The following is a 54,963-nucleotide window of genomic DNA, read 5'->3' as shown; positions in this document are numbered from 1 at the left end:
CTGTTCGGAGCCCTCTCCACGAGCCTGACCGGGAACGTGACCTTTTCGCCCCCGATCACCCATGCGAGGTATTGGCCAGGCTCAGAAGGCATCCGAGGGCACATACGTCCCCCAGACCTCCCGCAACGCGTTGCACACCTCGCCCACCGTCGCCCGCGCCCGCAGCGCGTCCTTCATCGGGTACAGGACGTTGTCCTCCCCCTCGGCCGCCTTCTTCAGGGCCGTGAGCGCGGTGTCCACCGCCTGCTGGTCGCGCTCGGCGCGGAGCTTGGCGAGGCGTTCGGCCTGCTGGGCCTCGATGGCCGGGTCGACGCGGAGGGGCTCGTACGGCTCCTCCTCGTCGAGCTGGAAGCGGTTGACGCCGACCACGACCCGCTCGCCGGAGTCGGTCTCCTGGGCGATGCGGTAGGCGGAGCGCTCGATCTCGCCCTTCTGGAAGCCGTGCTCGATCGCCGCGACCGCGCCGCCGAGGTCCTCGACCTTCCGCATCAGCTCCAGCGTCGCCGCCTCCACGTCGTCGGTCATCTTCTCGACGACGTAGGAGCCGGCGAACGGGTCGACGGTCGCCGTCACGTCCGTCTCGTAGGCGAGGACCTGCTGCGTGCGCAGGGCCAGCCGCGCCGACTTGTCCGTCGGCAGCGCGATCGCCTCGTCGAAGGAGTTGGTGTGCAGGGACTGCGTGCCGCCCAGGACCGCGCCCAGGCCCTGCACCGCGACGCGGACCAGGTTGACCTCGGGCTGCTGCGCGGTCAGCTGCACCCCGGCGGTCTGGGTGTGGAAGCGCAGCATCAGCGACTTGGGGTTCTTCGCGCCGAACTCCTCGCGCATCACCCGCGCCCAGATCCGGCGGGCCGCGCGGAACTTGGCGACCTCCTCCAGGATCGTCGTACGCGCCACGAAGAAGAAGGACAGCCGGGGCGCGAAGTCGTCGACGTCCATGCCGGCCGCGACCGCCGTGCGCACGTACTCGATGCCGTCCGCCAGCGTGAACGCGATCTCCTGCGCGGGCGACGCGCCCGCCTCGGCCATGTGGTAACCCGAGATCGAGATGGTGTTCCACTTCGGGATCTCGGCCTTGCAGTACTTGAAGATGTCCGCGATCAGCCGCAGCGACGGCTTGGGCGGGAAGATGTACGTCCCGCGCGCGATGTACTCCTTCAGCACGTCGTTCTGGATCGTGCCGGTCAGCCGGTCGGCGGCCACCCCCTGCTCCTCGGCGACCAGTTGGTAGAGCAGGAGCAGCAGCGAGGCGGGGGCGTTGATCGTCATCGACGTCGACACCTTGTCCAGCGGGATCCCGCCGAACAGCACGCGCATGTCGTCGATCGAGTCGATCGCCACGCCGACCTTGCCGACCTCGCCGCTCGCGATCGGGGCGTCCGAGTCGTGCCCCATCTGCGTGGGCAGGTCGAAGGCGACCGACAGTCCCATCGTGCCGTTGGCGATCAGCTGCTTGTACCGGGCGTTCGACTCCGTCGCCGTACCGAAACCGGCGTACTGGCGCATCGTCCACGGCCGGCCCGTGTACATGGACGGGTACACGCCCCGGGTGAAGGGGTACTTCCCCGGCTCGCCCAGCTTCTCCGCCGGGTCCCAGCCCGCCTGGGCATCGGGCCCGTAGACCGGTTCGATGGGCAGTCCGGACTCTGACTCGCGCGCCATGGTGTGATGCCTCCCGCTGAGCACATGTTCGAACTGCTCGAACTATCCGTCAATTGCTCGCCACTGCAGACCGATCGTCCGACGGACTGTATCCGCGCGCGTGCGCCCGGTGGAGAGGCCCACGCTGGGACCTTGCTCACAACCTTGTCGCGGTCCCGGTCACAACGATGCCGCGCCGTTCGCGGAGCGTCATCCGCGGGGAACATCTCGGGGGACGTCCGTGCGGGACGGTGAGACGGCGGGGGGCCGTGATGCGTATGACGCGGGTGGGAAACAGGGGGAGGGCGGCCGCCGTCGCCCTCGGGGCCGTACTGGCGGCGGGCGGCTGCACCGTGCAGGGCACGGTCGCCGACGACGGGGGGCGCGCGCCGGTGCACATCGACGTCACCGGCGCGCCGCCGAAGCACACACCGGCCGGCGACCGGCCGTCGAGCGCGCCGCCCGCCCGCGGCGAGCCCCCGGTGCTGTGGAGGCGGGGCGACACCGGCCGGGACGTCCGCGAACTCCAGGCCCGGCTGCGTCAGGTGGAGTGGCTCGTCGACGGCCCGACCGGGACGTACGACGACCTGACCGAGCGCGCGGTGAGCGGTTTCCAGGGCAAGCGCGGGCTGCCCGTGACGGGCCGCACCGACACGGTCACCTGGCAGCGGCTGCTGGGGATGTCGCGCGAGCCGGGCAAGTGGGAGCTGTACCTGATGGGCGGGCAGCCGGCCGCCGCACCCGACCCGCGCTGTCTGACCGGCCGGGTGCTGTGCGTCAGCAAGTCGAGCCGGACGCTGCGCTGGATGGTCGACGGACGGACCGTGTCGACGATGCCGGTGCGGTTCGGCTCCCAGTACACGCCGACCCGGGAGGGCGTGTTCCGCGTCTACTGGAAGTCCCGCCACCACGTCTCGACGCTGTACGACTCGGCCATGCCGTACGCGATGTTCTTCAGCGGCGGCCAGGCCGTGCACTATTCGCACGACTTCGCCGCCCGCGGCTACGCGGGCGCCTCGCACGGCTGCGTCAACGTACGGGACGAGGCGGCGATCGCGGAGCTGTACGCCCAGGTGCGCGACGGCGACAAGGTCGTCGTGTACCGGTGAGGCGGCGAGGCGCACGGGGAAGGGGGGCGGGGGGGGGGGGGGGGGGGGGGGGGGGGGGGGGGGGGTGGGGGGGGGGGGGGGGGGGGGGGGGGGGGGGGCACCCCCCCCCCCCCCCCGCCAAGGTGCACGAGCCGTAGGTACGGGGGGAACCCCGGCTCGGTGCAACAGCCGATGACCAGTCGGCTCACTCATTACTGCGCCATGGCGCCCGAAAGTGTCACACCCGCGGCGGGGAAACCCTCCAGAGTCCGCGAAAGCGCAGGTCGGAGGGCATCTCCGAGAGCGGACGAGGCGTGCGCCGGGTATGCCGGCCGCTGCTGGGGCAGAGGTGGGTGGGCCCAGGGGGCGTGCGGACCGTGGTGGTGCCCGACGGGCGGGGTTATGTGAGGGCCGTCGTCGTCATCGTCCTTGCCGCCCTTGTCACCGCCACCCTTCTTTCCGCCTTCGCCCCCCTTGCCGCCGTTGCCGCTGTTGCCACCGTTGCCGCTGTTGCCGCTGTTGCCGCTGTTGCCGCTGTTGCCGCTGTTGCCGTCTTTGTCGGGCTTGTCGCCCTTGCCGTTCCTGCCGCCGGAGCCACCCGAGTCCTTCCCGGTCTCTCCGGACTCGTCGGGCTCCCTGCCGTCCTTGCCCCTGCCGCGGCCCGGGGCGGCGCCGACAGACCCGGCGAGGAGGTCGCCGCAGTACTTCCCGACCCGGGACGAGCCCCCGGCCGCGTCCTTCAGCGCACGCCCGCGGGGGCCCTCCGGTTCCCTGCCGGCACGTACGTCACGGCAGGCCGCCACGAGCTCCGGCCACCCTCCGCCGGAGCCGCTTTTCGCCCGGTCGTGGGAGGTGTCGCCGGAACCCGGCCCGGGGTCGGAGCCGCGGTCCCCGGCCGTGCCGCCGTCCGCGCCGTTCCCCGCGCCGCCCCGCTCCGGCGCGCCGCGCGCCGGACCGCCGGGCGCCGATCCGCCCTCCACGTCGTCGAGCGGCGCGGGCGAGGCGGGCGGGCGGTCGGGGGACGCGGCGGCCGAGACGGTGGCGGCGGGTTCCGGTTCGGCGCCGTCGAACGGCGCCGGCAGGACTCCGGTTCCGGCGGCGACCGCCACCCCGCCGACCATGCCGGCGGTCAGCGCGGCGGCCAGCCCGAAGCGCAGCGGACGGCTCCAGCGGGGCCGCCGGGCGCCGTCGCCGCGCGGGGCGATGCGGACCAGTCCGGCGTCGGAGGGCTGTGGGCCGGTGCCGCCCCCGGCGGCGGCCGGCGTTCCCGTCGGCGCGGCCTTCCGCTCGGCCCGCGCCGCGCGGAAGGCGGCCAGCGCGGCGGCCTCGCCGGGGAGTTCCTCGCCGCTCGGGACCGGTGGCGCGGAGAGTGCGCCCAGGGCCCGGGCGAGCCGCTCGGCCCGGTCGCGGTCCGCGGGGGCGACAGCCTCGAGTGACTCTCCGCGCAGCAAGATCTCCGCCGTTTCGCGGTCCAGCCACCTGTCCTGCTCGTCGGCCATCACATGTCCTTCTGCGTCCGCGCACGCGTATGCGTCACAGTCGCGGACGTCACCGCACGGTGGTGCGGTTCTCGCTGAGGCGGCAGGGCGTCGAGCCCGCCACCCGATTCCGGATCGCCGCCGAGCAGTTCGGCCAGACGCTTCAGGCCGCGGTGCGCCGCCGTACGGACGGCGCCGGGCCGCTTGCCCAGTGTCTCGGCGGCACTCTTGGCGTCGAGGCCCACCACCACGCGCAGGACGACGGCCTCGGCCTGGTCCTGGGGCAGCCGGGCGATGAGGGAGAGAGTACTGCCGGTGGCCAGGGCCTCCATGGCCTCGTCCGCGGTGTCGGACTCGGCGGGCCTGCCGGTCAGCTCCGTCTCGTCACCGCCCGTCGCCGGCCGGCGACCGCGCATGCGGATGTGGTCCAGCGCGCGGTTGCGGGCGATGCGGGCGGCCCAGCCCCGGAACCGGTCGGCGTCGCCGTCGAACCGTTCCAGGTCACGGGCGATCTGCAGCCAGGCCTCGGACGCCACGTCCTCGGCGTCCAGGTCGCCGACCAGTGTCCGCACGTATCCCAGCAGCCGCGGATGCACCGCGCGGTACACAGTCCGGAACGCGGTCTCGTCCCCGTCCTGTGCCGCACGCACCGCGGCGGTCAGCTCCGCGTCGTCCCCCAGCACCGAGCCTCTCTTTGCGCCTCAGCCGGCGCCGCTCTCGCGGACCGGGTACTCGCCGTCGTCGTGGTCCCTCACTTGATGGTCGCGGTGGTCCACTGCGGGTGTGGAGCGGGAGTGAGGCTCCCACTGATCGGCGCGAATGGCACGTTACGTCTTGAAACCGCCACTCGTCCATGTCCTCATCCCATTGCCGTACAAGATGCAACTAAGCCGTGACGCGGTGGGGTGTGACAGAAAACGCAGTCGCGGCGCTGTAGGGAGTACGGGCCGCCGCGCGGCCCGTGCCGCGCGACGGCCGGGGCCTCTCCTGTGGGGGGTGGCGGCTCCGGCCGTTGCCTCGGCCACCTCGCCCGTCGCCGGTGCGAGGTTACTGGCCCTTGCCGGGGGCCCGGTCCGCCGACCCCGTGCCGCCTCCGTCGCCGTTCCCGTTCGCCGCGTCACCGGCGTTGCCGTTCGAGCGGCCCGGCTGGGCCGGCCCGGCCGCGCCGCTCGGCCTGTTCGTGTCCCCCGGGGTCCTGGGGGTGGCAGGGGTTCGGGGGGTGCCAGAGGCTCCTGGGGTGCGCGGGGTTTCCGGGGTGTTCGGGGTTTGCGGGGTGCCCGGGGTGCTCGGCCGGTCCTGTCCGGCGCGCTGCTCAGCGCAGTAGGAGGCCACGTTCCCCGGATCGCCCGCCGCCGCGACGAGCCCCTGCCAGGCCGTGGCGTCCAGCGCCTCGCCGCGGCCCTCCAGCCGCTCGTACGCGCGGCAGCGGGCCTCCGTGTCCCGGGCGGCGGCCGGGCTGTCCGGCCTCGCGGAGGTGGCGCCGGGAGCCGTGCGGCCGGGGCGCGGGGTGTTCACCGGCCGGACCTCGGTGCCGCCCGTGGAGGCAGGCGGACGGGAGGGGTCCGGCCCTGCGGCGTTCGTGGCCGAGCCGCCTCCGCCGCCGATCGCCGCGTACGCGACGCCGCCCAAGGTGATGCTCGCGAGCAGCACCGAGAGCGCGGTCTTCAGCGTGCGCCCCGCGCCTCTGCGTTCACGCGGGCGCCAGTCGTCCCGCCGGCGACTGCGCGCCGCCCGGCCCGGCGCAGCGTCCAGGGCGGCCCGGAACGCGGCCACGGCCCGTCGCTCGCCCTCGGCGTCGACGTGCTCGTCCCGCAGGGCGGCGGCGAGCAGCCGCTCCGTCCCGGGGGTGTCGTGGCGGACGGGACGGGGTCCGGCATGGCCACCGCCTTCGCCGTGCTGTGCGCCCATGTCCGCCTCCGTTCCCGCTCGGTCGGCCGGGACGCCGCCGTCGGTGCCCGTCATGTCGACTCCCCCAGCGTCCTGGGCGCGTCATCCGTCACCCGGTCGACACCCATCTGCCGTGCCAGCCGCTTCAGTCCCCGGTACGTCGCCGTGCGCACCGCGCCCGGCCGCTTGCCGAGGACGCGCGCGGCGGACGGCCCGTCGAGGCCGACGACGACCCGCAGCAGCACGGCCTCGGCCTGGTCGCGGGGCAGTCCCGCGACCAGGGCCAGGGCGGCCTCCGTGGACAGCGTCTCCAGTGCCTGGTCGTGCGTGGAGTGCGGGCCGGGCAGGTCCAGGACGTCCTGTTCCAGTGCCGTCGCCCGGGGCCGTACCTTCTGGCGGCGCAGGTGGTCCAGGGCCCGGTGCCGGGCGATCGTCGCCGTCCAGCCCCGGAAGCCGGCCCCGTCGCCCCTGAAGCGCCGCAGGTCGCGGGCTATCTCCAGCCACGCGTCCGACGCGACGTCCTCGGCGTCGTCCCCGACGAGTCCGCGCAGGTAGCCCAGCAGGCCGGGCTGCACGAACCGGTAGGCGGCCGCGAAGGCGGCCTCGTCACCTTCCTGGGCCCGCGCGACGGCCGCGCCCAGTTCCCCGTCGTACACCTGTACGCGACGGGGTTCACCTCGCTGGCCCAAGAACCGTCCTCGTCCGTACCGAGTTCTCCGCGCGCTCGGGTGAGCCCGCCCCCACGGTCATCAGCGTCGGCGCGCACGGAAGTGTCACAGGGAGCGGACGTGTCACGGCGCGCGGTGCGGACGGAGGGCCCTCACGTGACGGCGGGCCGCACGCGCCGGGCCCGCCCGGCGCACGCGGACCTCGCCGGCGTGGGCGCCCGGGCCGCGCAGTGTGCCGGGTGCCCGCTCGTGGCCGGTGCCGCCCTCGCGCACTCCGCCGATCGGGAAGTCGACGATCCGCGGGCCGGCCGGGGAGCAGTCCAGCGGCAGCCGGTCGCCGGCCGTGGCGCGGCGGACCGACGCCGCCGCGTGAGCCCGCACCGCGCGGGCGCGCGGTATGCGGCCGCCCGCCTCGTCCCGCTGCTCCATCCGGACCACCCACCCCTTCACGCCGGTGACGGGAGTCCGCGCCCGCGGCCCGGCTCCCACACTGATCCAGCGGACGGGGCGCCCCGGGTGTCACAGGTCCGCGGCCGGTGCGCCGTTTCCGCACACCCCATGACAGGCGAATCGTTTCCGCACGGTCCTCGGCCGGGCCCTCACCGGGTCGCCCCCGTGTCCCGGCACAGCAGCCGGAGCGATCCGTCGCCGGCGAAGCAGCGGCGGGCCTCGTCGATCGGGTCCCACAGCCGTCCGTCGGGGGTGCGGACCCAGTGGTCGCCGCCGGTCGCCCACCATTCGCCACCGGTCTGCCGCACGATCACCTCGCCCGCGTAGGCGCCGAGTCCGCGCAGCACCGTCTCCACGGCGGCGTACGGCGCTCCCTCGCACCGGATGCCGTCGATCACCCGGTCGACGCGCCACAGGCTCTGCGCCGAGTAGTCCAGGCGTATCCGGGCGCCCTCGCGCATCGTGGACACGGCGTCCGCCGCCCACCGCACCGGCTTCGCGGCGGCCGACGGCCGGGTTTCCTGCTGGGTCGTCAATCCGCTGGTCACAGTCGTCACATGTGCTGGAGCGCCGCCGGGCCGACTTTCGTCACACGGTTGCGCGGGCCGTTCCGCAACCGGCGCAGGACCACCCCACGTCCACCACGTCCGCCGCACCTCCGCCGCACGACCGTCACAGACGGGGGCGGTGGCGGACCCGCGGCCGTCCGGTGGCCGGTACGGCGGTCAGCCCCGTCCGCGCGCCCGGCGGGACACCACCGCGCGCAGCACCCGGCGGCCCTCCGTGGAGACTTCCATGGCCCGGCGCAGGCCGGCCGGGCCATGGCCGGCGAGCACTTCCAGGACGGTGACCTGGCGGCGCAGTTCGGCCGCGACGAGCGGCGACAGTCCGTCCGTACCGCCCTCCTCACCGCCTTCCGCACCGCCTTCCCCGCGGGCGGCGGCCTCGGTGGCGGCGTCCACCGCGGGGTCGAGGAGCCGGTGGACGCGGAGCGAGGCGACGGAGCAGGCGTCGGCCCACGCCCGTATCCCGGCGCCGGAGCACTCGGCGGGCACGGCGGCCAGCATCCGGCGGGCCAGGAGCACGGCCTCGTCCTCGCCCTCGGCGTCGGGACCGGCGAGCCTCTCGCGCACCTGCGCCAGCCCGGTTGCCCAGCCGGGCCCGTCGCCGGCGTCGCCGGCGAGGCTCGCCCACAGGGGCCTGAGGACCTCGTCGTCACCGCCCAGCAGGGGAACGCAGCGATCGAAACAAGCCAGTCCACTCCCGGCGAGTCCGCGTGCGTCGGCCCGCGCGATCAGTTCCACCAGGCTCATCCGATGCCTCCCTGTTCCTGCCGCTCCGTCCCGTTCACCACCACGGAGCCCGCACTTCCCCTTACTGCGTGCGACGGTCCGGGAGTGTCACAGCGGCACCACACCCAGCCGGTCGAGGAACCGGAAGAAGAGGTTTTCGGCCACCGGTCCGTCCTCGTGGGCGGCATCAGCACCGGCACCGGCGACTGCTTCGGCACCGGCCTCGGCACCGGCCCGCGGGTCGGCCGACAGCACCTCCGCCAGTTCCCCGGCGCTCGCGGTGCGCCCGGCCTCGGCGGCCCAGGCCACGGCACGCTCGGCGGCGTCCCGGGGCTCCAGGAAGTAGTCCTCGAGGGTGAGCCCGTCGTTCTCGGCCCCGAGGTACCCGGCCATCGCGGCCCGGGCCAGGCAGGTCGTCCACGCCCCGCTGTCCGGCGCCGCCGCCTCCACGACCACGCAGTCGCTGTCCATGACGTACCCGAACAGCGCGGGCGCGCCGGTCTGCCCGGCCAGGTCGTTCATGTTCCCGACGTCTCCGTCGCCGCCCGGGAACTCCCACACCTGCCAGCCGTCCGGCGTGGACCGGCGCAAGGTCATGTCCGCGGCGCCCGACAGCGCGTCCAGTTCCGCGAGCGGCCGCTCGGCGCGGCCCACGACGAAATACCCCCAGTAGCCCATGTCCCGGCTCCCCCCGGCGTGTCGGTTCGGCTCGTCCACAGACCACCACAGCCGTACGGGAGTTCGCAGCCGTATCGGACAATCCGCGCGGTGCCCGGGGGGCGTGCGGAATCAGTCGAGCCGGTTCGCCAGCGCCTTGAAGTCCGCCCAGGACAGCTCGGGCTCGTCCGGGTCCCACAGCTTCTGGACCGTCGCCGCCAGGGGCAGCCGGATGCCTTCGGCGACCTGGGCCTGCGTCTGGGCGTTCGGCAGGTCTCCCCAGACGGCGAAGCTGCCGCCCAGGATCTGGTCGTCGTACTTCGCGTCGACCGGGGTGGTGCCGCGCACGACGCGCGGGGTCCACTGCTCGTAGATGCGCTCGCCGGTCGGGTAGACGAAGGTCTGCGGCTCGCCGAGCACGTAGTAGAGGAACTCGTCGTTGTAGTTGAGGACCTCGCGGCCCGCGCTCAGGTACTCCGTCGGCGGGCGGGCGCCGATCTCCTTGCCGGTCCAGTAGGCGACCTTGATGTCCTTCAGGGGTTCGACGGACGTGTCCTTGAAGAAGCCGTCGTTCCAGGCGCGCGGTATGCGGTCGTGGGCCAGGGCCGTCTCGGCCCGTCCGTTCAGCCAGCCGGTGGTGAGGTCGGCGACGGTGGCACCGGAGCCGTACGCCTTGCGCGCGGCGGCGGCGAGCTGCGGGTAGGACGCCTCGGGGTCCGCCACGACGAGCGCCTGGTACTCGTCGGCGCCGAGGTGGAACCGGGAGCCGGGGAAGAGGCCGGCGTACTCGTCGATCAGGTCGTCGACGATCTCGGCGGCCTCCGGCTTGGAGATGTCGATCGCGCCGCGCGTGGGCGTGCCCTGCGCGTCGCGCAGCTGGAGGTCGGGGTGGGCGGCGATCACCGCACCGAGGTGGCCCGGCGAGTCGATCTCGGGGACGACGGTGATGTGCCGGGAGGCGGCGAGGTCGATGATCTCCTTGACCTCGGCCTTGGTCAGGTGGTCGTCGGAGACGATCTCGGGGTGCGAGTCGGACTCGATGCGGAAGGCCTGGTCGTCGGAGAAGTGCAGGCCCAGTTCGTTGAACTTCAGGTCGCCGAGTTCGCGGATCCGGTCCTTTATCCAGTCGGCGTCGTAGTGCTTGCGCGCGATGTCGAGCATGAACCCGCGCCGCGGCTTGGCCGGCTCGTCCTTCACGACACCCTCCGGCGCGGTGCCGCCGCCGTCCACGGCCTGCTTCAGGGTGCGGGTGCCGTAGTAGACGCCCGCCTCGGCCGGCCCGCTGAGGGTGACCCGGCCGTCACGCACGGTCATGGTGTACGACTCGGGGTCGGCACCCTTCTCCGCCCTGACGTCCAGCAGCACGTCCCCGGCGCGCTCGTCGCCCCTCTCCCCCGCGTACGTCAGCCCCAGCTCGCCCGCTATCAGGCGCCCCTCGTCGGCGAGCCCGGCGTCGGCGACGACGACGCGGTGCGCCTTCTCCGGCTGCCAGCCGGGGCCGCGGGCCGGGGTGTGGTCGCGTACGGCGGGTATGGTGAGCGGCTCCTCGGACAGCGGGTAGGAGCGGCTGGGGCTGGGTTCGGCCGCCGCTTCGGACGGCCCCGCGGCCGGGCCCCCGGGCCCGCCGCCCTCACCGTCGGTGGCCCACAGGCCGACTCCCAGACCGAGCGAGGCGACCACCGCACCGGTGATCACGGCCCGCTGCCTCACCTTGCGCGCCGGTGTCCGGCGTTCGTGCTGGCTCACAGCGCCAACCTACGGCCGTGAGCTCCACCATGCGTCCACCACATGTTCTGAAACTCTCCCGTTCGAGTGAAATTCGGGCATCGGACGGACACGTCATGCCGTCACTCGATAACGTGACGCCACATCTCTCGCACGATCCCCTGCCGACACACACGTGAAGCCCACGAGGAACCACGCTGCCTGCGCACCGTCTCCCAGACCTCCCCGGCCGAGTGGCCATACCGGTACCGGCGCAAACCCGCGTCACACCGGTAACCGCCTCCTCACTGGAGCACTTCAACACCGCCCCCGCCGACGAGGCCGTCGAGGCCCTCCTCACCTGCCTGAACAGCCACCACTGGGCCCACCGCCTCGCCGCCCACCGCCCCTACCCGGACCTGCCCGCCCTCCTGGCGGCAGCGGACGAGGCGGCGTACGACCTCTCCCCGGACGACCTGACGGAGGCGCTGGCGGCGGAGGCCCTGCCGGCCCTGCCCGCGGACACGTACGCGGCGGCCCACACGGCCCTGGGCGCGGCCACCGCGGTCTACGAGAGCCGGTTCGGACACGCGTTCGTCATCTGCCTGGACGGCATGCCCGCCAACGAAGCGCTGGACCACGTACTCGAAGGCATCCGGTCACGATTGGCAAACGATCCGGAGGAAGAACGCGGAGTCGCGGCGGAGGAACTGCGGCACCTGGCCAGGGCCCGGCTGGCCGACTCCCTGAGCAGCCCGGCCCCCTGACACCGGCGGCTCCGCGGCGGGGCGCGGCCGGCCACGGCCGACCCGCGGCCCACACCCGGCAAACCGCCCGAACCACCCTCCTGCGGCCCGTCCGCTGCTCTTTTGAGTGCAACTTTGATCACACAGGCAGGCCCCCCGTAAGCGCCGCAGGCAACCGTCGCTACGATGCTGGGGGCCGGTGGACCGTACCCGGCCGGGCCCGACCGACAAGGAAAGCCGGCGCGGCCCCAATCCCCGCTCCCGGAGGAAACTTCCGTGCCGGCTGGAACGCTGTACCGCGGCCGGGAAGGAATGTGGTCCTGGGTGGCTCACCGAGTCACCGGCGTCCTCATTTTCTTCTTCCTGTTCGTCCACGTGCTGGACACCGCTCTCGTCCGTGTGTCCCCCGAGGCCTACGACACCGTCGTGGCCACCTACAAAACGCCGATCGTCGCGCTGCTGGAGTACGGCCTCGTCGCGGCCATCCTCTTCCACGCGCTCAACGGCCTGCGCGTCATCGCCGTCGACTTCTGGGTCAAGGGCGCCCGCTACCAGAAGCAGATGCTCTGGACCGTCGTCGGCCTGTGGGTCGTGCTGATGATCGGGGCGATCTACCCCGTCCTCGGCCACGCCGCTCGTGAACTGTTCGGGAGCTGACGCCAATGTCCACGACTGAATCCCCCGCTTCCGGAGTCGGCCCCGTCGAGGGTGCCTCGGTCTACACGGTCGACAACCCGGCGCCGCTCATCGAAGCCCCCCGCCAGCGCACCAAGAAGACCCCCAGGTCCACCCGGGGCAACTTCGAGATGGTCGCGTGGCTGTTCATGCGCCTGTCCGGCGTGGTGCTGGTCGTCCTGGTCATCGGCCACCTGCTCATCCAGCTGGTGCTGGACGGCGGTGTCTCGAAGATCGGCTTCGCCTTCGTGGCGGGCCGCTGGGCCTCGCCGTTCTGGCAGGTCTGGGACCTCCTGATGCTCTGGCTCGCGATGCTGCACGGCGCCAACGGCCTGCGCACGGTCATCAACGACTACGCGGAGCGTCCGAACACCCGGCTGTGGCTCAAGGGCCTGCTCTACACCGCCACGGTGTTCACCATCCTGCTGGGCACGCTGGTGATCTTCACCTTCGACCCGAACATCCGCTAGGCACGGGGCTGCGAAAATCATGAAGGTACACAAGTACGACACCGTCATCGTCGGCGCCGGTGGCGCCGGCATGCGCGCGGCCATCGAGTCGACGAAGCGCAGCCGCACCGCCGTCCTGACGAAGCTCTACCCCACCCGCTCCCACACGGGCGCGGCGCAGGGCGGCATGGCCGCCGCGCTGGCCAACGTGGAGGAGGACAACTGGGAGTGGCACACCTTCGACACGGTCAAGGGCGGTGACTACCTGGTCGACCAGGACGCCGCCGAGATCCTGGCGAAGGAGGCCATCGACTCGGTCCTCGACCTGGAGAAGATGGGCCTGCCGTTCAACCGGACCCCGAACGGCACGATCGACCAGCGCCGCTTCGGCGGTCACAGCCGCAACCACGGCGAGGCCCCGGTCCGCCGCTCCTGCTACGCGGCCGACCGCACCGGTCACATGATCCTCCAGACGCTGTACCAGAACTGCGTCAAGGAGGGCGTGGAGTTCTTCAACGAGTTCTACGTCCTGGACCAGCTGATCACCGAGGTCGACGGCGTCAAGAAGTCCGCCGGTGTGGTCGCCTACGAGCTGGCCACCGGCGAGATCCACGTCTTCCAGGCGAAGTCCGTGATCTACGCGTCCGGCGGCACCGGCAAGTTCTTCAAGGTGACGTCCAACGCGCACACCCTGACCGGTGACGGCCAGGCGGCCGTGTACCGGCGCGGGCTGCCGCTGGAGGACATGGAGTTCTTCCAGTTCCACCCGACCGGCATCTGGCGGATGGGCATCCTGCTGACGGAGGGCGCCCGCGGTGAGGGCGGCATCCTCCGCAACAAGGACGGCGAGCGCTTCATGGAGAAGTACGCGCCGGTCATGAAGGACCTCGCGTCCCGTGACGTCGTCTCGCGCTCCATCTACACGGAGATCCGCGAGGGCCGCGGCTGCGGTCCCGAGGGCGACCACGTCTTCCTGGACCTCACCCACCTCCCGCCGGAGCAGCTGGACGCCAAGCTGCCCGACATCACGGAGTTCGCGCGGACCTACCTCGGCATCGAGCCCTACACGGACCCGATCCCGATCCAGCCCACCGCGCACTACGCCATGGGCGGCATCCCGACCAACGTCGAGGGTGAGGTCCTCGCGGACAACACCACCGTCGTCCCGGGCCTGTACGCGGCCGGCGAGGTCGCCTGTGTGTCCGTCCACGGCGCCAACCGCCTGGGCACCAACTCGCTGCTGGACATCAACGTCTTCGGCAAGCGGGCCGGCATCGCGGCGGCGGAGTACGCGCAGAAGGCGGACTTCGTCGAGCTGCCGGAGAACCCGGAGTCCCTGGTCGTCGAGCAGATCGAACGCCTGCGCTCCTCCACCGGCACCGAGCGGGTCTCGACGCTCCGCCGCGAGCTGCAGGAGTGCATGGACGCCAACGTCATGGTGTTCCGCACCGAGCAGACGATCAAGACGGCCGTCGAGAAGATCGGCGAGCTGCGCGCCCGCTACAAGAACGTGGCGATCCAGGACAAGGGCAAGCGGTTCAACACCGACCTGCTGGAGGCCGTCGAGCTGGGCAACCTGCTCGACCTGGCCGAGGTCATGGCGGTGTCCGCGCTCGCCCGCAAGGAGTCGCGCGGCGGTCACTACCGCGAGGACTTCCCCAACCGCGACGACGTCAACTTCATGCGCCACACCATGGCGTACCGCGAGGTGGGCGACGACGGCGCCGAGTCCATCCGGCTCGACTACAAGCCGGTCGTCCAGACCCGCTACCAGCCGATGGAGCGTAAGTACTGATGGCTACCCCTGTCATGGAGAAGAGCGACAAGGCCCCCGAGCCCGGCTTCGCCGACTCCCCGTACATCACGGTCACCTTCCGCGTCCGCCGGTTCAACCCGGAGGTCTCGGCCGAGGCGACCTGGGAAGACTTCCAGCTGGAGATCGACCCGAAGGAGCGCGTCCTCGACGCGCTGCACAAGATCAAGTGGGACCTGGACGGAAGCCTGACCTTCCGCCGTTCCTGCGCGCACGGCATCTGCGGGTCGGACGCCATGCGGATCAACGGCAAGAACCGCCTCGCCTGCAAGACGCTGATCAAGGACATCAGCCCCGAGAAGCCGATCACGGTCGAGCCCATCAAGGGCCTGACGGTCCTCAAGGACCTGGTCGTCGACATGGAGCCGTTCTTCCAGGCGTACCGGGACGTGATGCCCTTCCTGATCACGAAGGACACCAACGAGCCGACGCGTGAGCGCCTGCAGTCCGCCGAGGACCGCGAGCGCTTCGACGACACGACGAAGTGCATCCTGTGCGCCGCCTGCACGTCCTCGTGCCCGGTGTTCTGGAACGACGGCCAGTACTTCGGCCCGGCCGCGATCGTCAACGCGCACCGCTTCATCTTCGACTCGCGTGACGAGGCCGGCGAGCAGCGGCTGGAGATCCTGAACGACCGCGACGGCGTCTGGCGCTGCCGCACGACCTTCAACTGCACGGACGCCTGCCCGCGCGGTATCGAGGTCACCAAGGCGATCGCCGAGGTGAAGCGGGCGCTGATCACGCGCCGCTTCTGACGTCCGCCGGCGCCTGACGCCGTACGTCCGTGAGGGCCCCGTCTCCGCTGGAGACGGGGCCCTCTGGCATATGCCACACGATCGGGTGACGGCCGCCAAAAGCGCCTCACGGGCCTTTCCCTGCCTACGATGACGCTCGCGGCACCAGCCCCTGGGAGGCACGTGATGTCCGCAGCATCCGTCGAGCGGCACCTCGGCTCGCGTCCGCTGATCACGCAGGCGAACCGCCTCATGGACCGCAATCCGGGCTACCGCGTCGAGATCATCGGCTATCAGCTCCTCGTGCCCCCGCCGCCGGACGGCCCGCACGCGCGCGTCCTGACCAAGCTCATGCGCCCCTTCGTCGCAGCAGGACTGGACGACGGTCCCACCGAAGTCCTCCAGGGCGTCGGGCTCTGGCTGCCCACCGGCACCGAGGATCACGCCATCCCCGACCTCGCGGTGGTGGACGCGGACCTCGACGCCCACAGCGTCGAGTTCAACTGCTATGACCCGGTCTGCTTCCGCCTCGTCCTGGAGGCCACCTCCAGCAACTACGAGACCGACCTGCGGACCAAGGTCGCCACCTACGCCGAGGCCGAGATCCCGGTGTACGTGATCGTCAACCGCAGGCACGACCGCCTCCACGTCCTCACCGGCCCGGACGGAGGCGACTACGCCACCCACCGCGTCCACTCCCCCGGCGAGCGGGTCACCCTGCCCGGCCACCTCGGCGCCGAGGTCACCCTGGACGTCGCCGAGGTCCTCGCCGCCGGACGGCACAGGACCGCGCCCGGCCAGGACTGACGGTCGCGGGCCCGTTCCAACGGGCGGCGGCACCACCGCGTCGATCGGTGGTGCCGCCTTGTTCTGTCTTCAGCATCGGTCGGGGCCCTCGGCCGTTACGGCCGCGGGGAGCGGTCCCGGGCCCCGGTACGCCGGGGTCAGCCGCGCAGCGGACGGCCTTGCTTGTCGGTGCGCTCGTTGCTGACCAGGAAGATGATGCCGTCGATCAGTGCCCAGAAGCCCAGGCCGCCGCAGGTCAGCAGCTGGGCGACGCCGACGCCGACGGAGCCGACGTAGAAGCGGCCGATGCCCAGGGTGCCCAGGAACAGCTGGAGGATACCCGCGACGATCTTCGACTTGTCCGAGTACGGACGGCCCTGCGGGTCGACGCCGAAGGGCGCGGCGGCATGCGGGGGAACGGTCATGGTGGTGCTCCTGGGGAGATGTGGGACGGGCCGGGACGGATCGCCCGGGGGCCAGGAAGGAACGCCGCTGATCGCACACCGACCGTGCACGGCGGCCCACGCACTGCCGTGGCCGTCCCCCCTGTGCGTGAGGAGCATAAAGAGGCTGGTGGGGCAGGTGGGAGTGGTTCTGATCGAACGTTCCCATTCCGTGATCTGTCGATCCGTCGATCGTTACCGCGGCGGCACACCGCCATGGCGCCGCGATGCCGCGCCGGCTCAGACGAGGTTGCGGACCACCGTCCAGGCCACCGCCGTCAGCAGGATCAGCGCCTGCGCCCACGGGGCGATCCGGGGCCTCCAGGAGCGGCCGCGCAGGCCTTCCACCGTCCAGCGGCCCCACAGCGCCAGCGCGAACGGCGCGGCGAGCAGCAGGGCTCGGTTGTCCAGCCAGGCCGCGGAGAACTGACCGTGCATCAGGTCGTACGTCATGCGCGTGCCGCCGCAGGCCGGGCACAGCAGTCCGGTGACGTACCGGAACGGGCACTGGGGCAGCAGGTGGCCGGACTCGTGCGGGTCGGTGAACCACAGGTACCCGGCGCCCGCGGCGCCCGCGGCGAGCACCGCGAGGGGTGCCACCGCGGGGCGCCGCAGCAGGCGAGCCGCTCCGTCCCGTGCGGGACGGACCGCGTCAACCACGCAGGACCCGCCCCTGGGCGTCCGTCCGGTCGTTGCTGACGAGGTAGATGATGCCGTCGATCAGCGCCCAGAAGCCGAGTCCGCCGCAGGTGAGCAGTTGGGCGATGCCGACGCCGACGGAGCCGACGTAGAAGCGGCCGATGCCGAAGGTGCCGAGGAAGAGCTGGAGCACTCCGGTGATGATCTTCGACTTGTCGGAGTACGGGCGCCCGTAGGGGTCGTAGCCGTAGGGCGCGTTGGGGTCGGCGGCGTAGTAGCCGGGCGCCTGCTGGTAGCCGGGTGCCTGCTGGTAGCCGGGCGTCTGCTGGTAGCCGGGCGTCTGCTCGTGCCCAGGTGCCTGCTGGTAGCCGGGCGCCTGGTAGCCACCGGGGGGCTGCTGGTAGCCGCCCTGCGGGTAGCCGTAGGGGCCTGCCTGGCCGGCCGCGCCGGGGGCCTGGTTCGGGTAGCCGTAGCCCGGGGGCTGGTGCGGCTTCTGCGGCTGCTCGCTCACGGTGGTGTCACTCCTGGAAGGTGCGGGAAACTGCCGGACATACTGTAGGAACAGGCGGACAAAGAGAAGTCGGGGCCCGAGAGCGGCCGTCCGCCCGGGCGAGTGACCCCTTCGCCGCCCCAGCGCGGGTCCGGCCCACTTCGCGTCGCGCGCACCTAATGTGACGTCATGTCAGATCATGAGTCGTACGAACTGCTCGGGTTCGACAACGTCCTGCTGCCCGTCGGCGACCTCGCCGAGGCCGTCGGCTTCTACGAGCGGGCCGGCTTTCCGGTCGCCTTCCGGCTCGACGAGGCCGGGATCGCCCTGCTGAAGGCCGGCGGCGAGACGCCGGGCCTCCTGCTGCGGGTGGAGGAGGAGTTCGGACGCCGGCCGCCGCCGTGGCCCTCCGCACGGGTGTGGCTGGAGGTGCCGGACGCCCGCACCGCCGCCCGGGCACTGCGCGACGCGGGGGTGGAGCCGCTCGACGAACCCTTCCCCGTCGCCACCGGCTGGACCGTGGAGTTCGCCGACCCGTGGGGCAACGTCATCGGACTCACGGACTACTCGAAGCGGCCGGAGCTGGGCCGCCGCCCCTGAACCACCGCGACCCCGAAAGCTCGGCCGCACCCCCAAAGCTCACTTGAACGCGTTCAAAAACAGGTCTAGAGTCTCCTCCGTCAGCGTTTTGAACGCGTTCAAGAAGGGGTGGGGCATGGACCGCACCGTCATCGCCTACGTCATCTACCTGCTGGTCAGCATCGGCCTGACCGTCTGGGTGGCCCGCACGCTCAGCCGCAACGGCCGGGTCTTCCTCGCCGACGTGCTGCACGGCAACGAGAAGCTCGCCGACGCCGTCAACCACCTCCTCGTGGTCGGCTTCTACCTCGTCAACCTCGGCTTCGTCGCCCTCTACCTGAGCGGCGACGACACCATCGCCGACACCCGCCAGATCTTCGAGGCGCTCTCGGCCAAGCTGGGCGTGGTGCTCCTGGTGCTCGGCGTGATGCACCTGGGCAACGTGTACGTGCTCAACCGGATCCGGCGGCGGGGGATGATGGAGCGGGAACAGGTCCCGCCGGTCCCGCCGCAGGCCTGGGTGGCCCCCACGGCCGGTGCCTGAGCCGATGGCACCGACGGCACCCGCTCCACCGACGGCCGCCGCCCCGGTACGCCGGCTCACCGTCCTCTACGACGCCGAGTGCTCCCTGTGCACCCACGTACGGGACTGGCTGCTGCGGCAGCCCCGACTGGTGCCGCTGGAGCCGGTCCCGGCCGGGTCGGACGAGGCACGCCGGCGCTTTCCCGGCCTCGACCACTCGGCCACCCTCGACGAGGTGACCGCCGTGGGCGACGCCGGCCAGGTCTACCGGGGCGCCGCCGCCTGGATCGTCGTCCTGTGGGCCCTGCGCGAGCACCGGCGACTGGCCCACCGGCTCAGCACGCCCACCGGGGCGAGGCTGGCCCGCGGTGTCGTCCTGGCCGCCGCCAAGTGGCGGGGCGCGCAGCGGCGATGGGGCGGCCAGGGGTACCGCCGCGCCGACATCGACGGGGGCGGCGCGAAGCGCCTCGGTGAGGGGCGGCGGTCGGGTGACGGATGGGTGTACGAGCCGCGCCTCGGGTGGAGGTACACCGGACCCGGCTGCGACGACGGCACCTGCGCCAGTCGTTAGGCTCTGGTCCCGTGCCTGCGAAGAACGACGGCCCCGACGACGGAGCCCCCCTCAGCAAGTCCGAACAGACCCGCGCGCTGATCCTGGAGACGGCCATGCGGCTCTTCCAGGAACGCGGTTACGACCGGACCACCATGCGGGCCATCGCCCAGGAGGCCGGGGTCTCCGTCGGCAACGCGTACTACTACTTCGCCGGCAAGGAGCACCTGATCCAGGGCTTCTACGACCGGATCGCCGCCGAACACCAGGCGGCGGTCCGGGAGGTCCTGGCCCGGGAGACCGACCTGGAGGCACGGCTGGGGGGCGTGCTGAAGGTCTGGCTGGACATCGCGACGCCGTACCACGAGTTCGCCGTGCAGTTCTTCAAGAACGCGGCCGACCCGGACAGCCCGCTCAGCCCCTTCTCCCCGGAGTCGGAGCACGCGCGCGTGGAGGCCATCAACATCCACCGGCAGGTCCTGGCGGGGGCGAAGACCAAGGTGCACGCGGAACTGCGGGACATCCTCCCCGAGTTGATGTGGCTCTCCCAGATGGGCCTCTGCCTGTACTGGATCTTCGACCGCACGGAGGGACGCGAGCGCAGCTACCGCCTCGCGGAACGCGGCGCCCGGCTCACCGCGCGGGGCGTCGCGCTGGCCCGTTTCCGGGTGCTGCGCCCGCTGGTGCGCGAAGTGCACGAACTGTTCACGGACTTCCTGCCCGGGATGACCAAGGCGCTCCCGGACCCGGCGAAGAGGACGGCGCCCCCCGCGGACGCCTCCGCGGACACCCCCGGGGACGACGCCCCCGAGGAGGGCCCGCAGGGCAGGTCCTAGGCCTTCGGTGAGGCCAGCTCGATCACCGTGATGTCCGACTCCGCCCCCACGCGCGTGGGCGGTCCCCAGGCGCCCGCGCCGCGGCTGACGTAGAGCTGGGTGTCGCCGTAGCTCTCCAGGCCCGCCACCGTCGGGTTGGCGGCGCCCGCGATGAGGCTGCCCGGCCAGAGCTGGCCGCCGTGGGTGTGGCCGGAGAGCTGGAGGTCGACGCCGTGGTCGACGGCGTCGTGGATCTGCACCGGCTGGTGGGCGAGCAGCACACACGCGCGGGCCCGGTCCCGGTCGCCGAGGGCCTTGGCGTAGTCGGGGCCCTGGCCCTCCTCCTCGCCCGCCACGTCGTTGACGCCGGCGAGGTCGAAGTGGGGCAGCTCGGTGCGGGCGTTCTCCAGCGGGAGCAGCCCGAGCCGCCGCACCTCGGCGACCCACTGCTCGGCGCCGGAGAAGTACTCGTGGTTGCCGGTGACGAAGTACGCGCCGTGCCGGGCCTTCAGCTGGGCCAGCGGCGCCGCCGCCGGGCCGAGGTCCTTCACGCTGCCGTCCACCAGGTCGCCGACCACGGCGATGAGGTCGGGCTGCGTGGAGTTGATCGTGTCGACGACCTTCTGCGCGAAGCCCCGGCCGAGCACCGGGCCGAGGTGGATGTCGCTGACCACGGCGATGCGGTAGCCGTGCGCCGCGCGCGGGAGCTTGGCCAGCGGCACGGTGACCCGCTTCACCGTCGGGCCGTTCAGCACGCCGTACGTGCCGTAGCCGACCGTCCCGACGGCCGCCGCGGCGGCGGCACCGGCGACGACCCGGGAGACGAAGAGACGGCGGGAGGGCAGGGCGAGCGGGCTCTCGGGCGTGCCGTCGGCCGGGGCGCCGGGGGCGGCCGGCGTCTCGGGTATCCCGGATGTCTCGGGTGTCTTGGGTGTCTTGGGTGTCTCGGGTGTCTTGGGCGGGGCCGTTCCGGCCGGTATGCGCTCCGTGTCCACGGCCGGGGACCTCAGCGGCTCCGGCTCCGGCTCGGCCACCGCCTGCCGCGCGGCCGCCCGGCGCTCCAGGAAGCGCCGCAGCAGCGGGCGGACGGCCTCGCCCACGAGCAGCGCCAGCACCAGGTAGAGGCACAGGGCCAGCCACAGGTAGCCCGGCCAGGCCACGACGCGCTCGAGCCAGAAGGGGGCCACCCGCCTGGCGACCAGCGCGCCCACGGCCAGCACCCAGCCCCCGGCGATCACCACCACGCCGATGCGGCGCACGGGGCCGGGGCCCCGGGTCGTGTCGCGGAACAAGCGCCTCCACACGTACCAGTTGGACGCCACGAGGACGCTCACCACTGCCAGCGCGACAAGCGCGTAGACGACCACCATGCCGTCGTATCCCCTCGGTTGTGGCGTCCGTGACGCCTATGACCTTCGGCGCAGTGCGCGCAGCGAGCGCAACCCGATGACCCCGACGGCCGTCCCCAATACGAAGGAGACGACGGCGAGCAGCAGGTGCACCCAGAAGTACGCCGTGGGGTCGCCGTCCTCGAACGCGAGCCCACTGCTGTCCTTGATCAGATTTTTGACGAAAGTGATCCAGATGATCCAGCTCCACACCCCGAAAGCGAGCAGGAACCAGGAGACGGGGCGGCTGAGCTTCATGCACCCAGTATCGCCGCCGGGTGTCCGGATCCGTGCCCGGGGTGGGGAGGGGGGTGGGACCGCGCCGCTCGCGGGCGGTACGTTCTCGCTCGTGCCCGCACCCAAGAAGGCCGTCAGGCGATCCCTGTCGGTCGCCTCCGCCGCCGTGACCGCTCTCGCGCTCCTCTCCCCCGCCGCGCTCGCCGCCCCGAGCCCTCCGGCGAGCCCGTCGGCCGGCCCCTCGGCCAGTCCCTCGGCCACTCCCCCCGCGTCGATGTCGGCCGTGGGCGGCGCCCGGCTCGGGAAGCCCGGGACGCAGGTGGATCTGGCCGGCGGGGCGCCCGTGCTGCCGAAGGACCTCACCGCCCGCTCGTGGATCGTGGCCGACGCCGAGTCCGGTGACGTGCTCGCCGCGCACAACGCGCACTGGCGGCTGGCCCCGGCGAGCACGCTGAAGATGCTGTTCGCCGACACGCTGCTGCCGAAGTGGCCGAAGACGGCCAAGCACACGGTCGCCCCCTCCGACCTCGCCGGCCTCGGCGCCGGCTCCAGCATGGTCGGCATCAAGGAGAAGGAGACGTACACCGTCCACGACCTGTGGCTCGGTGTCTTCCTGCGCTCCGGCAACGACGCGGTGCACGTGCTGTCCGCGATGAACGGCGGTGTCGGCCAGACCGTCAAGGACATGAACGAGCACGCCGAGGAACTGCAGGCCCTCGACACGACCGTGGTCAGCCCCGACGGCTACGACGCGCCGGGGCAGGTCTCCTCCGCCTACGACCTGACCCTGTTCGCCCGGTCGGGGCTGCAGAAGAAGGACTTCCGCGAGTACGCCTCGACGGTCCGCGCGAAGTTCCCGGGCGAGACGAAGAAGGACAAGAAGGGCAAGACGTCCCGCACGCCCTTCGAGATCCAGAACACCAACCGGCTGCTCGCCGGCGACTCGGACGTCTCCGTCTACCCGGGCATCGCCGGCGTGAAGAACGGATACACCACCAACGCGGGCTACACCTTCACGGGCGTCGCCGAGCAGGGCGGCAAGGTGCTGCTCGTCACGGTGATGAACCCGGCGAAGGACGAGCACAACGAGGTCTACAAGGAGACCGCCCGGCTCTTCGACTGGGGCTTCAAGGCGGCCGGCAAGGTGCGGCCGGTGGGTGAGCTGGTGCCGCCGAAGAGCGCCGCGCAGGCGAGCTCTCAGCCGGGCGCCGGCCCCTCCGGGGAGGCGGGCGGCGCCGGCAAGGGCGGGGCGGGCACGAAGCCGGTGGCGGGCGCCCCGGCCGCGGACGGCTCCGGCGGCATCGGCATCGCGGCCGGCCTCACCGCCGGGCTGCTGGTCCTGCTCGCGGGCGGCGTGTTCCTGGTCAACCGGAAGTGGCCACTGCCGGACCTGGTCCGTCGCCGGACGCGCCCGTGACGTCCCGCTCCTCCGCTCCCCCCGCTTCGTCCACTTCTTCCTCCTTGCTTCCCGTCGCCGTCCAGGAGGCGCAGAACAGCACCAGCTTCGAGGTGAAGTTGATCCACAGCAGCAGGGCGACGGGGACGCCGAAGGCGCCGTACATGCTCTTCGCGGCGACGCCCTGCACGTAGCCGCTCAGCAGCAGTTTCAGCAGCTCGAAGCCGATCGCGCCGATCAGCGCGGCCCGCATCAGGCGGCGGCGCGCGGGCTGGACGCCGGGAAGCAGGGTCAGCACGTACAGCAGCAGGAGGAAGTCGGCGAGCACGGCGACGGCGAACGCGGCGACGTAGAGCAGCACACCGCCGAAGCCGCCGCCGAGACCCAGCCGGCCGATGATCCAGCCGACCAGCGCCGAGGCCACGGTGGAGATGCCGACGGTGACCAGGAGCGCGCCGCCGAGACCGACGAGGACGCCCGCGTCCTTGGCCCGGTGCAGGACGGGGTTCTCCTCCTCGTCGGGCAGCTCCCAGACGGCGCGCAGACAGCCCCGGGTGGCGTCGACCCAGCCGACGCCGGTGAACAGCAGCAGGGCGCCGGAGATGAGGCCGACGGTGCCGGCGTTGTCGATCAGGCCCTGGATGTTCAGCTGGTCGGAGATGCCGGGGATCTGCTCGGCGATCGTGTCCTGGAGCCGGCCCTGCTGGTCCTCGCTGAGCGTGGCGGCGGCGACGGCCGCGGCCAGGCTGAGCAGTGGGAAGAGCGCGACGAAGCTGGTGAAGGTCATCGCGGCGGCCAGGCGCGTCCACTTCACCCGGTCCAGCCGCTCGTACGAGCGCCACGCGTGCGTGGTCATCAGCCGTGCCGCCCACGGCCCCACCACGGGGAGCTTCTTCAGCCAGTCCATGATCCGACCCTGCCCCCGCTCGTCCCGGTCCGTGATCCCGTCTCGCCACCGGTTCCGGCCCCGGTGCGGAAGACCAGTGTCCGTGTGCCCCAGAAACGCAGGATCGTGGCCAGGACCATGCCGATTCCCGCGCCGGAGACCGTGTCGGCACGCTGGGAGGTGAGGCCGAGGCCGTAGTGGCTGACGGCCAGGCACAGCAGTTGTACGGCGGCACCGGCGGCGTTCACCGCGAAGAAGACGGCGTACGGGCGCAGGCCCCGGGGGCGGGTGTGCCGGTAGGTGCCGAGCGCGTTGCCCGCGTACGCCACGGAGCATCCGGCGACGAAGGAGAGGGTCTTCGCGGTGAGCGGGCCGAGTCCGACCGGGCCGCGCAGGCAGGTGAAGAGCCCCAGGTCGACGGCGTAGGCGAGGAGTCCCGCGGCGGCGAAGCCGATCACCTCGCGCCGTGTTCCCTTGGTGGGGCCGTTGGTGGGGCCGTCTACCAATTGGCCACCGCCAGGCCGTACATCGCCGCCCACACCACGCCGATCAGGGCGAGCGCCCGGTCGCGCAGGACGACGTCCTCGGGTTCGCCGGCGGTGCCGCGGTCGGCGAAGACGGCGTAGCGCAGGACGGCGAGGACGAAGGCGACCATGGACAGCTGGCGCCAGGGCAGCACGCTGGTGTGCGGGACGCCGCCCTCCTCCATGGCCCACAGGCAGTAGCCGAGGACGGCGACGCCGGCCGCGAGCTGCCAGACGAAGCGGAGGTAGCCGGTCGTGTACTCGGTGAGCAACGCACGCGTGGCACCGGCTTTTCCGGCCATCTGGACGGCTTCGGAGTAGCGCTTGGCGGCGACCATGAACAGCGCGCCGAAGCCCGTCGTGACGAGGAACCAGCGCGACAGGGGGATGCCGAGCGCGAGTCCGCCGATCATCGCCCGCATCAGGAAACCGGTGGTGACGACGGCGAGGTCGACGACCAGGACGTGCTTGAGGCTGACGCAGTACGCCAGTTGCATCGCGAGGTAGGCGGTCAGCAGGGCCGCGACGGGCGGCGGGCACAGCCAGGCCGCGACGACGGGCCCGAGGACGCCCAGGGCCCCGCCGACGGCGTACGCGACCGGCACCGGGACCTGCCCGGCGGCGACCGGGCGGTGCCGCTTGACCGGGTGGGCGCGGTCGGCCTCGGCGTCGCGGGCGTCGTTGACGAGGTAGACGGCGGCGGCGCAGGCGGTGAACAGGGCGAAGACCAGGGCGAGCCGGCCGAGGGCGTACCAGGAGAACAGCTCACCGGCGGCGGCCGGGGCGGCGACGACCAGGACGTTCTTGATCCACTGGCGGGGGCGTGCGGTCCTGAGCAGACCGGCCGGGACGCCCGCCCTGCGCGGCGGCGCGGGCTCCCGCTGCCGCTCCGGTGCCCGCTGCCGCAGGACGGCCGTGTCAGTCACGGGTGCCTCCGCGCATCCAGTCGGCGCCGAGCCGGGCCGTGAGCGCGCCCAGGGCCGCGCCCGCCGCCACGTCGGAGGGGTAGTGGACGCCGGTGACCAGCCGGGAGGCGCACACCGCGGCGGCGAGCGGCCAGGCGGCGTGCACGCCGAGCGCGCCGAAGACGACGGCGGCCGCCGTGGCGGAGGTGGCGTGGCAGCTGGGGAAGGAGTGCCGGCCGGCGGTGCGCACCAGGGGTACGACGTGCGTGGGGCGTGGGCGGCGCACGACGCGCTTCACGCCCATGCCGACGAGGTGTGCCCCCGCGGTGAGGGCCGTGCCGCGCAGCCAGGCCGCGCGCCGCGTGCCGTCCACGGCGGCCGAGGCGAGGCCCGCCGCGAGCCACAGTGCTCCGTGCTCCCCGGCCCAGGACAGGACGCGCGCGGCACCGGCCACGCGCGGGTCCGTGCCGCAGGCTCTGAGCGCCGTCACGATCCGGTGGTCCATGTCGTCGAGGTCGTCCATGTGGACTCACTGTTCACCCCTGCGGCACGGGAAGCCCCGGCAGGATCGAGCGACATACCATTAATCACCCGTTTCAGGGACGGGCGGAATGTTTTGGAACTAATCGTTCACATAGTGGCGATACGGTCGCCGGCATGTCTGCCGACACCGTTCCCGACGCCGACTCGGGCCCCGCCACCGGGTGGGGCCCCGACGACTGGGGCCCCGACGACGACTGGGGCCCCGTCACCGGGTGGGGCCGCACCGCGCCGACCGCCGCCCGGCTGATCCGCCCCCGGACGTACGAGGAGGCCGCCGTCGCCGTCCGGGACTGCGGGGCCCGCGGGGGCATCGCCAGGGGCCTGGGACGGGCGTACGGGGACGCCGCGCAGAACGCGGGAGGTGCCGTGCTCGACATGACGGCCCTGGACCGCGTCCACGCCATCGACGCCGACGGCGGCACCGTGCTCTGCGACGCGGGGGTCTCCCTGCACCGGCTGATGGAGGTGCTGCTGCCGCTCGGCTGGTTCGTACCGGTGACGCCCGGCACCCGCTACGTGACGGTCGGCGGCGCGATCGGCGCGGACATCCACGGCAAGAACCACCACGTGTCGGGGTCCTTCGCGCGGCACGTCCTGTCGTTCGAGCTGCTCACCGCCGACGGCCGGGTCCGCACCGTGGACCGGGGCACACCGCTGTTCGACGCGACCGCCGGCGGCATGGGCCTGACCGGTGTGATCCTCACCGCGACCGTGCGGCTCCAGCCGGTCGAGACCGCGCTGATGTCGGTCGACACCGAACGCGCCACCGACCTGGACGACCTGATGGCCCGCCTGACGGCCGGCGACCACCGCTACCGCTACTCGGTCGCCTGGATCGACCTCCTCGCGCGCGGCGCGGCGACCGGCCGCGCGGTGCTCACCCGGGGCGACCACGCCCCGCTGGACGCGCTCCCGCGCGGCTCCCGGGCACGACGGGACCCCCTGGCCTTCCGCACCTCCCGCCTCCCGGCCGCCCCCGACCTCGTCCCGGACGGGCTGCTCAGCCGGACGACGGTGGGGCTGTTCAACGAACTCTGGTACCGCAAGGCCCCCCGCCGGCGTACCGGCCGGCTCCAGCGGATCTCCACCTTCTTCCACCCCCTGGACGGCGTCCCGCACTGGAACCGGATCTACGGCCGCGGCGGCTTCGTGCAGTACCAGTTCGTCGTCGGGCACGGCCGGGAGGACGCCCTGCGCCGGATCGTGCGGCGGATCCGCGAGCACCGCTGCCCGTCCTTCCTCGCCGTCCTCAAGCGCTTCGGGGACGCCGACCCGGGCTGGCTCTCCTTCCCCGTGCCCGGCTGGACCCTCGCCCTGGACATCCCGGCGGGCCTGCCGGGCCTCGGCTCCTTCCTCGACGGCCTCGACGAGGAGGTCGCCCGGGCCGGCGGCCGGGTCTACCTCGCCAAGGACTCCCGGCTGCGGCCCGAGCTGCTCGCCTCGATGTATCCGCGCCTGGACGACTTCCGCGCGCTGCGCGCGGAGCTGGACCCGCGCGGGGTGTTCGTCTCGGACCTGTCCCGGCGCCTCGGCCTCTAGGAACCCCTTCGGGCTTCCCGCCCCCTCCAGGCCCCTCCCCCACAAACCTCCAGGAGCTGTCGTGAAGGACGCCTTCGGCATCCCCCAGTCCCTTCTCGTCCTCGGCGGTACGTCCGAGATCGCGCTCGCCACCGCACGCCGGCTGGTGGCCCGCCGCACCCGCACCGTGTGGCTGGCCGGCCGCCCCTCCCCCGCTCTGGACGCGGCGGCCGGGCAGCTGCGCGGCCTCGGTGCCGAGGTGCGCACCGTCGCCTTCGACGCGCTCGAGACCGGGTCCCACGAGGCGGTGCTCGGCAAGGTCTTCGCCGAGGGCGACATCGACCTGGTGCTGCTGGCCTTCGGCGTGCTGGGCGACCAGGCGCACGACGAACGCGAGCCGCTGAACGCGGTGCGGGTCGTGCAGACCAACTACACCGGCGCGGTCTCGGCCGGACTGGTGAGCGCCCGCGCGCTGCAGGCGCAGGGGCACGGCTCCCTGGTGGTGCTCTCGTCCGTGGCCGGGGAGCGGGCCCGCCGCGCCAACTTCATCTACGGCTCCAGCAAGGCCGGCCTGGACGCCTTCGCGCAGGGCCTCGGCGACGCGCTGCACGGCACCGGCGTGCACGTCATGGTCGTACGCCCCGGGTTCGTGCGGTCGCGGATGACCGCCGGACTGGAGGAGGCTCCGCTGGCCACGACGCCCGAGGCGGTCGCCACGGCGATCGAGGTGGGGCTGCGGCGCCGCTCGGAGACGGTGTGGGTGCCGGGCGCGCTGCGCATGGTGATGTCGGCGCTGCGGCACCTTCCGCGGGCGGTGTTCCGGCGGCTGCCGGTGTAGGGCCCCGGACGGGCCCTAACGGACCGGCAGGGAGCCGCTCTCCACGCGGCCCGCCTGCGGGGGCACCGTGGTGCTGCCGAAGGGGAACTCGCGGAGCTTGCGCCACACCCCGTCGGCGCCCTGCTCGTAGAGCGCGAAGCCGGTGCAGGGCCACTGGGCCTCGTAGCCGGACAGCTCCTCGAAGGCGCGGTCCATCGCCGCTTCGTCGATGCCGTGCGCCACGGTGACGTGCGGGTGGTACGGGAACTGGAGTTCGCGGGGGACCGGCCCGGAGGTGTCCCGGACGCGCTTCTGCAGCCAGGAGCAGGACGCGGCACCCTCGACCACCTGGACGAAGACCACGGGTGACAGCGGGCGGAAGGTCCCGGTGCCGGAGAGCCGCATCGGGAAGGGCCGGCCGCGCGCCGCCACCTCCGCCAGGTGCGCCTCGACCGCGGGCAGCGCGCCGCCGTCGACCTCGGTCGGCGGCAGCAGGGTGACGTGCGTGGGGATGCCGTGAGCCGCGGCGTCGCCGAAGCCCGCGCGCAGCTGCTGGAGCTTGCTGCCGTGAGGCTCCGGGACCGCGATCGACACGCCGATCGTTACGGTCCCCACGTCGTCTCCTGTCGTCACGTGTCACTCGGTGTGTGTCGCTGTGTCGGACACCCGCGTATCGACTGTACGGCCACGACCGTGCCCGGGGCAGGCGCAACCGGAGTGATGTGCAGCGCTACGGCGGCGTGCCGGGGCGCACGAGGGGTGCTGGGGCAGTGGTCGGGGCGCTGCCGCGGGTCAGTGCTTGGCGGGCAGGAAACCCACCATGTCGTACGCCCGGGAGAGGGTCTCCGTGGCGACGGCGCGGGCCTTCTCCGCGCCCTTGGCCAGGATCGCGTCGAGCGTCTCCGGGTCGTCCAGGTACTGCTGGGTGCGCTCCCGGAAGGGGGTGACGAACTCCACGACGACCTCGGCGAGGTCCGTCTTCAGGGCGCCGTAGCCCTTGCCCTCGTACTTCTGCTCCAGCTCCGGGATCGCCGCACCGGTGAGGGTGGAGTAGATCGACAGCAGGTTGCTGACCCCGGGCTTGTGCTCGCGGTCGAAGCGGATCACGGTGTCGGTGTCCGTGACGGCGCTCTTCACCTTCTTCGCCGTGGCCTTCGGCTCGTCGAGCAGGTTGATCAGGCCCTTGGGGGTGGCCGCCGACTTGCTCATCTTGGCGGTCGGGTCCTGGAGGTCGTAGATCTTCGCCGTCTCCTTGAGGATGTACGCGGAGGGAACGGTGAAGGCCTCGCCGAAGCGGCCGTTGAAGCGCTCGGCCAGGTCGCGGGTCAGCTCGATGTGCTGGCGCTGGTCCTCGCCGACGGGGACCTCGTCGGCCTGGTAGAGCAGGATGTCGGCGACCTGGAGGACCGGGTAGGTGAACAGGCCGACGGAGGCGCGGTCGGCACCCTGCTTGGCGGACTTGTCCTTGAACTGGGTCATGCGGCTCGCCTCGCCGAAGCCGGTGAGGCAGTTCATGACCCAGGCGAGCTGGGCGTGCTCGGGGACGTGGCTCTGGACGAAGAGCGTGCAGCGGTCCGGGTCGAGTCCGGCGGCCAGCAGCTGGGCGGCGGCGAGCCGGGTGTTGGCGCGCAGCTCCTTCGGGTCCTGCGGGACCGTGATCGCGTGCAGGTCGACGACCATGTAGAACGCGTCGTGGGACTCCTGGAGGGCCACCCACTGGCGGACGGCGCCCAGGTAGTTGCCGAGGTGGAACGAGCCTGCGGTGGGCTGGATCCCGGAGAGCACACGAGGTCGGTCATTCGCCATGCCCGTCATTGTCTCAGGTCCCACCGGCGGCTCGTTCCCCCGGGCGGCGACCGTCAGCCCAGGTCGATCTCCGGGTACAGGGGGAAGCCCCGCACCAGGTCCGTGGCGCGCTGGGCGATCTCCTGCGCCACCTTCTCGTCCAGGACGTGGGAGGCCTTGGACGGGGCGCCCGACTTGGTGGTGCCCGGCTCGGTGGTGGTCAGGACGCGGTCGATGAGGCCCGCGACCTCGTCCATCTCCGCCGTGCCCAGGCCGCGCGTGGTGAGCGCGGGGGTGCCGACGCGGATGCCGGAGGTGTACCAGGCGCCGTTGGGGTCGGCGGGGATGGCGTTGCGGTTGGTGACGATGCCGGAGTCGAGGAGGGCGGTCTCGGCCTGGCGGCCGGTGAGGCCGTAGGAGGACGCCACGTCGATCAGGTTGAGGTGGTTGTCGGTGCCGCCGGTGACCAGGGTGGCGCCGCGCCGCATGAGGCCCTCGGCGAGGGCGCGGGCGTTGTCGACGATGCGCTGGGCGTAGTCCTGGAAGGCGGGCTGCCGGGCCTCGGCGAGGGCGACGGCCTTGGCGGCCATGACGTGCGGGAGCGGGCCGCCGAGGACCATCGGGCAGCCGCGGTCGACCTGGTCCTTGAGGGAGTCGTCGCACAGGACCATGCCGCCGCGCGGGCCGCGCAGCGACTTGTGGGTGGTCGTCGTCACGATCTGGGCGTGCGGGACCGGGTCGAAGTCGCCGGTGAGGACCTTGCCCGCGACCAGGCCCGCGAAGTGCGCCATGTCGACCATGAGGGTGGCGCCGACCTCGTCGGCGATCTCGCGCATGATCCGGAAGTTCACCAGGCGGGGGTACGCGGAGTAGCCGGCGACGATGATCAGCGGCTTGAACTCGCGGGCCGTGGCGCGCAGGGCCTCGTAGTCGATGAGGCCGGTCGCCGGGTCGGTGCCGTAGGAGCGCTGGTCGAACATCTTGCCGGAGATGTTCGGGCGGAAGCCGTGGGTGAGGTGGCCGCCGGCGTCCAGGGACATGCCGAGCATGCGCTGGTTGCCGAAGGCGCGGCGCAGCTCGGCCCAGTCGGCGTCGGTCAGGTCGTTGACCTGGCGGGCGCCGGTCTTCTCCAGGAAGGGCACCTCGACGCGGGCGCCGAGGACGGCCCAGAAGGCGACGAGGTTGGCGTCGATGCCGGAGTGCGGCTGGACGTAGGCGTGGCGGGCGCCGAAGAGCTCGCGGGCGTGCTCGGCGGCCAGCGACTCGACGGTGTCGACGTTGCGGCAGCCGGCGTAGAAGCGGCGGCCGACGGTGCCCTCGGCGTACTTGTCGCTGAACCAGTTGCCCATCGCCAGGAGGGTGGCCGGGGAGGCGTAGTTCTCGGAGGCGATCAGCTTGAGCATCTCGCGCTGGTCGGCGACCTCCTGGCCGATGGCGTCGGCGACGCGCGGCTCGACGGCGCGGATCGCCTGCAGCGCGGCACGGTAGGCGACGGACTCGGGGGTGAGTTCTGCGGACACGGGGGCCTCCGGACGTTGGAATCAGCGTTCAGGTCGGCCCAGGCGCTCGGCACTCGTCGCTCGGACCGCTTCCCGATGGTTCGTCCCATCCTTGCGCGCCAGTCACGGCCCGGGCCCAGGGTACCGGGTGTGTTGTGCCGGTGCCTTCCGTGTCCGCGATGCGGGAGCGTCCGCGCGGGCGCTCCCCGCAGGGCCCCTTCAGAGGATCACGTGGGGGAGGAACCTCGCGTACTCGTCCGTCACCAGGCCCGACGACTCCCTGATGCCCAGGCCCGCCGACTCGTTCTCCACCACCCACGCGCCCAGGACGACGCGGTTGCCGTCGAAGTCGGGCAGGGGGGCCAGTTCCTGGTAGCAGCAGGGCTCGTCCCGTACGACGGGGGCGGCGCCGGGCTCGTGGATCGTGACGCCCGCGCCCTCGCGGCCCAGCAGGGGCTTGGCGACGTAGCCCGTCGTGCCGGCCAGCTCCCTCGGGCCGTCGAGGTAGGCCGGGAGGAGGTTGGGGTGGCCGGGGTACAGCTCCCAGAGGATCGCCAGCAGCGCCTTGTTGCTGAGCAGCATCTTCCAGGCGGGTTCGATCCACAGGGTGGTGCCGGTGCCGCCGCCGTTGTCGAGGGTGTCCAGGACGTGGTCGGCGAAGCGGTCGGTGGTGAGCCACTCCCAGGGGTAGAGCTTGAAGATGCTGCGGATGAAGCGGAGCCTGGCGTCGACGAAGCGGCCGGACAGGCGGTCCCAGCCGATCTCCTCCATGGAGATCCACTCGGTCTCCAGGCCGGCCTGCTCGGCGGTCTCCTTGAGGTAGGCGACCGTCATCAGGTCCTCGCCCAGCTCGTCGGCCTCGGAGTTCGCGAAGTACAGCGGGCTGCCGGGCGGGAGGAGGGCGGCCTGCTTCTTCCAGGCGTCGATCAGGCGCTCGTGGAGGCTGTTCCACTGGTCGGCGCCGGGGAAGCTCTCCTCCATCCAGAACCACTGCGGGGACGCCGCCTCGACGAGCGAGGTCGGGGTATCCGCGTTGTACTCCAGGAGCTTGGCGGGCCCCGTGCCGTCGTAGCGCAGGTCGAAGCGGGCGTAGACGGAGGGGAGTTCGGCGCGGCGGTGCCAGGCCTCGGTGACCGCCCGGACCACGCGCGGGTCGGTGATGCCGAGGTCGGCGAAGCGGCCGGCGGTGACGATGTGCCCGGCGGCCGCCAGGCACATGCGGTGGAGTTCCTCGACGACCTCCTCCAGCGCCTCGACCTCAGGGAGGGAGAAGACGTAGTAGGCGCTCTCGTCCCAGTAGGGGCGCAGGGAGCCGTCGGGGTAGCGGGTGAGCGGGTAGATGCAGCCCTGTTCCTCGACGGTCTGCTGCCAGCCGGGGCGGGGCTCGGTGGTGCGGCGTTCCATGTCCCGGCTCAGCCGCCGCCGCTGCCGGAGCCGGAGCAGCCGAAGCCGCCGCGGTCGACGGCCTCTTCGCGGCTGAAGGTGCCGCCGTCGGCCCAGCCGTTGCTGACGTCGGCGTCGTAGTACCAGTCGGCGTCGTCGACGCCCTTCTTCTTGCCGCCCTTGCCGTACGAGCCGCCGGACGAGCCCGACTTGCAGTTCTTGTCGGCGACGACCTTGTAGCCGTTGATGTAGTCGTAGCTGTCGCGGTCCACGCAGCGGCGGTCGGGGTCCGAGCCGCAGGCGCTCAGGGCCGCCGCGAGCACTCCCATGCCGCCGAGCACCACGGTGCTCGACCGCAGCCGCCGCCGGGTCTTAGCCATGTCCGTCTCTCCCCCGTTGTCCGCGTTCCGGTACGACAGTTGGGCCGATCGAGTGTACGGCCGTCGCCGGGGGACTCTACGGCAGCGCCCGGCAGAGCGCGTCCAGGGCCCCCGCCCAGGCGTGGTCGGGCGGGGTGCCGTAGCCGACGACGAGGGCGTCCAGCGGGGCGACGGCGGCGTCCGGGTGCCGGAACGTGGACAGGCCGTGCACCGCGAGTCCGTGCCAGGCGGCGGCCCGGACGGCCTGCTGCTCGGTGCCGGGGGGCAGTTGGAGCACGGCGTGCAGTCCGGCGGCAATGCCGGTGACGCGCACCTCGGGGGCGCGTTCGGCGAGGGCGGCGACCAGGGCGTCGCGGCGGCGCCGGTAGCGCAGTCGGGCGGCGCGGACGTGCCGGTCGTAGTCGCCGGAGGCGAGGAACTCCGCGAGGGTCAGCTGGTCCAGGACGCCCGGGGTGCGGCCCGCCATCCAGTCCATGGCGTCCTCGACGAGCGGGGGCGGCAGCACCAGCCAGCCCAGGCGCAGTCCGGGGGCGAGGGACTTGCTGGCGGTGCCGAGGTAGACGACGCGGTCGGGGTCGAGGCCCTGGAGGGCGCCGACGGGCTGGCGGTCGTAGCGGAACTCGCCGTCGTAGTCATCCTCCAGGATCAGTCCGCCGGTGCGGCGGGCCCGGTCGATCAGGGCCGTGCGGCGCTCGGGGAGCAGGGGCAGGCCCATCGGGAACTGGTGGGAGGGGGTGAGGAGGACCGCCTGGGCGGTGGCCGGGTCGTCGTCGGGGGGCCGGGTGCCGCGGTCGTCGAAGGGCAGCGGGGGTGTGGCGAGGCCCGCGCGGGCGAGCAGGCCGCGGTGGTGGGGCAGCCCGTAGGACTCGACCGCCGCGGAGCGGGTGCCCCGGTGGCGCAGCAGGCCGGCGAGTACGCCGAGGCCGCCGAGGAAGCCGGCGCAGACGACGATGCGGTCGGGGTCGGCGTGTACGCCGCGGGCGCGGGAGAGGTAGCCGGCGAGAGCGGTGCGCAGTTCGGGCCGGCCGCGCGGGTCGCCGTAGCCGAGGGCCCGGTCGGGGGCGGCGGTCAGGGCGCGGCGGGCGGCGCGCAGCCACTGGGCGCGGGGGAACGACGCGAGTTCGGGGGTGCCGGGGATCAGGTCGTAGGCGGGGCGGGCCGGTTCCCGGCGGTGGGGTGCGGGGTGCTGGTCGGGGGTGGCGGGGGTGCGGTCGGCGACGCGGGTGCCGGAGCCCTGGCGGGCGGCGAGCCAGCCCTCGGCGACGAGGTCGGCGTAGACCTCGGCGACGGTGTTGCGGGCGACGCCCAGGTCGGCGGCGAGGGAGCGGGAGGAGGGCAGCCGGGTGCCGGGCGCCAGCCGGCCGCTGCGGACGGCCTCGCGCAGGGCGTCGGTGAGGCCCCGGCGCAGTCCGGGACCGGACCGGTCGAGATGCAGGTCCACACCGAAAGTGGCCCATGGTTTCGCCATGGGAATGGACCATACCCGTGGGCTGCCTCGCTCCTAGTCTCGAGGGCATGACGACGAACGAGAACACCACCGCGACACCCGACGCCTTCGCGTCCGAGGAGGCCCCCCGACTGGAGTGGGCCAAGCACGCCCCCGAGGTCTGGAAGGCGATGCTGGGGCTGGAGAAGGCGGCGGGCCGGGGCCTGGACCCGAAGCTGAAGGAACTGGTGAAGATCCGCGCCTCGCAGCTCAACCACTGCGCCTTCTGCCTGGACATGCACACCAAGGACGCCCTCGCGGCCGGCGAGAGCGTGGAGCGGATCGTGCAGCTCAGCGCCTGGGAGGAGTCGCGGCACTTCTACACGGAGAAGGAGCTCGCCGCGATCGAGCTGACCGAGGCGGTCACCGTGCTGACGGACGGCTTCGTGCCGGACGACGTGTACGGGAGGGCGGCCAAGTTCTTCGACGAGAGCGAGCTGGCCCACCTGATCGCCGCGATCACGGTGATCAACGCCTGGAACCGGTTCGGTGTGACCTGCCGGCTGGCGCCGGGCCACTACACGCCGGGGCAGCACGGATGACGGGCCTCACGAGGCCCCCGGTGACGGGTGCGGAGCGTTTCCGGGCCCTGCACCACGGCCGGGCGCCCGGCGACCCGCTCGTCCTCCCCGGCCCGTGGGACGCGGTGAGCGCCCGCGTCTTCGCGGATGCCGGGTTCCCGGCGCTCGCGACGCCCAGCGCGGGCGTGGCGGCGTCCCTCGGGTACGAGGACGGGGCGACCCCCGCCGACGAGATGTTCGCGGCCGTCGCGCGGATCGTGCGGGCCGTCGACGTGCCCGTGTCGGCGGACGTCGAGGACGGGTACGGGCTGGCGCCGAAGGAGCTGGTGGAGCGGCTGCTGGAGACGGGCGCCGTGGGCTGCAACCTGGAGGACTCCACCGACGGGGTGCTCAAGGACCCGCGGGAGCACGCCCAGTGGCTGGCCGAGGTGCGGGCGGCGGCCGGGGACCGGCTGTTCGTCAACGCCCGGATCGACACGTTCGTCAGGGGTGTCGGTGATCCGGAGGCGGCGATCGAACGGGCCGCGCTGTACGTCGCGGCGGGCGCCGACTGCGTGTATCCGATCGGCGCCCCCGACGGCGTACTGCCGCTGCTGCGGTCCGGCATCCAGGGGCCGGTGAACGTCGGCGGGCGGCCCGGGGAGGGCCCCGCGTCCGCCGAGCTGAGGAGGCTCGGCGAACTCGGGGCCACCCGGATCACGTTCGGGCCGGGACTCCAGCGGCGCGCGGAGGGCGTGCTGCGGGAGATCGCGGCGGAACTGGCGGGGTGAGGGTCAGGGCAGCCACTTCTTCCAGACGGACTCGTGGCTGTCCACCCACTTCTTCGCCGCCACCTCGGGCCGCATCTTCTGCTCGGCGATCATCAGGGAGACCTGGTTCTGGTCCTCGGTCGTCCACTCGAAGTTCTTCAGGAACTGAGCCGCGTCGCCGCCGTCCTCCGCGAAGTCGGCGTTGAGGTACTTCTGGAGCGGGGTGACCGGGTAGGCGCAGTCGACCTTCGCCGGGTCGGCGTCGCAGCCCTCCTTGTACGGCGGCAGCTTCACCTCCGTCATCGGCACCTTCTCGAACAGCCACTGGGGGGTGTACCAGTAGGTCAGGAAGGGCTTCCTCTCCTTGGCGAACTGCTTGATCTGGGTGATCTGGGCGGCCTCGGAGCCGGCGAAGACGACCTTGTAGTCCAGGTCCAGGTTCTCGACGAGGGCCTTGTCGTTGGTGACGTAGGACGGGGAGCCGTCCATCAGCTGGCCCTTGTCGCCGCTCTCCGCGGTGCGCAGCAGTTCGGCGTACTTGTCGAGGTTCTTCCAGTCGGTGACGTCCGGGTGCTTCTTCGCGAAGTACGTCGGGACGAACCAGCCGATGTGCCCGGTGACGCCGAGGTCGCCGCCGGGGGCGATGGTCTTCTTGTCCTCGACGTAGCGCTGCTCCTGCTCGGGGTGGCCCCAGTCCTCCAGGATGGCGTCGACGCGGCCCTGGCTGAGCGCGTCCCAGGCGGGGACCTCGTCGACCTGGACGGTGTCGACGCGGTAGCCGAGCTCGTGCTCCAGCAGGTACTGGGCGACGGCCACGTTGGCCTGGGCCCCGACCCAGGACTGCACGGACAGGGTGACGGTCCTGGCGCCCTGGGCGTTCGCGTACGGGGACGCCTGCTTGGTCATGTCGGCGGCGCCGCAGCCGGTGGCCAGCGCCAGCACGGCGACGGCCGCCGTGATCCGCCTGCGTGACATCTCAGGCTCCCTTCTTCGTACGGCGTTCGGTCGGCTGGGTGACCCGGTCGAGCATCAGGCCGAGGCAGACGATCGCCGCGCCGGCCACCAGGCCGGTCGCCAGGTCGCCCTGCGCGAGGCCGAAGACGACCTGGTAGCCGAGGGCGCCGCCGCCGACCAGGCCGCCGATGATGACGACGGCGAGGACCAGGACGACGCCCTGGTTGACGGCGAGCAGCAGGGCCGGGCGGGCCAGCGGGAGCTGGACCTGGCGGAGCTGCTGGCCGCTGGTGGCGCCGAGCGAGCGGGCCGACTCCATGGCGGCCGGGTCCACCTGGCGCAGGCCCTGCGTGGTGATGCGGACGACGGCCGGGAGGGCGTAGACGACCGCGGCGGCCACGGCCGGGGCCCGGCCCACGCCGAACAGGGCGACGACCGGGATCAGGTACACGAACTGCGGCATCGTCTGGAAGACGTCCAGCACGGGCCGCAGCAGGCGTTCGAAGCGGTCGCTGCGGGCGGCGGCGATGCCGGTCGCGAAGCCGATGACCAGGGTCACGGCGACGGCCGCGAGGACCTGGGAGAGCGTGTCCAGGGACGGCTTCCACACGCCGAGCACGCCGATCGCGGCCATGGCGAGGACGGCGGTGAGCGCGGTGCGCCAGGTGCCGAGCAGCCAGGCCAGGGCGGCGACGACGAGGAGTACGGACCACCAGGGCAGCCAGTGCAGGCCGTCCCGAAGGGGGTTGAGGACCCCGTTGGTGAAGTGGGCGGCCCAGTCGGCGGTGCCGCCGATGACGGGGACGCCGGAGTACAGGTGGGCGGTCATCCAGTCGACGGCCCGGTTGACGGGCTCGGCGATGTCCACCTCCCACCCGTCTGGCCAGTCGAGGAGGCCGGCGATCCGTCCGGCGACCGCGACGGCCGCGGCGGCGGCCACGACGTACAGCCAGGTCAGCGGGGACGTGCGGGACTCGCCGAGCCGCTCCCCCGCCGCGCCGGTCACGCGGTCCAGGACGACGGCGAGCAGCACGATCGGGATGCCGGCCGCGAGGGCCGCGCCCACGTCGACCGAGGCGAGCGCCTGGTAGACGCGGTCGCCGAGGCCGCCGGCGCCGATGACGGAGGCGATGACGGCCATGGAGAGCGCCATCATGATCGTCTGGTTGACGCCGAGGAGGAGTTCCTTGCGGGCCAGCGGGATACGGGCGGTCAGCAGCCGCTGGCGGGCGGTGGTGCCGAGGGACTCGACGGCTTCGAGGACCTCCTTGTCGGCGCCGCGCAGGCCGAGGGCGGTGAGCCGGGCCATGGGCGGGGCGGCGTAGACGACGGTGGCCAGGACTGCGGCGGGGACGCCGATGCCGAAGACCAGGACGACGGGGAGGAGGTAGGCGAAGGCGGGCAGCACCTGCATGGTGTCGAGCACCGGGCGCAGGACGCGGTCCATCCGGTCGGACAGGCCGGCGGCCAGGCCCAGCAGGGCGCCGACGACGACCGACGCGAGGACGGCCACCACCATGAGCGCGAGCGTCTGCATGGTCGGCACCCACATGCCGAGCAGCCCGCAGGCCAGGAACGCCACGGCGGTGCCGAGCGCCGGCTTCACGCCGGCCACCCGCCAGGCGACCAGGGCGCCGATCGCGGTGACCCCGGCCCAGCCGACGGCGAGGAGGGCGAGGTAGACGGCGCGTACGGTGATGACGACGACGTTGCTGACGTGGCCGAAGAAGTAGAGGAACAGCGGGTGGCTGTCCCGGTTGTCGATGATCCAGTCGCTGGTCTTGCCGAGTGGTTCGGAGACGTCGACGGTGAGGGCGGACGGCCAGGTGGTGCCGCCCCACTGGGTGACGGCGAGGGGGACGAGGACCGCGGCGGCCACCGCGAGGGTGAGGAGCTTGCGGGCGGCGGGGTGGGTGAGGATGCCCGGCGGGGCGGTCTTCCGGGCCGGTGCGGTGATCGTCGCCATCAGACCGCCTCCTTGGGCAGCTCCGCCTCCTCGGGGAGGACGGCCGCCCCCTCGGGGCGTTCCTCGGGTGCGGCCGTCCCGGCGACGACACCGAGCAGCGCGTCCGCGTCGACCACGCCCAGGCAGCGGCCGTCGTCCATGACCCGGGCGGCCGAACCGGCCCGGGCGACCGCCTCGATGGCCTCCGAGACGGTGGCGTCGGGGCGCAGGGCCGGGCCGGTGCCCGCCTCGTCGGACGAGGTCGCGGGGCGCATCGCCGTGCGGACGGTGAGGACCTGCTCGCGCGGCACGTCGCGGACGAACTCGCGGACGTAGTCGTCGGCGGGCGAGCCGACGATCTCCTCCGGGGTGCCGAGCTGCACGACGCGGCCGTCGCGCATCAGGGCGATGCGGTCGCCGAGCTTGAGGGCTTCCTGGAGGTCGTGGGTGATGAAGACCATCGTGCGGCCCTCCTCGCGGTGCAGCCGGACGACCTCCTCCTGCATGTCCCGCCGGATCAGCGGGTCGAGCGCGCTGAACGGCTCGTCGAAGAGCAGCACCTCGGGGTCGACGGCGAGCGCGCGGGCGAGGCCGACGCGCTGGCGCTGGCCGCCGGAGAGCTGGCCGGGGCGGCGGTGCTCCAGGCCCTCCAGGCCGACCTTGGCGACGACGGCGGCGGCCCGCTCGCGGCGCTCGGCGCGGCCCATGCCCTGGACCTCCAGGCCGTAGGCGACGTTGTCGAGGACCGTGCGGTGCGGGAGCAGGCCGAAGTGCTGGAAGACCATCGCCGCGCGGTGGCGGCGCAGTTCGCGCAGCCGGGACTTGCCCATGGCGCGGACGTCCTCGCCGTCGATGGCGATGGACCCGGCCGTCGGCTCGATGAGCCGGGTCAGGCAGCGTACGAGGGTGGACTTGCCGGAGCCGGACAGGCCCATGACGACGAAGACCTCGCCCTTGCGCACGTCGAAGGAGACGTCGGCCACGGCGGCCGTGCAGCCGGTGCGCGCGCGCAGCTCGGCCGGGCTCAGGGCGGTCAGCTCGGGGTCGGCGGGGATCCGGGCGGCCTTCGGTCCGAAGACCTTCCACAGGCCGTCCACGGAGAAGACCGGGGGACGCTCGGCCACGGCGCCGGTGTCGTTGACGGTCGTGCTCATCGGGCGTCACCGCCGATCAGCTCGACGGCGCGCTCCCCGACCATGAGCACGCCGATCATGGGGTTCACCGCGGTCATCGTCGGGAAGACGGAGGCGTCGGCGATGCGGATGCCCTCCAGGCCGCGGACGCGCAGCTCGGGGTCGACGACGGCCGTCTCGTCGGTGGCGGCGCCCATCTTGCAGGTGCCCGCCGGGTGGTAGACGGTGTGGGCGACCTTGCGGGCGTACTCGCTCAGCTCCTCGTCGCCGGTGACGTCCGGGCCGGGGCAGACCTCGCGCTTGAGCCACCCGGCCAGCGGCTCCGACTTGGCGATCTCGCGGGCGATCCTGATCCCGTCGACGAGGGTGCGGCCGTCGTAGTCGTCCTCGTCGGTGAAGTAGCGGAAGTCCAGGGCGGGCTTCACGGACGGGTCGGCGCTGGTCAGGTAGAGGCGGCCGCGGCTCTTCGGCTTGGGGATGTTCGGGGTCATGGAGACGCCGAACTCCGGGCGCTCGTAGCCCAGTCGCTCGGGATTGTCCGTGAACGGGATCTGGTAGAAGTGGAACATCAGGTCGGGGCCCGCGTGTCCGGGGTCGCGGCGCACGAACAGACCGGCGTCGGAGTCCATCGCGGAGTTCTCCGGGATGGGTCCGTCGGTCTCCCACACGATCACCGACTCGGGGTGGTCGAGCAGGTTCTCGCCGACACCGGGCAGGTCGAGCGCCACGGGTATGCCGAGTGCCTCGAGGTCCTCGCGGGGGCCGATGCCGGAGTGCAGCAGCAGGCGGGGCGAGTCGACGGCGCCGGCGCACAGCACCACCTCGCCCCGGGCCCTGACCAGGATCTCCTCGCCGTCCTTGGTACGCACGTGGACGCCCTCGGCCCGGACGCCGTCGAGCTGGAGCTTGTACGCCCAGGTCTCCAGCATGATCGTGAGGTTGGGGCGCTCGTCCATCACCGGGTGCAGGTACGCCACCGACGCCGACGAACGCTTGTTGTCCTCGGGGTGGTAGGCCAGGTCGAAGAAGCCGACGCCCTCGGCGAAGGGCTTCTTGTTGAAGCCCTCGATCCGGGGGACCTCCAGCGCCTTCTGCGCGGCGTCGACGAAGTCGCGGGCGATGGCGTTCCGGTCCTTCTCGTCGACCGGGACGATGTTGTTCTTGAGACGCGCGTAGTACGCCTCCATCGGCACCGCGCCCCAGCCCTTGGCGCCGGCCGCCTCCCACTCGTCCCAGTCGGACGGCAGCGGCTTGAAGGCGATGAGGGTGTTGTGCGAGGAGCAGCCGCCGAGCACCCGGGCGCGGCTGTGCCGGATGTGCGAATTGCCGCGTGGCTGCTCGGTGGTGGGGTAGTCGTAGTCCAGCTCACCGCCGAGCAGGCCCATCCAGCGGCGCAGGGTCAGGACGTCGTCGCGGCCGACGTCGCTGGGTCCGCCCTCGATGACGGCGACGGTGACGTCCGGGTTCTCGGTGAGGCGGGAGGCGATCACCGATCCCGCGGTGCCGCCGCCTATGACGACGTAGTCGTAGACGTGGGTGGTCTCGGGCATGGGGGTACTCCAGAGGGTGAGCGGACGGGGACCCGGGCGGGCGGCCCGGGTGGGGACGGGCGGGCGGCGGTGGCCGGGGTCAGCCGGAGAACCAGCGGACGGGCTTCGGGGCGAGGTTCTGGTAGACGTGCTTGCTCTCGCGGTACTCGGCGAGGCCCGCGGGGCCCAGTTCGCGGCCGACGCCGCTCTTGCCGAAGCCGCCCCACTCCGCCTGCGGGAGGTAGGGGTGGAAGTCGTTGATCCAGACGGTGCCGTGGCGCAACCGGCCGGCGACCCGGCGGGCGCGGCCCGCGTCGGCGGTCCAGACGGCACCCGCCAGACCGTACTCGGTGTCGTTGGCGAGGGCTACGGCCTCGTCCTCGGTGCGGAAGGTCTCGACGGTGAGCACCGGCCCGAAGACCTCCTCCCGTACGACCCTCATCTCCCGGTGGCAGCGGTCGAGGACGGTGGGCTCGTAGAAGTAGCCGTTCTCCGGCCGCTGGGGGGACGGCTCGGGGCGCCTGCCGCCGCAGCGCAGCTCGGCACCCTCGGCCAGCGCGGAGGCGACGTAGTCCTCGGTCCTGGCGCGCTGCTGCTCGGAGACGAGCGGGCCGCACTCGACGCCGTCCTCGGTGCCGCGGCCGAGGCGGATCCTCGCGGCGCGGCGGGCGAGTTCGGCGACGAAGCGTTCGCGGACCGACTCCTCGATGATGAGCCGGCCGCCCGCCGAGCAGACCTGGCCGCTGTGGATGAAGGCCGCGTTGAGGGCCTGGTCGACGGCGGTGTCGAAGCCCTCCTCGGTCTCGCAGGCGTCGGCGAAGACCACGTTGGGGTTCTTGCCGCCGAGTTCGAGGGCGACCTTCTTGACGGTGACGGCGGCGGCCTGGGCGACCTTGGTGCCGCTGACCAGGCCGCCGGTGAAGGAGACCAGGTCGACGTCGGGGTGCTCGGCGAGCCGGGCGCCGACGGTGTGGCCGGGGCCGGTGACGATGTTGGCGACGCCGGTGGGGAGGCCGGCCTCGGTCAGCAGGCCGATCAGGGCGACGGTGGTCATCGGGGTGATCTCGCTGGGCTTGATCACGAAGGTGTTGCCGGCGGCGAGCGCGGGGGCGATCTTCCAGCTGGCCTGGAGCAGCGGGTAGTTCCAGGGCGTGATCATCGCGCAGACGCCGACCGGCTCGTGCACGACGACGCTGTGGATGTCGGGCGACCCGGCGTCGACGACCCGGCCGGGGGCCTCGCCGGCGACCAGGTCCGCGAAGTAGCGGAAGGCGTCGGCGACGCAGTCGATGTCGACGCGGCCCTCCTCGACGGTCTTGCCCGCGTCACGGCTCTCCAGCAGTCCGAGCGTCTCGCGGTCGCGCACGAGGAGGTCGGCGACGCGGCGCAGCAGGGCGGCGCGTTCGGCGACCGGCGTGTGCGGCCACTCGCCCGCGTCGAAGGCGCGCCGGGCGGCGGCCACCGCGAGGTCGGTGTCCCGCTCGTCGCCCTCCGCGACCACGGCGAACGGCAGGGCGTCCGCGGGGTCGAGGATGTCGCGCGTTCCCCCCGAGACGGCCGCCCGCCACTCGCCCCCGGCATGGATGGTGTCGCGCGCCCGGAGTTCCGTACTGTCCGCCATGATCGTCAATGCCTTCCGTTCCCTGTTCAGCGCCCGTGAGTCACGCAGGTGTCGGTCACGGGACCGGGTGCACCTGCCCTCCGGCCCCGAATGCATGCGGGCCGGGGGCCGGAAGTGTGCCGAGTCACTGAACAAAGGGACGGAGCGGTACGTATCACCCGCCCTGTGGGTGATCCGTCAGGGGCGGCTGTCGGTACCGGCCCCGCAGGCCGTGGACGGCGGGCAGAAGTGGCCGAGGGCCGTCCGCAGCACGGCCCGCTCGTCCTCGCGGCCGTCCGCCTCGGCTCCGTAGGCGGTGATCGCGTACACCTCGCCGTCGGCGGCCACGAAGCGTTCGTCGACGACGTGCCAGGTGCCGACGTCGGGCTCGCCCCTGAGGGAGTCGGCGAGGTACTCGAGCCGGGACCCGGTGAAGTCGCCGTCGTCCAGGGTCTCCAGGGAGAGCTTCCGGAAGCCGTCGGCCTTGGCCGTGCCGTCGGAGAGGAACGCCTCGAAGGACGCGTCGGGCGAGTCCTCCTCCACCTGGTACACCTGCAGCCGCCGGGCGCCGTCGGGGCTGCGGTAGTTGACCACGTCGATGCCGTACTCGGAGGGCACCGCGTCGCGCCCCCAGCCCGCCGGCCGGGCGATGGTGAAGCCCTCCGGGTCGGTGTGCACCTCGTAGCCGCCGGGCAGTCCGGTGGCCGTGCCGGACGGCGACCCGGGCGCGCCGGTGGGTGCCACCGCCTCCTCGGTCCGCAGCGCCTCCTCGGTCCGCGGCGCCTCCTCGGTCCGCGGCGTCGAGGGGTCGGGGTCCGGAGGGGCGGCGGTGGCGGACGCGCCCGCCGACCCCACCGCCCGGCCACCGCGGTCGTCCGTCTCGTCGCCTGCCGGGACCACCTGCGTCAGTACGAGGGCCACCACCACCCCGGCCGCGGCGGCTCCGCCCAGCACGGACCACATGAGCCTGCGGCTGGGCCCGCCGGTGCCTGCGGAGGGCGGCGCCGGCGGCTGCCCCGGCTGCGGCCGGGAACCGGTACGGGGCAGTTCGGGCGCGGACCATGCGCCATGGGCAGGCGGCGGCTCCGGCGCCGGGACACCGGCCGGGTGGTCGGCGCCCTCGCCGTGGGGTACCTGGGGTGCCTGGGGCACTTGGGGCACCTGCGGGGGCTGCGATGCCTGCGGTGGTTGTGGTGCTTGTCCTGGCTGCTGCGGCGCCTGGGGGGCTTGGGGTGCCCGAAGCACCTGGGGCTCCCGGGGCTCTTGAGGCTCCCAGGGCTCCTGGGGCTCCTGGGACTCCTGAGGCACGGACGCCGGCCGGGGCGGTGGCGGCGGGGTGACCGGTGCCGTGCCGCCCGCGGTGTCCTCCCAGCGCTGGGTCGCCTCGTTCCAGTACCGCCGCTGTCCCCCGCTCATCGGCTCACATCCCCAGCAGCCCGGCGACCGTCCCGAAGGACGCGAACAGCGACAGGGCGGTCTGCGAGTCCTCGAGCAGGCCCCGCAGCCGCTGGAGACGCCCCTCGGGGGCCGTGCCGGTACGGGTGATCTCCTCCTCGGTGTCCGCGAGGGCCGTGTCGAGCTGGTCGGTCCGCTCGGTGCGCTGGATGCGTGCCAGGTCGGCACGGAGTTCCCGCACCGCTCTCAGCAGTTCCTCGGCGGCCTGGTCGCGCGCTGCCGTGGTGCCGTAGTGGCTCGTCACGTTCGCGTTGTCGCCGACGGCGAACGTCGCCCCCTGGGCGTTGCCGATGTGGATGTTCGGCTCATTTTGCGCCATTGCTTCCGGATCCCTTCTGCGGCGCGGGGCCGCCGGTCTTGGACGAGACGTGGGCCTTGTCGCCGACGGCGAAGGTGGCCCCTTCGGCGTTGCCGATGTAGGTGCTGCCGTTGCTGAGGTTCACGATCTTCTGCACGAACTCACCGGTTTCGTAACCGGCGTCGGCGAGGGCCAGCCGCACCCCGTGCCCCACGCGGTCCTGGATGCTCCTGAGGTAGCGGCTGACGTCCATCTCCTGGAAGGTGGACCCGGCGGGCCTCGAGGCCAGCTCCCGCACGGAGACGGCGGGGCCCGCGGGGAGCGCGCCCGTGTGGCCGCCGGTCAGCAGCCGCCACCCGTACACCAGGCCCCGGCCGAGGGTGAGCAGGGAACGGCCCACGGAGCCGGGCACCAGGACGGCGGCTCCGGCCGCCTTGCCCAGCGCGTTGTTGTTGCGGAACCGGTGGGAGGCGCGGTCGGCGTCCTTGAAGTCCCCGCGTACCGGCGTCAGCACGTGCGGGGCGATCTCCAGCATGAGCATGCGGCCCTGCGTGTGCAGGCGCACGAAGACCGTGACGACCAGCTCCTCCTCCCAGCCGCCGACCCGGATCCGCAGGAAGTGCCGCCGCTTCTCGGCGCCCTCCTCGACGGCACGCGTCCGGTGCTGCTCGAACGCCTCCCAGCTGTACGGGGCCTGCTCACGGCTGAGCAGCCCCTCCACCGGGAGGAACACGCACTCGTCGATCTCCAGCCGCCGCAGCCGGTCGCGCACTCCGGCGCCCGCGTACTCGGAGGGCAGGCGCAGTTGTTCGATCAAGGGCCGGACGCGGTCCAGGATCGCCCGGTTGCTGAGCGGCTGCTGCTTCTTCTCGTCGTCCGGCCGCAGTTCGACGGCCAGGACCCAGGTGTCGTACGCCGATCCCGCTCCGCAGAACGGGTGCTTCTCGTTGTACATGATCAGCGGCGCGTGCTGTTCCAGCCGGATGCGCCCCATCAGCCGCTGGAACCGCCCGCCCTCGGCCTTCTCCGCCGGGTCGCCGGCGGCGTCCGGGAAGCGTTCCGGGGAGAGTTCGGCGGCGAGCGCGCGGGCGAACTGGTTGCGCTGCGCGGCCACGCAGAGCCCGATGAGCACGAGGACGGCGATCCCGAACCAGGCCTGCCACACTTCGATCAGCCCGGCGCCGTCCCCGACGGACGGGAGCGCCACGTCGGTGATCTCCTGCCAGTCGGAGCCACCGGAGCCGTAGAAGTCGTCCGACGATCCGTACGAGGAGTCGTCGTCCGAGTCGCCGCCGAACGCGACGGCGACCATGATGAACATGAAGAAGGCGAACTGCAGGCGCCCCCACCAGCGCGCCACGAAGGCCGCGAGTCGCCGGTACAGGGGCGGCCGCTCGGCGCGGCCCCTGATCCAGGGGGCCAGTGCGAGCAGCACGCTGGGCCACAGGAGGACGGCGAGCAGCCAGCCGCTGAGCGGGATCCCCACCACCCACAGCCCGATGACGGCCGCGGACCACAGCAGTTCCTGCCGACGAGCCCGCAGGGCGTGCGCGAGGACCCGGGCCGCGTCGAAGCCGAGCGACGGCGCCACGATCCGCTGCTCGTCGAGATACAGCTCCTCGATGACGCGGTCCCGGTAACCGGGGTCGAGGTAGGCGCCCGCGCACAGCAGCCGGGTGGCCTCACTGGCGTACGGCGGGACGGGCGGGGGCTCCGGCGGCGCCCCCGTGTTGCTCTGCTGCGGTTGCTGCGGTTGCTGCGGTTGCTGCGGTACGTAGGCGGTGCTCACGCGGATCCCCCGATGCGCGGGAAGTCCGTCGGCGACGGACGAGGTGACGGCGCATCAGCATAGGGGAGGAAGGCCGCCCACATGTACGGAACGTCAACGGGGCGCCACGTGGAAATGGCCGGTCCCCGGACCGCGGTGGCGGATCCGGGGACCGGGGCACCGGCCGGACGCCCGGTCCGGCGGTGTCGTGCTGCGGGACGTCAGATGAGGCCGAGGGCGCGGACCGCCTCGCGCTCCTCCGAGAGCTCCTTGACGGAGGCGTCGATGCGGGCGCGGGAGAACTCGTTGATCTCCAGGCCCTGGACGATCTCGTACTTTCCGTCCTTGGTGGTGACCGGGAAGGAGGAGATGATGCCCTCCGGGACGCCGTAGGAGCCGTCCGAGGGGATGCCCATGGAGGCCCAGTCGCCGTCGGCGGTGCCGTTGACCCAGGTGTGGACGTGGTCGATGGCGGCGTTGGCGGCAGAGGCGGCCGACGAGGCGCCGCGGGCCTCGATGATGGCGGCGCCGCGCTTGGCGACGGTCGGGATGAAGTCCTCGGCCAGCCACTTCTCGTCGCCCACCACCTCGGCGGCGTTCTTGCCGGCGATGGTGGCGTTGAAGATGTCCGGGTACTGGGTGGCGGAGTGGTTGCCCCAGATGGTCAGGCGCTTGATGTCGGTGACCGACGCGCCCGTCTTCTTCGCGAGCTGAGTCAGCGCGCGGTTGTGGTCCAGGCGGGTCATGGCGGTGAAGCGCTCCGCCGGTACGTCCGGGGCGGCGGCCTGGGCGATCAGGGCGTTGGTGTTGGCCGGGTTGCCGACGACGAGGACCTTGATGTCGTCCGCGGCGTGGTCGTTGATGGCCTTGCCCTGCGGCTTGAAGATGCCGCCGTTGGCCTCCAGGAGGTCACCGCGCTCCATGCCCTTGGTGCGCGGGCGGGCGCCCACGAGGAGGGCGACGTTGGCGCCGTCGAAGGCGACGTTCGGGTCGTCGGTGATCTCGATGCCCTGGAGCAGCGGGAACGCGCAGTCGTCCAGCTCCATCGCGGTGCCCGCGGCGGCGTTGAGCGCCGGGGTGATCTCCAGGAGGCGGAGCTTGACCGGCACGTCCGCGCCGAGCAGCTGGCCGGAGGCGATGCGGAAGAGCAGGGCGTAACCGATCTGGCCGGCCGCGCCGGTGACGGTGACGTTCACGGGAGTGCGGGTCATGGCGTTCTCCGTATGACAGCTGGCGGTGGGGCGTCCCGGCCCCGGGCTTTTGATCGATCTCTTGGTATCAAGAGATCCATCCAGCCGTCAGGCTATCGCGCCCGCAGTGTCCGGCACGTCCGGGTCGGTGTGGCCCGGCCCACAGGACCACCGCCGGGTCACCCGCCCGCACGAACGGAGGGTGCCGGGGGACGGCGAACGGCATGAAAGAGGCGGCCGCCTGTCCGGGAGAGGGGGGACGAAGCGACCGCCGTTCGGGGATACCGTTGCCGGACTCCCGTGGGGGTACTTCTCGCGTGCCCGTGACGCCGCGGGCCATGCCTGCCGCGGAGGACTTTCTCCCGGGAGGGCCGGCCGCACGCCTGTCCGGGCGGCCCTGTCCTCCGTGCGACCTTCCACGCCGTACGGGCTCCGTACGGTGTTCCCCCCGTACGGCCCTTCCCCTGTGCGGGGCCCTCTCCCCTGTAAAGCCCGCTCCCCCGCAAAAAGCCCTCTCCCCCGCAGGGCCACCGCCTGCCGGCTACTCCGTGCAGCCCTCCTGGCCCGACGCCAGCGTCACGCACGCCTTGGCCTCGGCCTCGGACTTCACCGCCACCATCGGGGTGTACGCGACGGTGTCGCCGGCCCCGGTGACCGTGCCCGTCTGCGGGGCACTCCCGCCCGCGCTGACCTGGACCTCGTCGCCCTGCGCGGCCTGGGTGACGCGGGCCCACGCGGCGCCGCAGGTCTTGCTGTAGCGGACCTCGACGGCGGCCGTGCCGACGGTGGCGGTCGCGGCGGTGGTCACCAGGTCGCCGCCGCAGCCCATGATCTCCGGGTCCTTGCCGGTGCAGGCGTCGCCGCTGCACTTCACGCCCGGCGGCAGCTGGGTGTCGGCGCTCACGGTGGGCGACGGGGAGGGCTTGGCGCCCTCGTTCTTCTTGTCACCGCCGTCGTTCAGCAGGAAGAAGGCGCCGGCGATCACGACGAGCACGCCGACGACGCCCGCGACGAACGTCGTCATCCGCTTGCCGCCGCCGGAGGGCCGGCCGCCCCCTGGAACGGAGCCGTCGCGCGGTGGCTCGCCGTACGAGCCGGGGGCCCCGGCGGAACCGAAGGGAGCGGAGGCCGCGGAGGGCACCGACGGTCCGTAGCCGTTCGGTGCGGCGGCGGCCGGCATCGCCGTGGTCCGCGCGGCTTCCCCGGTACCGGCCCGCGCCGTGCGGTCACCGGCCGGCGCCGGCCCGCGGTACCCGGCGACGCCCCACGAGTTCCCGTCGGCCGTGCGGCCGGACGACGGGACCGAGAGTGCGCCGGTCGCACCGCCGCCCCTGACCGTGCCGACGGCGGCGTCGGGGCTCTCCGCGGCGGTCGGCTGCGCGGGGACCGACGGCGGCAGCGTGGGCGCCACACCGGCCGGCCCGGCGATGCCGGGTGTGGCCGTCGCACCGCCGCCGTGCCGGCCGGTCCGGCTCCCCCTGCCGCTCCTGCTGCCACTGCCCGACTTGGCCGCGGACCCGCCCAGCTCGCCGAGCGCGGCACGCGCCTGGGAGATCCGGATGGCCTCCATGGTCATGTCATGGCGCATCTCCGAGCGGCTCCAGGCACGCTCGGCCAGCTCCCACATGGTGGTCAGGTGAACGGGGTTGGTCCCCGTCACCTCGGCCAGGGCCACGATGGCCCCCTTCGGCGCCAGCAGCCGGCCGTTCAGATAACGCTCCCAGGACGTCTTGCTGTAGCCGGTCGCGTCGGCCACCGACGCGATGCCCAGCTCGCTGCGGTCCACAAGTCGGCGCAACTGGCTGGTGAACTCTCTGATCTGCGGATCGAGTTCATCCGGCAAGGCCTTCCAACGAGGCATTGCTTCCCCCTCTTCCCCCCGGTGACGTGCTGTTCGTTCCCCCGCTCGGCCCTCGCGCGCGGCGTCCCACACGGAGTCCCGTTCTGGCTACCCACAGGGATGCGCCCGGTCAGGATCTCAGTTCCCGGGGTGGGGGCGCACAGGAGCACAGAGGTCGCGAACGAGCACCGTCGCACGCCCGCCGACCCGTGGTCCAGTGTCCCACCGGCATTCCCATGCCCCGAACCGAACCCCTGACGGTAACGCTGTCCTCGAACGACTTCGCGGCAAATCCCGGAACTTGTCCATACTTCGACGCACGGTGCGCACTTGGGCGTTCACGCACGGCACACGTGTCACATCTTTCGCGGCTCGCGTAGCGGAGTAGCGGAACGGTCACTTCCGTGCCACAGCGCCCTGACAGGCGTTGATCAGGGCGTTCCGCGTGCAGGAGGGTTGGTTCCGGCGACGGCCCGCCCTTCCACGGGGGTGAGGACGGGCCGTCGCCGGCGCACGCTGAAGAGGGCCGGATCGCCGTGAAGCGCCGGCTCGCCGTGAAGCGCCGGCTCGCCGCGAAGCGCCGGATCGCCGCAAAACGCCGGATCGCCGCAAAACGCCGGATCGCCGCAAAACGCCGGATCGCCGCAAAACGCCGGATCGCCGCAAAACGCCGGATCGCCACGAAGCGCTAGCTCACCGTGAAGTGCAGGGCGTCCTTCAGGAACGGGATCTCCAGCACCGGATCCGGCTGCGCCATCAACGCCAGCAGGACGATGGCGAGGCCCAGGACCCCGTAGGTGGCGATGTCCGTGAAGCGCGAGCGCACGGCGAGCATGCCGACGTCGGGCAGCACCCAGCGCAGCGCGGCACCGACCAACAGGGCGGCGCCGACCAGCAGCGTCCCGAAGCGGAACACGTCCATCGCGGTCAGCAGCAGGCCGATTCCGACCAGGCCGACCACCAGGAGGATCGGCCACTGCCGGGCGGGCGCCGGGGCGTCGCCGGTCGCGGCCCGGCCGCCGCCCTCGGGTCGCGCGGTGTCACGGGTGAAGAGCGGGAACCGCCGCGTGACCCGCCGCGGCCTGCCCTCGGCGTCGGGCGCGCTGACGGGGTCCCGGACGGTGAGGTCCCCCGAGCTCTCTGAGTCCCCAGAGTCCCCTGAGCCCCCCGGGCCCCTCAGGTCCCCCGGGCTGCCCGAGCTCCCCGGGTCCTCCCGGCGTTCGGCGTCGGTGTCCTCAGCCGGCACTGCGCTCCGCCGCCTCCACCACGTTGACGAGCAGCTGGGCCCGGGTCATGGGGCCGACGCCGCCGGGGTTCGGCGAGATCCAGGCGGCGACCTCGGCCACGCCGGGGTGGACGTCGCCCATGATCTTGCCCTCGGCGTTGCGCGAGACGCCGACGTCGAGGACGGCCGCGCCCGGCTTGACGTCCTCGGGCCGGACCAGGTGCGGGGAGCCGGCCGCGGCGACGATGATGTCCGCGCGCTTGAGGTGGGCGGACAGGTCCCGGGTGCCGGTGTGGCACTGGGTCACGGTGGCGTTCTCGCTGCGCCGGGTGAGCAGCAGCGGCATCGGGCGGCCGATGGTGACACCGCGGCCGACGACCACGACCTCGGCGCCCTTGATCTCCACGCCGTAGCGGCGCAGCAGGGTGAGGATGCCGTTGGGGGTGCAGGGCAGCGGCGCCGGCTCGTTGAGGACGAGGCGGCCGAGGTTCATCGGGTGCAGGCCGTCCGCGTCCTTGTCCGGGTCCATCAGTTCCAGGATGCGGTTCTCGTCGATGCCCTTGGGCAGCGGCAGCTGGACGATGTAGCCGGTGCAGGCGGGGTCGTCGTTCAGTTCGCGGACGACCGCCTCGATCTCCTCCTGGGTCGCCGTGCCCGGCAGTTCGCGCTGGATGGAGGCGATACCGACCTGCGCGCAGTCGCGGTGCTTGCCGGCGACGTACTTCTGGCTGCCGGGGTCGTCGCCGACCAGGACGGTGCCGAGGCCGGGCGTGACGCCCTTCTCCTTCAGCGCCGCCACGCGGGCGGTCAGTTCGGACTTGATCGCGGCTGCGGTGGCCTTGCCATCGAGAATCTGGGCGGTCATGCCCCCATCCTCGCGGATGACGGGCCCCCGGTTCCAATCCGGCCGTCATGCGGGCAGCCGCCGGTCACCTCCCGGAGTACCAACGGAGCACCACGGGCGCACCACGGGAGTGCCCCAGGAGCACCACGGAGCACCACGGGAGCACCGCGGGAGCCCTGCCAGAGCGCTGCCGCAGCGCCACCGGAGCACCCGGGAGCGATATGCCGGCACTCCGGCACATGTCCCACCATGCATGTTCATGATCGACGTGGTTGCACTTGCACAACACCTTGTGACCGGGCTGGACAAGCAGGAGACCGGTCAAGAACGATTGGGCAGCACAGTGCCGCGGGGCCGTACCGGGGGGACGAACCGCTACGACGAACCTCCTCCGAGTCGAGCCGCGCGTCGTCCCCGCACTTGACAGCGACGGAGGAAGTCCCGCCATGAGTTTCGGCGACCCGAACAACCCCTACGGTGCGCCGCAGGGCCAGCAGCCGGGCTACGGCCATCCCCAGCAGCCGCCCCAGGGCCAGCCGGGCTACGGCTACCCCGGACAGCAGCCCCCGGGTCAGCCCGGCTACGGCTACCCGGCGGCGCCGCCCGTGCAGCAGCCCTACGGCGGCGCCCCCACCTCGATGCCGGGCACCGTCAGTGCCGCCCGCGTCATGCTGTGGGTGATGGTCGGCTTCCAGGTCCTCGGCACCATCCTGTTCGCCGTCTCCGCGGCGGCCGTCGACCAGGCCAAGGACGACCCCGCGTTCGAGGAACTGGCCGACTACTCGTCCGGCGTGCTGTGGGCCTTCGCCGCACTCGCACTGGTGTGGGGCGTCTGGGCGTCCGTCCTGGCCGCGAAGTTCAACTCCGGCGGCAACGGCCTGCGCGTCACCGCGCTGGTCTTCGGCGTCCTCACCGCGATCATCGCCGTCTACCCGTTCACCCTGTTCGGCATCATCCACCTGGTGTTCGGCATCCTGATCGCCGTGTTCGTCGGCAACCGCAACGGCGCCGCCTGGTTCCAGCGTCCTCGTTACTGAGGCCGCCGCCGAAGCAACCTGCGACAGCGCGGAGCGCGGAGCGCTTTCGCGCCAATCACCCCACAGGGCCGTGTCTCACCCGTACGAGGGAGACACGGCCCTGGTGCGTCGCAATAGTCTGACGTGGGTAGCCGTCAGGCACGGGGAGACGCACCTTGTACAGCATCATCGTGGTACCTCCGCCGACCACGGAGGACGAACGCACCCGCACCCAGATCCGCCTCGCCCCCGGCGAGCGCCTCGTCTTCGGGCGGTCCGTGCCCGAGGGCGGCCTGCTGATCGGGCACGACGGAGTGTCCCGCAGAGCGGGTGAGATCACCGCCCACGGCACCTTCTGGACCATGAGCAACCTGTCCGCCCACCAGACCTACGTGGTGGAGAACCCGGAGGGCGCCGGCGAGCACATCAAGGTGGCGCCGGGCCGGCTGGACGCCCCGGTGCCGTTCGAGTTCTCGCGGATCGTGCTGCCCGCCGCCGGCGACCTGCTGCCGGTCGAGGTGTGGGCGCCGCGCCACGACTACCTGTGCGCCGAGGACGGCGGCGACGGCGAGCCGACCGCCCCGGCCTTCTCCGTCGACCGCACCAAGCGGTACTTCGCCGTCCTGGCCGCCCTGTGCGAGCCACGGCTGCGCGGGGCGCCGCACGCGCCGCTGCCGACCGTCGAGCAGGTCGTCGAGCGGCTGCGGCCCGGCTGGCCGGCCGCGTCGCGCACGTCCGTCCAGTGGAACATCGACTACCTCGCGGTGAAGCTGCGGCTGAAGCCGGGCCCGGAGACCGCCGAGGCGGGTGCCCGGCTCAACGGCAAGAAGGAGTCCCTGGTCTCCATGGCGCTCCGCTTCGACCTCGTACGGGAGGACGACCTCGTGGTCCTCGCGGCACCGCCGCGCCGGGTCTCCCGGTGACCGAGCCGTACGCCGTCACCGTGCCGAAGGGCTACCGCGTCGGCGTCTGGGAGGTGCGGGCGCCGATCGCGACGGGTGCCTTCGGCAGCGTGTACGAGGCCCGCCGTGTCGGCGACGGCGACGCCGGCCTGCCGCGCACGGCCGCCCTGAAGTTCCTGCCCACCGGTACGGGCACCCCCCGCCAACTGTCCCACCTGCGGGAACTCGTCGAGCGGGAGGTCGAGTTGCACCGCAGGCTGCGGCGGCCCCGGCTGGTGCGGATGTACGAGACCCTCGTCGTCGACGACCCGGCCCGCCCCGCTCTCGACGGCGCCACCGTCCTCGTACTGGAGAAGGCGGAGGGCTCGCTGTCCGCCCTGCTGTCCGCGTCGCCGCGCCCGGCCGCCGGGCCCGCGCTGCTCGGTCAGGTCTGCGAGGGCCTGGCCCAGCTGCACCGGGCCGGGTGGGTGCACGGGGACCTGAAACCGGCCAACGTGCTGCTGATGAGGGACGGTTCGGCCCGGCTCGCCGACTTCAACATGGCCGCCCAGCTGGAGGGCACGCACGCCTACACCCCCGCCTTCTCCACACCGGACTACACCCCGCCCGAACTGCTCTGGTCGGAGATCGGCGAACGCGGCCGCCGCATCCGCCCCTCCGCCGACGTCTGGGCCTTCGGTGTCCTCGCCCACCTCGTGCTCACCGGGTCCTTCCCGCTGCCCGGCGGCACCCCGACGGCCCGCCGCGACGCCGAGGCCGCCTACGCGCGCGGCACCGAGGAACTGCGGCTGTCGCCCGCGCTGCCCGAGGCGTGGCGGGAGACCGTACGCGCGTGCCTGACCCGTACGCACGCCGAACGCATCGGCACGGACGCCCTGGCACGACGGGTGGCGGCGGCCACGGGCGGTACGGGCGGCCGGTCCGTCCTGACGCGCCGTCCGCTCCGCCGGCGGACGGCGCTCGCCGCGGCGGCCACCGCCGTGGTCGCCGCCGTGGCCGCCGCCGCGCTCGGCTACGGCATCGCCGCCCGGAGCGGCGGCGGCCCCAGGCCCGCCGGCCGGGGGCCCGAGGGGGGGGACCCGGCAGTGTTCCCCGCCCCCCCCCGGGTGGCGCGAGCACGCAACCACCAGGGGGCGGTTT

At 72.8% G+C, this 54,963-nt stretch carries 58 protein-coding genes and 1 riboswitch (1 of these 59 cut by a window edge); of the genes, 20 read left to right on the top strand and 38 right to left on the bottom strand.

The annotated features are described in order from the left end of the window. Positions 1-63 carry the 5' portion of a TetR/AcrR family transcriptional regulator C-terminal domain-containing protein gene (locus ACZ7G3_RS02005; RefSeq protein WP_470922842.1) on the bottom strand. Its footprint begins 186 nt before the window's first position, so only the first 63 of its 249 coding nucleotides appear in the window; it begins with the start codon at positions 61-63; the stop codon falls past the left edge of the window. An 18-nt stretch (positions 64-81) separates the two neighbouring features. Further along, positions 82-1,662 (bottom strand): acyl-CoA mutase large subunit family protein, encoded by a 1,581-nt coding sequence (locus ACZ7G3_RS02000; protein ID WP_426597106.1) that lies wholly within the window; start codon positions 1,660-1,662, stop codon positions 82-84. Positions 1,663-1,913: 251 nt separating this feature from the next. Here ACZ7G3_RS02000 and ACZ7G3_RS01995 point away from each other — a divergent pair, with 251 nt between their 5' ends. Next, the gene (locus tag ACZ7G3_RS01995; RefSeq protein ID WP_470922841.1) at positions 1,914-2,750 is read left to right on the top strand and encodes a L,D-transpeptidase family protein; all 837 of its coding nucleotides are present in this window, start codon (positions 1,914-1,916) and stop codon (positions 2,748-2,750) included. A 191-nt stretch (positions 2,751-2,941) separates the two neighbouring features. Here the strand turns inward: ACZ7G3_RS01995 and ACZ7G3_RS01990 are convergent, their stop codons facing one another. The 9 genes from ACZ7G3_RS01990 to ACZ7G3_RS01950 all read right to left on the bottom strand — a co-directional run bounded on the left by ACZ7G3_RS01990 (position 2,942) and on the right by ACZ7G3_RS01950 (position 10,907). Continuing rightward, positions 2,942-4,228, bottom strand: a complete 1,287-nt coding sequence (locus ACZ7G3_RS01990) for a hypothetical protein (RefSeq protein WP_470922840.1) — start codon at positions 4,226-4,228, stop codon at positions 2,942-2,944. Beyond that, positions 4,228-4,890: an RNA polymerase sigma factor gene (locus ACZ7G3_RS01985; RefSeq protein WP_470922839.1), complete on the bottom strand. Its 663-nt coding sequence runs from the start codon at positions 4,888-4,890 to the stop codon at positions 4,228-4,230. The genes ACZ7G3_RS01990 and ACZ7G3_RS01985 overlap by 1 nt, the downstream gene beginning before the upstream one ends. A 364-nt stretch (positions 4,891-5,254) precedes the next feature. Continuing rightward, positions 5,255-6,169 (bottom strand): hypothetical protein, encoded by a 915-nt coding sequence (locus tag ACZ7G3_RS01980; protein WP_470922838.1) that lies wholly within the window; start codon positions 6,167-6,169, stop codon positions 5,255-5,257. Continuing rightward, positions 6,166-6,783 (bottom strand): RNA polymerase sigma factor, encoded by a 618-nt coding sequence (locus ACZ7G3_RS01975; RefSeq protein WP_426597111.1) that lies wholly within the window; start codon positions 6,781-6,783, stop codon positions 6,166-6,168. The genes ACZ7G3_RS01980 and ACZ7G3_RS01975 overlap by 4 nt, the downstream gene beginning before the upstream one ends. Before the next feature lie 102 nt (positions 6,784-6,885). Further along, positions 6,886-7,212, bottom strand: a complete 327-nt coding sequence (locus ACZ7G3_RS01970) for a hypothetical protein (protein WP_470922837.1) — start codon at positions 7,210-7,212, stop codon at positions 6,886-6,888. A gap of 149 nt (positions 7,213-7,361) precedes the next feature. After that, complete coding sequence (locus ACZ7G3_RS01965; protein WP_426597276.1) at positions 7,362-7,748, bottom strand: hypothetical protein; 387 nt, start codon at positions 7,746-7,748, stop codon at positions 7,362-7,364. A 189-nt stretch (positions 7,749-7,937) separates the two neighbouring features. Further along, a complete protein-coding gene (locus tag ACZ7G3_RS01960; protein WP_470922836.1) occupies positions 7,938-8,525 on the bottom strand; it encodes a hypothetical protein in 588 nt (195 codons plus the stop codon). Between the two features lie 87 nt (positions 8,526-8,612). Next, positions 8,613-9,182, bottom strand: coding sequence for a hypothetical protein (locus ACZ7G3_RS01955; RefSeq protein ID WP_470922835.1), 570 nt, complete (start codon positions 9,180-9,182; stop codon positions 8,613-8,615). A gap of 111 nt (positions 9,183-9,293) precedes the next feature. After that, positions 9,294-10,907: a beta-N-acetylhexosaminidase gene (locus ACZ7G3_RS01950; RefSeq protein ID WP_470922834.1), complete on the bottom strand. Its 1,614-nt coding sequence runs from the start codon at positions 10,905-10,907 to the stop codon at positions 9,294-9,296. A gap of 212 nt (positions 10,908-11,119) precedes the next feature. Here ACZ7G3_RS01950 and ACZ7G3_RS01945 point away from each other — a divergent pair, with 212 nt between their 5' ends. From ACZ7G3_RS01945 to ACZ7G3_RS01920, 6 genes are all read left to right on the top strand, one after another. After that, the gene (locus ACZ7G3_RS01945) at positions 11,120-11,632 is read left to right on the top strand and encodes a 2-oxo-4-hydroxy-4-carboxy-5-ureidoimidazoline decarboxylase (protein WP_470922833.1); all 513 of its coding nucleotides are present in this window, start codon (positions 11,120-11,122) and stop codon (positions 11,630-11,632) included. A 255-nt stretch (positions 11,633-11,887) separates the two neighbouring features. Further along, positions 11,888-12,268 carry a succinate dehydrogenase, cytochrome b556 subunit gene (gene sdhC / locus ACZ7G3_RS01940; RefSeq protein WP_426523219.1) on the top strand — a complete coding sequence of 127 codons (381 nt, stop codon included), beginning with the start codon at positions 11,888-11,890 and terminating at the stop codon, positions 12,266-12,268. Between the two features lie 5 nt (positions 12,269-12,273). Beyond that, a complete protein-coding gene (locus ACZ7G3_RS01935) occupies positions 12,274-12,756 on the top strand; it encodes a succinate dehydrogenase hydrophobic membrane anchor subunit (RefSeq protein ID WP_470922832.1) in 483 nt (160 codons plus the stop codon). A 19-nt stretch (positions 12,757-12,775) separates the two neighbouring features. Continuing rightward, on the top strand, positions 12,776-14,530 hold the full coding sequence (gene sdhA / locus ACZ7G3_RS01930) for a succinate dehydrogenase flavoprotein subunit (RefSeq protein WP_426597117.1): 1,755 nt from the start codon (positions 12,776-12,778) through the stop codon (positions 14,528-14,530). Beyond that, complete coding sequence (locus ACZ7G3_RS01925) at positions 14,530-15,303, top strand: succinate dehydrogenase iron-sulfur subunit (protein WP_029394386.1); 774 nt, start codon at positions 14,530-14,532, stop codon at positions 15,301-15,303. Before sdhA ends, ACZ7G3_RS01925 begins: the two co-directional genes overlap by 1 nt. 165 nt (positions 15,304-15,468) lie before the next feature. Continuing rightward, on the top strand, positions 15,469-16,089 hold the full coding sequence (locus ACZ7G3_RS01920; protein WP_470922831.1) for a Uma2 family endonuclease: 621 nt from the start codon (positions 15,469-15,471) through the stop codon (positions 16,087-16,089). A 137-nt stretch (positions 16,090-16,226) separates the two neighbouring features. On the opposite strand, the gene ACZ7G3_RS01915 is transcribed toward ACZ7G3_RS01920, so the two are convergent. The 3 genes from ACZ7G3_RS01915 to ACZ7G3_RS01905 form a co-directional block, all read right to left on the bottom strand. Further along, positions 16,227-16,493: a TM2 domain-containing protein gene (locus ACZ7G3_RS01915; RefSeq protein WP_470922830.1), complete on the bottom strand. Its 267-nt coding sequence runs from the start codon at positions 16,491-16,493 to the stop codon at positions 16,227-16,229. A gap of 258 nt (positions 16,494-16,751) precedes the next feature. Further along, the gene (locus ACZ7G3_RS01910; RefSeq protein WP_470922829.1) at positions 16,752-17,171 is read right to left on the bottom strand and encodes a DUF2752 domain-containing protein; all 420 of its coding nucleotides are present in this window, start codon (positions 17,169-17,171) and stop codon (positions 16,752-16,754) included. After that, positions 17,164-17,661, bottom strand: a complete 498-nt coding sequence (locus ACZ7G3_RS01905) for a TM2 domain-containing protein (RefSeq protein WP_470922828.1) — start codon at positions 17,659-17,661, stop codon at positions 17,164-17,166. Before ACZ7G3_RS01905 ends, ACZ7G3_RS01910 begins: the two co-directional genes overlap by 8 nt. A 168-nt stretch (positions 17,662-17,829) precedes the next feature. Here ACZ7G3_RS01905 and ACZ7G3_RS01900 point away from each other — a divergent pair, with 168 nt between their 5' ends. The 4 genes from ACZ7G3_RS01900 to ACZ7G3_RS01885 all read left to right on the top strand — a co-directional run bounded on the left by ACZ7G3_RS01900 (position 17,830) and on the right by ACZ7G3_RS01885 (position 20,128). After that, positions 17,830-18,240, top strand: coding sequence for a VOC family protein (locus tag ACZ7G3_RS01900; protein ID WP_426597122.1), 411 nt, complete (start codon positions 17,830-17,832; stop codon positions 18,238-18,240). Positions 18,241-18,355: 115 nt separating this feature from the next. After that, positions 18,356-18,763, top strand: coding sequence for a hypothetical protein (locus ACZ7G3_RS01895; RefSeq protein WP_470922827.1), 408 nt, complete (start codon positions 18,356-18,358; stop codon positions 18,761-18,763). A gap of 4 nt (positions 18,764-18,767) precedes the next feature. Then, entirely contained in the window at positions 18,768-19,313 is a 546-nt protein-coding gene (locus tag ACZ7G3_RS01890; RefSeq protein ID WP_470922826.1) for a thiol-disulfide oxidoreductase DCC family protein, read from the top strand. 11 nt (positions 19,314-19,324) lie between these two features. Next, positions 19,325-20,128, top strand: coding sequence for a TetR/AcrR family transcriptional regulator (locus ACZ7G3_RS01885; RefSeq protein ID WP_470922825.1), 804 nt, complete (start codon positions 19,325-19,327; stop codon positions 20,126-20,128). On the opposite strand, the gene ACZ7G3_RS01880 is transcribed toward ACZ7G3_RS01885, so the two are convergent. Further along, the gene (locus ACZ7G3_RS01880) at positions 20,125-21,477 is read right to left on the bottom strand and encodes a metallophosphoesterase (protein WP_470922824.1); all 1,353 of its coding nucleotides are present in this window, start codon (positions 21,475-21,477) and stop codon (positions 20,125-20,127) included. The genes ACZ7G3_RS01885 and ACZ7G3_RS01880 overlap by 4 nt on opposite strands. Positions 21,478-21,513: 36 nt before the next feature. Continuing rightward, a complete protein-coding gene (locus tag ACZ7G3_RS01875) occupies positions 21,514-21,753 on the bottom strand; it encodes an SCO4848 family membrane protein (RefSeq protein WP_426597127.1) in 240 nt (79 codons plus the stop codon). Positions 21,754-21,844: 91 nt separating this feature from the next. Between ACZ7G3_RS01875 and ACZ7G3_RS01870 the strand changes: the two genes are divergently transcribed. Continuing rightward, positions 21,845-23,149 (top strand): D-alanyl-D-alanine carboxypeptidase family protein, encoded by a 1,305-nt coding sequence (locus tag ACZ7G3_RS01870; protein WP_470922823.1) that lies wholly within the window; start codon positions 21,845-21,847, stop codon positions 23,147-23,149. Here ACZ7G3_RS01870 and ACZ7G3_RS01865 read toward each other — a convergent pair. From ACZ7G3_RS01865 to ACZ7G3_RS01850, 4 genes are read right to left on the bottom strand one after another with little or no spacing between them, the layout of a single operon-like run. Further along, entirely contained in the window at positions 23,097-24,035 is a 939-nt protein-coding gene (locus ACZ7G3_RS01865; RefSeq protein WP_470922822.1) for a YihY/virulence factor BrkB family protein, read from the bottom strand. The genes ACZ7G3_RS01870 and ACZ7G3_RS01865 overlap by 53 nt on opposite strands. Then, complete coding sequence (locus ACZ7G3_RS01860) at positions 24,023-24,520, bottom strand: GtrA family protein (protein WP_470922821.1); 498 nt, start codon at positions 24,518-24,520, stop codon at positions 24,023-24,025. The genes ACZ7G3_RS01865 and ACZ7G3_RS01860 overlap by 13 nt, the downstream gene beginning before the upstream one ends. Next, positions 24,514-25,464 (bottom strand): decaprenyl-phosphate phosphoribosyltransferase, encoded by a 951-nt coding sequence (locus tag ACZ7G3_RS01855; RefSeq protein WP_470922820.1) that lies wholly within the window; start codon positions 25,462-25,464, stop codon positions 24,514-24,516. The genes ACZ7G3_RS01860 and ACZ7G3_RS01855 overlap by 7 nt, the downstream gene beginning before the upstream one ends. After that, positions 25,457-25,966, bottom strand: a complete 510-nt coding sequence (locus ACZ7G3_RS01850) for a phosphatase PAP2 family protein (protein ID WP_426597132.1) — start codon at positions 25,964-25,966, stop codon at positions 25,457-25,459. Before ACZ7G3_RS01850 ends, ACZ7G3_RS01855 begins: the two co-directional genes overlap by 8 nt. A 134-nt stretch (positions 25,967-26,100) precedes the next feature. On the opposite strand from ACZ7G3_RS01850, the gene ACZ7G3_RS01845 reads away from it, so the two are divergent. Beyond that, entirely contained in the window at positions 26,101-27,525 is a 1,425-nt protein-coding gene (locus ACZ7G3_RS01845; RefSeq protein ID WP_470922819.1) for an FAD-binding protein, read from the top strand. Between the two features lie 61 nt (positions 27,526-27,586). Beyond that, a complete protein-coding gene (locus ACZ7G3_RS01840) occupies positions 27,587-28,342 on the top strand; it encodes a decaprenylphospho-beta-D-erythro-pentofuranosid-2-ulose 2-reductase (RefSeq protein WP_470922818.1) in 756 nt (251 codons plus the stop codon). A 15-nt stretch (positions 28,343-28,357) separates the two neighbouring features. On the opposite strand, the gene ACZ7G3_RS01835 is transcribed toward ACZ7G3_RS01840, so the two are convergent. From ACZ7G3_RS01835 to pdxR, 6 genes are all read right to left on the bottom strand, one after another. After that, positions 28,358-28,936, bottom strand: a complete 579-nt coding sequence (locus ACZ7G3_RS01835) for a 2'-5' RNA ligase family protein (protein ID WP_426597135.1) — start codon at positions 28,934-28,936, stop codon at positions 28,358-28,360. A gap of 177 nt (positions 28,937-29,113) precedes the next feature. After that, positions 29,114-30,136: a tryptophan--tRNA ligase gene (trpS, locus tag ACZ7G3_RS01830; protein ID WP_470923182.1), complete on the bottom strand. Its 1,023-nt coding sequence runs from the start codon at positions 30,134-30,136 to the stop codon at positions 29,114-29,116. 44 nt (positions 30,137-30,180) lie between these two features. Continuing rightward, the gene (locus ACZ7G3_RS01825; protein ID WP_470922817.1) at positions 30,181-31,626 is read right to left on the bottom strand and encodes a glycine hydroxymethyltransferase; all 1,446 of its coding nucleotides are present in this window, start codon (positions 31,624-31,626) and stop codon (positions 30,181-30,183) included. Positions 31,627-31,655: 29 nt separating this feature from the next. Then, positions 31,656-31,742: riboswitch (ZMP/ZTP riboswitch) on the bottom strand. Positions 31,743-31,824: 82 nt separating this feature from the next. Continuing rightward, positions 31,825-33,009, bottom strand: a complete 1,185-nt coding sequence (locus tag ACZ7G3_RS01820; RefSeq protein WP_426597138.1) for a glutathionylspermidine synthase family protein — start codon at positions 33,007-33,009, stop codon at positions 31,825-31,827. A gap of 8 nt (positions 33,010-33,017) precedes the next feature. Further along, a complete protein-coding gene (locus ACZ7G3_RS01815; protein WP_426597139.1) occupies positions 33,018-33,368 on the bottom strand; it encodes a hypothetical protein in 351 nt (116 codons plus the stop codon). Between the two features lie 76 nt (positions 33,369-33,444). Further along, the gene (gene pdxR / locus ACZ7G3_RS01810) at positions 33,445-34,836 is read right to left on the bottom strand and encodes a MocR-like pyridoxine biosynthesis transcription factor PdxR (RefSeq protein ID WP_470922816.1); all 1,392 of its coding nucleotides are present in this window, start codon (positions 34,834-34,836) and stop codon (positions 33,445-33,447) included. A gap of 47 nt (positions 34,837-34,883) precedes the next feature. Between pdxR and ACZ7G3_RS01805 the strand changes: the two genes are divergently transcribed. Both ACZ7G3_RS01805 and ACZ7G3_RS01800 read left to right on the top strand, forming a co-directional pair. Further along, positions 34,884-35,396 (top strand): carboxymuconolactone decarboxylase family protein, encoded by a 513-nt coding sequence (locus ACZ7G3_RS01805; RefSeq protein WP_470922815.1) that lies wholly within the window; start codon positions 34,884-34,886, stop codon positions 35,394-35,396. After that, complete coding sequence (locus ACZ7G3_RS01800; protein ID WP_470922814.1) at positions 35,393-36,145, top strand: isocitrate lyase/PEP mutase family protein; 753 nt, start codon at positions 35,393-35,395, stop codon at positions 36,143-36,145. Before ACZ7G3_RS01805 ends, ACZ7G3_RS01800 begins: the two co-directional genes overlap by 4 nt. Positions 36,146-36,148: 3 nt before the next feature. On the opposite strand, the gene ACZ7G3_RS01795 is transcribed toward ACZ7G3_RS01800, so the two are convergent. From ACZ7G3_RS01795 to ACZ7G3_RS01750, 10 genes are all read right to left on the bottom strand, one after another. Beyond that, positions 36,149-37,099, bottom strand: a complete 951-nt coding sequence (locus ACZ7G3_RS01795; protein ID WP_470922813.1) for an ABC transporter substrate-binding protein — start codon at positions 37,097-37,099, stop codon at positions 36,149-36,151. Position 37,100: 1 nt separating this feature from the next. Beyond that, the gene (locus ACZ7G3_RS01790) at positions 37,101-39,044 is read right to left on the bottom strand and encodes an ABC transporter permease (protein ID WP_470922812.1); all 1,944 of its coding nucleotides are present in this window, start codon (positions 39,042-39,044) and stop codon (positions 37,101-37,103) included. Next, a complete protein-coding gene (locus tag ACZ7G3_RS01785; protein WP_470922811.1) occupies positions 39,044-40,177 on the bottom strand; it encodes a quaternary amine ABC transporter ATP-binding protein in 1,134 nt (377 codons plus the stop codon). Before ACZ7G3_RS01785 ends, ACZ7G3_RS01790 begins: the two co-directional genes overlap by 1 nt. Next, on the bottom strand, positions 40,174-41,706 hold the full coding sequence (locus ACZ7G3_RS01780; protein WP_470922810.1) for a GMC family oxidoreductase: 1,533 nt from the start codon (positions 41,704-41,706) through the stop codon (positions 40,174-40,176). Before ACZ7G3_RS01780 ends, ACZ7G3_RS01785 begins: the two co-directional genes overlap by 4 nt. 79 nt (positions 41,707-41,785) lie before the next feature. Further along, complete coding sequence (locus ACZ7G3_RS01775) at positions 41,786-43,306, bottom strand: aldehyde dehydrogenase family protein (RefSeq protein WP_470922809.1); 1,521 nt, start codon at positions 43,304-43,306, stop codon at positions 41,786-41,788. A 177-nt stretch (positions 43,307-43,483) separates the two neighbouring features. Continuing rightward, complete coding sequence (locus ACZ7G3_RS01770) at positions 43,484-44,437, bottom strand: hypothetical protein (protein ID WP_470922808.1); 954 nt, start codon at positions 44,435-44,437, stop codon at positions 43,484-43,486. Between the two features lie 268 nt (positions 44,438-44,705). Then, positions 44,706-45,059: a hypothetical protein gene (locus tag ACZ7G3_RS01765; RefSeq protein WP_426597149.1), complete on the bottom strand. Its 354-nt coding sequence runs from the start codon at positions 45,057-45,059 to the stop codon at positions 44,706-44,708. After that, positions 45,046-46,827 carry a hypothetical protein gene (locus ACZ7G3_RS01760; protein WP_470922807.1) on the bottom strand — a complete coding sequence of 594 codons (1,782 nt, stop codon included), beginning with the start codon at positions 46,825-46,827 and terminating at the stop codon, positions 45,046-45,048. Before ACZ7G3_RS01760 ends, ACZ7G3_RS01765 begins: the two co-directional genes overlap by 14 nt. 200 nt (positions 46,828-47,027) lie before the next feature. After that, a complete protein-coding gene (locus tag ACZ7G3_RS01755; protein ID WP_426597151.1) occupies positions 47,028-48,017 on the bottom strand; it encodes a malate dehydrogenase in 990 nt (329 codons plus the stop codon). Between the two features lie 520 nt (positions 48,018-48,537). Further along, positions 48,538-49,857, bottom strand: coding sequence for a helix-turn-helix domain-containing protein (locus tag ACZ7G3_RS01750; RefSeq protein ID WP_470922806.1), 1,320 nt, complete (start codon positions 49,855-49,857; stop codon positions 48,538-48,540). Between the two features lie 515 nt (positions 49,858-50,372). Between ACZ7G3_RS01750 and ACZ7G3_RS01745 the strand changes: the two genes are divergently transcribed. Continuing rightward, complete coding sequence (locus ACZ7G3_RS01745; RefSeq protein WP_470922805.1) at positions 50,373-50,528, top strand: hypothetical protein; 156 nt, start codon at positions 50,373-50,375, stop codon at positions 50,526-50,528. Here ACZ7G3_RS01745 and ACZ7G3_RS01740 read toward each other — a convergent pair. Together ACZ7G3_RS01740 and ACZ7G3_RS01735 are read right to left on the bottom strand one after the other, a co-directional pair. Then, positions 50,525-51,082: a DUF3017 domain-containing protein gene (locus ACZ7G3_RS01740; protein WP_470922804.1), complete on the bottom strand. Its 558-nt coding sequence runs from the start codon at positions 51,080-51,082 to the stop codon at positions 50,525-50,527. The genes ACZ7G3_RS01745 and ACZ7G3_RS01740 overlap by 4 nt on opposite strands. Next, positions 51,072-51,926: a bifunctional methylenetetrahydrofolate dehydrogenase/methenyltetrahydrofolate cyclohydrolase gene (locus ACZ7G3_RS01735; RefSeq protein WP_426597154.1), complete on the bottom strand. Its 855-nt coding sequence runs from the start codon at positions 51,924-51,926 to the stop codon at positions 51,072-51,074. Before ACZ7G3_RS01735 ends, ACZ7G3_RS01740 begins: the two co-directional genes overlap by 11 nt. A gap of 425 nt (positions 51,927-52,351) precedes the next feature. Between ACZ7G3_RS01735 and ACZ7G3_RS01730 the strand changes: the two genes are divergently transcribed. From ACZ7G3_RS01730 to ACZ7G3_RS01720, 3 genes are all read left to right on the top strand, one after another. Further along, positions 52,352-52,942 (top strand): hypothetical protein, encoded by a 591-nt coding sequence (locus tag ACZ7G3_RS01730; protein WP_470922803.1) that lies wholly within the window; start codon positions 52,352-52,354, stop codon positions 52,940-52,942. Between the two features lie 155 nt (positions 52,943-53,097). Then, complete coding sequence (locus ACZ7G3_RS01725) at positions 53,098-53,844, top strand: FHA domain-containing protein (protein WP_470922802.1); 747 nt, start codon at positions 53,098-53,100, stop codon at positions 53,842-53,844. Then, a partial coding sequence (locus ACZ7G3_RS01720; RefSeq protein WP_470922801.1) for a protein kinase domain-containing protein occupies positions 53,841-54,963 on the top strand: 1,123 nt, incomplete at its 3' end. The genes ACZ7G3_RS01725 and ACZ7G3_RS01720, both read left to right, overlap by 4 nt.

Source organism: Streptomyces sp. NPDC037271 (assembly GCF_055603605.1).
The sequence above is the reverse complement of the archived record's forward strand: the minus strand, read 5'-3'. Positions and strand labels throughout refer to the sequence as shown.

Coding starts and splice junctions, on each gene's coding strand:
- ACZ7G3_RS01865 (WP_470922822.1), bottom strand. CDS start 24,035: ATGGACTGGCTGAAGAAGCTCCCCGTGGTGGGGCCGTGGGCGGCACGG.
- ACZ7G3_RS01765 (WP_426597149.1), bottom strand. CDS start 45,059: ATGGCGCAAAATGAGCCGAACATCCACATCGGCAACGCCCAGGGGGCG.
- ACZ7G3_RS01895 (WP_470922827.1), top strand. CDS start 18,356: ATGGACCGCACCGTCATCGCCTACGTCATCTACCTGCTGGTCAGCATC.
- ACZ7G3_RS01850 (WP_426597132.1), bottom strand. CDS start 25,966: ATGGACGACCTCGACGACATGGACCACCGGATCGTGACGGCGCTCAGA.
- ACZ7G3_RS01960 (WP_470922836.1), bottom strand. CDS start 8,525: ATGAGCCTGGTGGAACTGATCGCGCGGGCCGACGCACGCGGACTCGCC.
- pdxR (WP_470922816.1), bottom strand. CDS start 34,836: ATGGCGAAACCATGGGCCACTTTCGGTGTGGACCTGCATCTCGACCGG.
- ACZ7G3_RS01990 (WP_470922840.1), bottom strand. CDS start 4,228: ATGGCCGACGAGCAGGACAGGTGGCTGGACCGCGAAACGGCGGAGATC.
- ACZ7G3_RS01890 (WP_470922826.1), top strand. CDS start 18,768: ATGGCACCGACGGCACCCGCTCCACCGACGGCCGCCGCCCCGGTACGC.
- ACZ7G3_RS01785 (WP_470922811.1), bottom strand. CDS start 40,177: ATGAGCACGACCGTCAACGACACCGGCGCCGTGGCCGAGCGTCCCCCG.
- ACZ7G3_RS01955 (WP_470922835.1), bottom strand. CDS start 9,182: ATGGGCTACTGGGGGTATTTCGTCGTGGGCCGCGCCGAGCGGCCGCTC.
- ACZ7G3_RS01980 (WP_470922838.1), bottom strand. CDS start 6,169: ATGACGGGCACCGACGGCGGCGTCCCGGCCGACCGAGCGGGAACGGAG.
- ACZ7G3_RS01845 (WP_470922819.1), top strand. CDS start 26,101: ATGTCTGCCGACACCGTTCCCGACGCCGACTCGGGCCCCGCCACCGGG.
- ACZ7G3_RS01880 (WP_470922824.1), bottom strand. CDS start 21,477: ATGGTGGTCGTCTACGCGCTTGTCGCGCTGGCAGTGGTGAGCGTCCTC.
- ACZ7G3_RS01790 (WP_470922812.1), bottom strand. CDS start 39,044: ATGGCGACGATCACCGCACCGGCCCGGAAGACCGCCCCGCCGGGCATC.
- ACZ7G3_RS01900 (WP_426597122.1), top strand. CDS start 17,830: ATGTCAGATCATGAGTCGTACGAACTGCTCGGGTTCGACAACGTCCTG.
- ACZ7G3_RS01925 (WP_029394386.1), top strand. CDS start 14,530: ATGGCTACCCCTGTCATGGAGAAGAGCGACAAGGCCCCCGAGCCCGGC.
- ACZ7G3_RS01995 (WP_470922841.1), top strand. CDS start 1,914: ATGCGTATGACGCGGGTGGGAAACAGGGGGAGGGCGGCCGCCGTCGCC.
- ACZ7G3_RS01775 (WP_470922809.1), bottom strand. CDS start 43,306: ATGGCGGACAGTACGGAACTCCGGGCGCGCGACACCATCCATGCCGGG.
- ACZ7G3_RS01750 (WP_470922806.1), bottom strand. CDS start 49,857: ATGCCTCGTTGGAAGGCCTTGCCGGATGAACTCGATCCGCAGATCAGA.
- ACZ7G3_RS01920 (WP_470922831.1), top strand. CDS start 15,469: ATGTCCGCAGCATCCGTCGAGCGGCACCTCGGCTCGCGTCCGCTGATC.
- ACZ7G3_RS01820 (WP_426597138.1), bottom strand. CDS start 33,009: ATGGAACGCCGCACCACCGAGCCCCGCCCCGGCTGGCAGCAGACCGTC.
- sdhA (WP_426597117.1), top strand. CDS start 12,776: ATGAAGGTACACAAGTACGACACCGTCATCGTCGGCGCCGGTGGCGCC.
- ACZ7G3_RS01795 (WP_470922813.1), bottom strand. CDS start 37,099: ATGTCACGCAGGCGGATCACGGCGGCCGTCGCCGTGCTGGCGCTGGCC.
- ACZ7G3_RS01780 (WP_470922810.1), bottom strand. CDS start 41,706: ATGCCCGAGACCACCCACGTCTACGACTACGTCGTCATAGGCGGCGGC.
- ACZ7G3_RS01915 (WP_470922830.1), bottom strand. CDS start 16,493: ATGACCGTTCCCCCGCATGCCGCCGCGCCCTTCGGCGTCGACCCGCAG.
- ACZ7G3_RS01735 (WP_426597154.1), bottom strand. CDS start 51,926: ATGACCGCCCAGATTCTCGATGGCAAGGCCACCGCAGCCGCGATCAAG.
- ACZ7G3_RS01755 (WP_426597151.1), bottom strand. CDS start 48,017: ATGACCCGCACTCCCGTGAACGTCACCGTCACCGGCGCGGCCGGCCAG.
- ACZ7G3_RS01800 (WP_470922814.1), top strand. CDS start 35,393: ATGACGGGCCTCACGAGGCCCCCGGTGACGGGTGCGGAGCGTTTCCGG.
- ACZ7G3_RS01805 (WP_470922815.1), top strand. CDS start 34,884: ATGACGACGAACGAGAACACCACCGCGACACCCGACGCCTTCGCGTCC.
- trpS (WP_470923182.1), bottom strand. CDS start 30,136: ATGACGGGCATGGCGAATGACCGACCTCGTGTGCTCTCCGGGATCCAG.
- ACZ7G3_RS01730 (WP_470922803.1), top strand. CDS start 52,352: ATGAGTTTCGGCGACCCGAACAACCCCTACGGTGCGCCGCAGGGCCAG.
- ACZ7G3_RS01815 (WP_426597139.1), bottom strand. CDS start 33,368: ATGGCTAAGACCCGGCGGCGGCTGCGGTCGAGCACCGTGGTGCTCGGC.
- ACZ7G3_RS01935 (WP_470922832.1), top strand. CDS start 12,274: ATGTCCACGACTGAATCCCCCGCTTCCGGAGTCGGCCCCGTCGAGGGT.
- ACZ7G3_RS02000 (WP_426597106.1), bottom strand. CDS start 1,662: ATGGCGCGCGAGTCAGAGTCCGGACTGCCCATCGAACCGGTCTACGGG.
- ACZ7G3_RS01875 (WP_426597127.1), bottom strand. CDS start 21,753: ATGAAGCTCAGCCGCCCCGTCTCCTGGTTCCTGCTCGCTTTCGGGGTG.